Source organism: Pseudomonas chlororaphis subsp. chlororaphis, assembly GCF_003945765.1.
In the GTDB taxonomy this organism is placed as follows: Bacteria; Pseudomonadota; Gammaproteobacteria; order Pseudomonadales; family Pseudomonadaceae; genus Aquipseudomonas; species Aquipseudomonas chlororaphis.
Window position 1 is genome coordinate 5,752,852 of sequence record NZ_CP027712.1, and the last position, 57,671, is coordinate 5,810,522.

Sequence of the window (57,671 nt, forward strand, 5' to 3'; positions counted from 1 at the left end):
CGACCTGGTGCAGGAAGGCGTGGATTGCGCGATCCGCGTCGGCGCCCTGCGCGATAGCAGCCTGATCGTCCGGCGCCTGGGTCACCTGGCCCTGATCAATTGCGCCAGCCCTGACTATCTGGCCCGGCACGGCCAGCCACAAACGCCGGGCGACCTGGCCGACGGTCACTGGATGGTCGGCTACGGCTCCCCCAGCACGGGCCGCGAACTGCCCTGGGAATACCTGGCCGAAGGTCACGAGCTGGAACTGAATTTGCCCAGCCGGGTGATCGTCAACAACGCCGAAAACTACATCGCCTGCTGCAGGGCCGGGCTGGGCCTGATCCAGATCCCGCGCTTCGACGTGCAGTACCTGCTCGACCGGGGCAAACTGGTGGAAGTCCTGCCCGGTTTTCGCCCCGCGTCCATGGCGATCTCCGCGCTCTATCCCAATCGCAACCATCGCTCGCGCCGGCTGAACGCCTTTATCGAATGGTTCGAAACCCTGATCGCGCCCCATCTCGAAAACGACCGGCAGGACTGACAGCGGCCCCACCCAGGCTGCTGGCTGCAGCCAGCCCATCAGCCGGACAACTGATGGGCGAACTGGCCGACGGCGCTTACCACCTTCTGCGCGCCGTCCTGGATCTCGACGATCACCGTGCCGGCTTCGGCGGCCAGGCCCAGGCCCTGCTCGGCCTGGGTCTTGCCGTCGGCCATCAGCACCACCGCGTCGCGGGCCATGTCCTGGTTGCGCCGGACCACGCCGACGATTTCGTCGGTGGCCTTGCTGGTGCGCGAGGCCAGTTGCCGGACCTCGTCCGCCACCACCGCGAAGCCGCGCCCCTGGTCACCCGCGCGGGCCGCTTCGATGGCCGCGTTGAGCGCCAGCAGGTTGGTCTGCTCGGCAATGTCGCTGATGGTCTTGACGATGCTGCCGATCACCCGCGACTGCTCGTTCAGCGCCTCGATGCTGTCACTGGCCTGCTGCATGTGGGTCGCCAGGTCGCGCATCACCTGCACCGCTTCGGTCACCACCGAAGAGCCGCGCTGGGCGCTGCTGTCGGTCTGCTGCGAGATGGTGTAGGCGATCTCCGCGGCGTCGGCGACGGTCTGCTCCTGCTTGACCTGCTCGGTGATCACCGTGGCGAATTTCACCACCTTGTAGAGCTTGCCGTTGGCATCGACCACCGGGTTGTACGAGGCATCGAGCCAGACCACGCGGCCGAGACTGTCGATACGCTTGAAGCGGTCGGCGACGTACTCGCCGGCATTCAGCCGCTCCCAGAACACCTTGTAGGCCGGACTGTTGTACTCCTGCGGCTCGCAGAACAGGCTGTGGTTCTGGCCCAGGATCTGCTCGAGGCTGTAGCCCATGCAGCTCAGGAACCGCTCGTTGGCGGTCAGTACCCGGCCATTGAGGTCGAACTCGATCACCGCGGTCGAACGCAACAGGGCCGCGATCAGGTTGTCATGCTCGCAGGCGGTTTCCACGGTCTCGGTCAGGTCATTGGCGATCAGGGAAAAGGACCTGAGTTGCCGCTCGGAGTTGAAGATCGGCTGCAGGCTCACCCTCAGCCAGGCGTCATGACCATCGCCACGACGCAGGCGCAGGGTGTCGTCGAAAGGCTCGCTGCAGGCCAGCGCCGTCATGAAACGCGAGTGCGCCTCTTCGGGCCGGGCATCGTCCGGCAGCAGATTGTCGATGGGCCAGCCCAGCAGCGCCTCGGGGGAATAATGCATGACCTGGGTGAAGTTGCGGTTCGCCACCAGGATCCGGCGCTGCGGATCGAGATCGACACTGAGCAGGGTGCGCTCGAAACCTTCCTTGACCTGCTCGAGCGCACGAAACTCCTCACCCAATGCGAGGAGCTTCTGATTCAAACGTTTATTGAACATGGATACACCGATAGCCTGTGATTGGAGACTGCAGCAGCCTCACCATCGGCGTTGGAAACGCGTTCTTGACGCGCTCAAGGCTCTTTAGGATTTATCTTCCATAGAGACAGGAAACTTCCTAACCACCCGCGCAGGGGCGCGCTGGCGTTGGAGCAGATCGTGGCCGTCGACCTGGCGGTCACTCGATACCCGACGTCATGGCCTGGAAAAGGCCTGACGCCGAGTCCGGGACAGGACTCAGTTGGACAATTGGCTGGCGAACTGGCCGACGGCGTTCACCACCTTCTGCGCACCGTCCTGGATCTCGACGATCACCGTGCCGGCTTCGGCAGCCAGGGCCAGGCCCTGCTCGGCCTGGGCCTTGCCATCGGTCATCAGCGCCACGGCCTCGCGCGCCATATCCTGGTTCTGCCGCACCACGCCGACGATTTCGTCGGTGGCCTTGCTGGTGCGCGAGGCCAGTTGCCGGACTTCGTCGGCCACCACGGCAAAGCCGCGTCCCTGTTCACCGGCCCGCGCCGCTTCGATCGCCGCGTTGAGCGCCAGCAGGTTGGTCTGCTCGGCGATGCCGCTGATGGTCTTGACGATGGTGCCGATCACCAGCGACTGCTCGTTCAGTGCCTCGATGCCCTCGCCGGCCTGCTGCATGTGCTTGGCCAGGTCGCGCATCACGTTCACCGCCTCGGTCACCACGGTGGTGCCGCGCTGGGCGCTGTTGTCGGTTTGCAAGGAGGTGCTGTAGGCAATGTTCGCCGCCTCGGCGACTGCCTGCTCCTGGTTCACCTGGTCGGTGATCACGGTGGCGAACTTCACCACCTTGTACAGCCGGTTGTTGGCATCGACCACCGGGTTGTAGGAAGCCTCGAGCCAGACCACGCGGCCGTAGCTGTCGATGCGCTTGAACCGCCCGGCGACGAACTCGCCGGCGTTCAGGCGCTTCCAGAATGCCTGGTACTGCTCGCTGTTGTATTCCTCAGGCTCGCAGAAGGTACGGTGATGCTTGCCCTGGATTTGCGCCAGGCTGTAGCCCATGCCGTGGAGGAAACGCTCGTTGGCCGTCAGCACGTTGCCGTTGAGGTCGAACTCGATCACCGCCGTGGAGCGGACCAGCGCGCCGATCAGGTTCTCGTGCTCGCGAGAGGCTTCGATGGTGCGGGTCAGGTCGCTGGAGTAGATCGAGAACTGTTTGATCCGCCCCTGGGAATCGCGAACCGGCTGGGAGATCGAGCGCAGCCAGGCTTCCTGGCCGTTGCCGCGCAGCAGGCGTACCGCGCCGGCAAAATGCTCGCCACGGGTCAGCGTCGCCTTGAAACGGTGGTGGAACTCATCGGTCTTGACGTGGGCCGGCACAATGTCCTCGATGTGACGACCGACCAGTTCGCTGCCCCTGTAGAGCATTTCCAGGTTGAAGTTGTCGTTGACCGACAAAATGCGTCCATCGGGATCGAGAACCAGCACCAGCATTTCGCTGTCGAGACTGTCCTTCACTTGCTGGAGGCTCGAGAGTTCTTCGCGTAGAGCCAACAGCTCTTGCTTCAAGCTTTTGTTGAACATGGGATGCACCGATGGGCTGTAATAGTGGGCAGCATTGTCTCTAGCCATCGGCGCTTGAGTATTTTTCTGAAGAGCCCATAAGACATATCCGACCAAAAAACTTTGAAACGCCTCGGGCCCCGGCCCTGCGGGGCTACGAGCCATGCTCCGGAGCCCGGAAGAGGGGCTATAGTCGTGCTCTGGAAAATCAACGGCAATCGACGGAGTGCAATCTATGGAGGCTTCACGCAAGGCCCTGTTCGACCAGGTGGCGACGCGTCTGGGACACGCTTTCGACGGTGAAATGCGCATCGGCGGCAACTATGTGCCCGCGGTGCAGAACGGCGACGAGGTGTACGTCAGCGGGCAGATCCCCCGCATCGACAACACCGTGAAGGTGGTCGGGCGGGTCGGTGGCGATGTTTCGCTGGAAGACGGCCGGTATGCCGCACGTATTTGCACCATGCGCGCCCTGGCGATCCTCGCCCAGTTGCTGGGCGATCTGCAGCGGGTGAAAAAAGTCCTGCGGCTCAACGTCTATGTGCAAAGCGCCGCCGACTTCACCCAGCAGAGCGAAGTCGCCGACGCGGCCTCCGAAGTGCTCTATTCGATCTTTGCCGAGGCCGGGGTACACACCCGCACGTCCCTCGGGGTCTATCAGTTGCCGAAGAATGCCGCGGTGGAAATCGACATGATCGTGGCCCTCGAACCGCTTCCCGCACCCCATGAGGACGTTGAGGATTAGGGTCTGTACGAAAAGTCGGCGAGCGAAGGTCAGGCAAGGCAAAAACAGGCGAGGAAGCGGAGTGTAGGGGCCTACATGAGCATTCCGAGCCTGTTTTTAACGCAGCATGACCGAGCGCAGCCACTTTTCGTACAAACCCTAGCTGCCATTGGTGCGGCACTGGCCCATGACCTGATACTCAACGGTCTTGAGCTGTCCGGCCGAATCCTCATAGGTCATGCGTGACGGCACCGGGTTGCAGGCCTTGGCCGGCGGCGTCACGTTGACCACCTTCTGGATGTCCAGGGGCATGCCGTAGCGATAGTTTTCCACCACCGGCGCCTCCTTGCCCTGCTTCGCCGCGTAGGCCGCCATGGCCTTCTCGTTCGCCTGCATGGCGCGGTCGAAGGTGCGGTCGCCGCCGCCCTCGGCCATGGCCAGGGACGACAAGGAAAGTACCAGGGCGGCGATACTCAATTTAAATAACTTCATGACTGTTTCCTCGTTTTGGTTAGTTGCAACGAGGATAACCAGCGGACCCTGTCGGGAAGATCACGGATACATTACTTATATGTAATAAACCCAAGACCGCTTCTTGCCATTGAGAAAACCCCATATAAAACAAGGCCTCCAACTAAAACCTAATACAACTTACAACTTCTATCCTTGCAGAATTGTAATAACCGGGTCACCTCCGCGTTATCTGTTGTTTGCAACTATCGACGCTGACTCCAGCCGTTAACCAGACGGTTCGCGAGTACAACTAACAAGAACGCCCCAGGCGACATAACAGCTGATAGCTGCCCATATCCAGGAGCAAACAACATGCGCACTCAAACCCGCTGGTCCCTGTCCGTGTTTTCCGCGGTACTGGGGCTGAGCCCGTTGGCCGTGAACGCGGCAGACGACCAGCCCGAAGGTTTTATCGAAGGCAGCAGCCTCAACGTGCTGGCCCGCAACTACTACTTCAATCGCGACGATCGCAAGGGCCAGTCCAGCCCCACCGGCAACGGCTATTCGGAGGCCTGGGCCCAGGGGCTGATCGGCAAGTTCGAATCCGGCTTTACCCAGGGCACCGTCGGTTTCGGCCTCGACGCCTTTGCCATGTATGGCCTCAAGCTCGACTCCGGCGCCGGCCGCAGTGGCGGTCGCGGGTCGTTCGGCATGCTGCCGGTGGACAGCGACAACCAACCGGCCGACAACTACAGCAAGGTCGGCGGCGCGGCGAAAATGCGCCTGCTCGACACCGTGATCAAGGTCGGCGACGTCTTCCCGAAGACCCCGGTGGTGCATTACGGCGACTCGCGCCTGCTGCCGGAAAGCTTTCGCGGCGCCACCTTCGAGAACACCAGCATCGACGGCCTGAGCCTCCAGGGCGGGCGCCTGCACAGCATGAGCCAGCCCGACAGTAGTAGCCTGCGCGACGGTTTCGCTACCTTCTATGCCGGCAAGGTCGACTCGCCCTGGGTCGCCTACTTCGGCGGCGACTACAGCCTGAACAAGCACCTCAGCTTCAGCCTCTACAGCAGCCGCCTGAAGGACGCCTGGGACCAGTACTACTTCGGCAGCGCGGCGACCTGGCCGATCTCGGACCAGTTCTCGCTGTTCGCCGGGTTCAACTATTACAAGGCGGTGGACGAGGGCAAGAAACTGCTCGGCGAGTTCGACAACGACATCTGGAGCGCCAAGATCGGCGCCACCTATGGCGCCCACACCCTGTCGCTGTCGCACCAGCGCAACAATGGCGACGACGACTTCGACTACCTGCGCCAGTCGGACTCGATCTTCCTCGACAACTCGATCCAGTACAGCGACTTCAACTCGCCGAAGGAACGTTCGTGGATGGTCCGCTACGACCTCGACATGCAGCCCCTGGGCATCCCCGGCCTGTCGTTCATGACCCGCTACGGCAAAGGCAGCGACGCCGACTACAGCAACGCCAACGCGGTGTACATGCGCCGCGGTGCAGACGGCAATCCGCTGACCAACCAGCGCCGCTGGGAACGCGATATCGAAGCCAAGTACGTGGTCCAGGGCGGCACGCTCAAGGACCTGTCGCTGCGCATCCGCCAGGCCACCGTGCGCTCCAGCAGCTTCGAATCCGACCTGGAGGAATTCCGCCTGATCGTCGAATACCCACTGGCCATTCTCTGAGCCCTTGCGCCGGGCGGGTGCAAGGGTCTGTCCGAAAAATCGGCGAGCGAAGGTCAGGCTGTTTTTAACGCAGCATGACCTGCATAGCGCGGAAGGCGCCCAACGCGCAGCCACTTTTCGGACAGAGCCTAAGTCCGCCCGACGTTAAAACTTCTTCACAGACGCCTGTCTTTCAGAACTGTAATATCGCCCTCACCTTCTCGTCAGGTTGGCCTTCGTATACTTGCCCGCATGCCCGAGCCGACAGCGCTTCGCTGGCGGCCAGCCACTTGCGGGAGATCATGTCTTGAAGCCTGCCCATCTGACTCCGCCTGGCCAGCCCAGCGCGCTTCCCAGCGATAACAGCAGCGAACGCGCCAGGCATGCCCTGGAACAATTCTGGCTCGGCCAGCAACAGCACAACGGCGAAAACAACCACAACGGCGCAACCGGCGCCGCCCCTCACAGAACCGCAGGGCCCCAGGCATGCACTGCCTCCCGCTGACGCCGGCCCACCCCGAGCACATTCATCTCTGAAGCGTTTTTTCGAATGCTCCTTTGGAAAGAGATGAATTTTTAGCGTCCCGCATGGGGCGCTTTTTTTTGCCCCCACGCCCCCCTGTAGCCGCTGCCGAGCCCGCGAGGCTGCGATCGACTGCGAAGCAGGCGCCGTTCTTGAAATCGCAGGAGGTCCTGCGACCAGCGTGGCCCGGACCATCGCAGCCTGCGGCAGCGGCTACAGGGTGTGCTCTCTGGATAAACAAAACCCCACGTGCGCATGACGCAGGCGGGGTTGGTTGACGCCGGTCGCGGGTCAGTCGTTTAGCAGGTCCTGCAGTTCCTGTTCTTCTTCCTTGCGGTGCGCCCAGTGGTACAGCGCCGGCAGCACCAGCAGGGTCAGGGCGGTGGAGGAGATGATGCCGCCGATGACCACGGTGGCCAGCGGCCGTTGCACTTCGGCGCCGGTGCCGGTGGCCAGGGCCATGGGGATGAACCCCAGCGACGCCACCAGCGCGGTCATCAGCACCGGGCGCAGGCGGGTCAGCGCGCCTTCGTTGACTGCCGCGGCGAGCATCCGCCCTTCTTCGCGCAGGTTGCGGATAAAGGCGATCATCACCAGGCCGTTGAGCACCGCCACCCCCGACAGCGCGATGAAGCCCACCCCCGCCGAGATCGACAGCGGGATATCGCGCAGCCACAGGGCCATGATCCCCCCGGTCAGAGCGAAGGGAATCCCGGTAAACACCAGCAACCCATCCTTGAGGTTGTTGAACATCATGAATAGCAGGCCGAACACCAGCAGCAGCGCCACCGGCACCACGATCTCCAGGCGCTTGGAGGCTTCCTGCAACTGTTCGAACTGGCCGCCCCAGGTGATCCAGTAGCCGGTCGGGATCTGCACCTGATCGCCAATGGCCCGGGTCGCCTCTTCGACGAAGGAACCCATGTCGCGCCCGCGCACGTTGGCGCTGACGATCACCAGGCGCTTGCCGTTCTCGCGGCTGACCTGCGCCGGGCCGAGCACCAGGTCGACGCTGGCGACTTCCGAGAGGGCGATGAAACCCAGTTGCCCGTTGACGCTGCCCGCGGCCGCCGCCACCGGAATCAGCAGGCGCGACAGCCCGTCGATATCGGTGCGCTGGGCATCGGACATGCGCACCAGCATGTCGAAGCGCCGGTCGCCCTCATACAAAATGCCCGCCTTGCGCCCGCCCACGGCAATCGCCACGGCGTCCTGCACATCGCCGACGTTGAGGCCGAAACGCGCGGCCTTGTCGCGGTCGACATTCACCGTCAGCACCGGTAAGCCGGTGGTCTGCTGCACCTTCACCTCGGCGGCGCCGTCAATCTTCTGCAAGGTCTGCGAAATCTCTTCGGCGGTCTTGTTCAGCACCTCCATGTCATCGCCGAAGACCTTCACCGCGACATCGCTGCGCACCCCGGAAATCAGCTCGTTGAAGCGCAGCTGGATCGGTTGCGACAGCTCGTAGACGTTGCCCGGCAGGCTGTTGCTGACCCGTTCGATATCGGCAATGATCGCCTCGCGCGACTTGCCCGGGTCTGGCCATTGCGCTTTGGGCTTGAGCATCAGGTAGGCATCGGAAATGTTCGGCGGCATCACATCCGAAGCGATCTCGGCGGTGCCGGTACGGGCGAACACCCGCTCGATTTCCGGGATCTGAGCCAGCAGGGTTTTCTCCAGGGTCTTCTGCATTTCCACCGACTGAGTGAGGCTGGCGTCGGGCACACGCATCGCCTGCTGGGCGAAGTCGCCTTCGCTGAGGCTGGGGATGAATTCACTGCCCATGCGACTGGCCACCAGGCCCGAGACCAGCACGCTGAGAACGGCCAGGGCAAAGGCCAGGGAACAGTGGCTCATCACCCAGCGCAGCACCGGCTCGTAGCCCCGGCGGGCGCCGCGCATGACGAAGTTTTCTTCCTCCTTGACCTTGCCGGTGACGAACAGCGCGATCGCCGCCGGGACGAACGTCACCGAGAGGATCATCGCCCCCAGAAGGGCTATCACCACGGTGAAGGCCATCGGGTGGAACATCTTCCCGGCCACCCCGGACAGGGCAAAGATCGGCAGGTACACCACCATGATGATCAGTTGCCCGTAGATCAGCGCCCGTCGCGCTTCCTTGGCCGCGGCGAAGACTTCGTGCAGGCGCTCGGAACGAGTGAGCATGCGCCCGTGATGCTGCTGGGCATGGGCCAGGCGGCGGATGGCGTTCTCGACGATGACCACCGCGCCGTCGACGATGATGCCGAAGTCCAGCGCGCCGAGGCTCATCAGGTTGGCGCTGACCTTGTTGGTGAACATGCCAGTGAAAGTGAACAACATGGCCAGCGGGATCACCATGGCGGTGATCAGCGCGGCGCGGATATTGCCCAGGAACAGGAACAGAATGGCGATGACCAGCAGCGCGCCTTCGATGAGGTTTTTCTTCACCGTGGCCACGGCCTTGTCCACCAGGTTGGTGCGGTCGTACACAGTGACTGCGGTCACGCCCTTGGGCAGCGAGCGATTGATCTCGGCGAGTTTTTCCGCCACCACCCGGGACACTGTGCGGCTGTTTTCCCCCACCAGCATGAACACCGTGCCGAGCACCACTTCGCGGCCGTTCTCGGTGGCCGCGCCGGTGCGCAGCTCACGACCGATGTCCACGGTGGCCACGTTGCTGACGCGGATCGGCGTGCCGTCCACGGTGTTGATCACGATGTTGGCGATGTCCTCGATGGACTTCACCTGCCCCGGCGCGCGGATCAGCAACTGCTGGCCGTTGCGCTCGATATAGCCGGCACCGACGTTGGCGTTGTTGCGCTCCAGGGCGGTCATCAGGTCGCTCAGGGTCAGGTTGTAGGCCGCCAGGCGCCTGGGGTCCGGAGCGATCTGATAGAGCTTGGCGAAACCGCCGATGGTGTTGATCTCGGCCACCCCCGGCACGTTGCGCAGTTGCGGGGCGATGACCCAGTCCTGGATCACCCGCAGGTCGGTCGGCGTATAGGCCGTGCCGTCGTCCTTGAGCGCGCCGGGCTCGGCTTCCACCGTCCAGAAGAAGATCTCGCCGAGGCCGGTGGAGATCGGCCCCATGCTCGCCTCCACGCCTTCGGGCAGCTGTTCGCGGGCCACCTGCAGGCGCTCGTTGACCAGTTGCCGGGCGAAGTACAGGTCGGTGCCTTCCTTGAAGATCACCGTCACCTGGGACAGGCCCGAGCGCGAAGTCGAACGGGTCTGCTCCAGGCCCGGCAGGCCGGCCATGGCCACTTCCACCGGGTAGGTGATGCGCTGCTCGGTTTCCAGCGGCGAGTAGCCGGGCATGCTGGCGTTGACCTGGACCTGGACGTTGGTGATGTCCGGCACCGCGTCGATCGGCAGTTTCTGGTAGCTGCCGATACCCACGGCGGCCATCAGCAGCACCGCCAGCAGCACGATGATGCGCTGCTCGATGGCGAATTGAATGATGCGTTCAAACATGGGAAGTCACTCTCCAGGGAAACACTCAGTGCGGATCAATGGCCGTGCTCGGCCGAGCCCTTGCCCAGTTCGGACTTGAGGATGAAGCTGCCGGTGGTCGCCACCTGGGCCCCGGCGCGCAAGCCTTCGCGGATCTCGACGAAGCCGCCTTCGCTGCCGCCCAGCACCACGGGGGTGGCCTGGAAACCGTCGGCGACGCGCACGAACACCGCAGGCTTGTCTTCCACGGTCTGGACCGCGCTCTGCGGCACGGTTACCCCGGCCTGGTAGGTGTCGGTCGCCACCTGCACCGAGACGAACAGCCCCGGCCGCCAGACATCGTCCGGGTTGGGTACGGTGACCCGCACCGTGGCGGTCCGGGTCTGCTCGCCCAGCAGGCTGCCGACATAGGCCACCGTGCCCTGCACCTGGGTGCCCAGCTCGGTGGACTGCACCCGGACCGGCTTGCCGACCCGGACCTTGTTCAAGTCCTTGGGAAACACGCCGAAGGTGACCCAGACCCGGGACAGGTCGGACAGGGTGAAGGCGGCGCTGGTCTCGCCCACCACCTCGCCGACGCTCAGGTGTTTTTCCACCACCACGCCGTCGAACGGCGCACGCATCTCATAGCGGTTGCCGCCCGCCAGCACCGAGCTGCCACTCAGGGCGTTCATCTTTTGCCGGGCATTGTTCAGGGCGATTTCGGCTTCCTGCAGGGTCTGGCGCGCCAGCAGGTAATCCTGCTCGGCGGAGATCTGGTCGACCCACAACTGGCGCTCGCGCTGGAAGGTGGTGCGCGCCAGCTCGACCCGGCGCTCGGCGGCGGCCAGTTCGCTGCGCTGGTCGGAGATCTGCTGGCTGGCGATCACCGCCAGCAGCTCGCCCTTCTTCACCGTCTGGCCGAGATTGACCGCCACCGACTCCACCACCCCGGCCGCGCGCGGCACGATGTGCGAGGTGCGGTCCTCGTCGAAGCGGATCTCCCCCGGCAGCGTCAGCAAGCTGCTGAGATTGCGCGGTGCGGCCTCGGCCAGCTGGATGTCCGCGGCCTTGATCTGCTCGGCACTGAGCTCGACCTTGCCCTCTTCCTCGGCATGTCCCTCACCTTCCGCTTGCCCCTCATCGCCTTCCCGATGCGCCTCGCCGTCCTTGTGCGTGTCCGCCTTGGCCGCGGGTTTCGCCTGCGCGGCCACCGGCGCCGCCTGGAACAGCTCCTGCCACATCAACCCGGCCACGCCGAGCGCGATCGCCACGGCCAACGCCAAGGCTGTGCTTCGTTTCTTGTCCATGCATGCTCCTGAAAAAATCGACTCGACGCGCCAACCGGCAACAGCGACGCGTCATGAGGTCTGTGGAAAAAAGAAATCGCCGAGCGCCCGATGCAGCTCATGCAGGCACCAATGGGACGCGCCCTCCTCGACCCGGCTCGGCAGCGGGACGCTGCAATCGGTGACCAGCAGCGCGCCCAGGCCCAACAGGACGAACAACGCGGTTCTCACAGCGTGCGATCGGGGCCGGCGAGATCGCCGTAGATGCGCTCGATGCGCACCCAGGCGTCGGTGGACTGGGCCACGGCGGCGATGTACTGGGTGCGGGCGCTGATCAGCGTGCGCTGGGCGTCGAGCACCTCGATGAAGTTGAACTTGCCCATCTCGAAGCCACGGGTCGCGGTGTCCACGGCGTTTTGCGCGGCTGGCAGGATCACCTGGTTGAACGACTGCACTTCGTTGCTGGCGGTGCTCCACTGATCCAGGGCCTGACGGGTTTCAGTGCGCAGGCGCAGCTCCGCGGCGTTGCGCAGATCCCGGGCCTGATCGGCGCGCCGCGCCGCCGACAGGACGTTGCCCTGGTTGCGGTTGAACAGCGGAATCGGCATCGACACCCCGACCAGGTTGACCCGCTCGCGCACGCTGGCGTCGTACTGGCTGCCCACGCTGATATCGAGGTCGGGAATGCGCTGGGCCTTTTCCAGCCCCAGGGAGGCTTCGCGCTGCACCACCTGCATTTCGGCCAGGCGCAGTTCAGTGGTCTGTTGCAAGCGCGCCAGCAATTGCGCCGAAGGCGGCAGCGAGGGCAGCCCGCTGGCCGGCTCCGCGACGGCGCTGAAGTCGGTGGTGGCGGCCCCGGTCACGGTCGCCAACTGGCGATAGGCGTTGGCCCGATCCATCTCGGCGCGGCTCAGCTCCAGGCGGACTTCCGAGAGCTGGACCTGAGCGCGGGTGGCCTCCACGGGCGAGGCCTTGCCCGCGCTGACCCGCCCCTTGGCCACCGTCAGCCCGCGCTCGGCCAGGGCCAGGGAGCGGCCGGCCAGATCGCTGCGCTCCTGGGCGCGCAAGGCGCCGTAGAAGGCCGCGATCACATCGGCGCGCAGCTGGTTGCGCTGGCGTTCCAGCTCCAGTGCCGCGGCGTCCTGGGCACGGCTGGCGACATCGATGCGCGCGCCGCGCTTGCCGCCCAGCTCCAGGGTCTGGCTGAGTTTGACGGTGGTGGTTCGCGAGCTGCGGCGGGTGTCTTCGGCGTCCCAGGACAACACCGGATTGGGGATCAGCCCGGCCTGCTGGCGGCCCCCCTGGGCGATGTCGATTTCCCAGCGCGCCGCCGCCAGTTCGGGGTTGTTGGCAAAGGCACTGGCCAGGGCGTTGTCGAGGCTCAGCACCCGGCTCTCGGCCGCCGCGGCGTCCTGCAGCGCGGCACTGGCCAACAACAGGACGCCGGACAATGCCCCGACTATCCAGGCAAGTTTTTTAATGAGGGTTGGCATAACGCGTTCTGGCCCCTTACCGATACAGAGTGACGGCGGAGGCTCTGCGGTGCGAGGAAGTTGAACCGGCACGACGCATCCACACTCCACCCATAAAACAACTAACAGGTGAGTATTTAGTGCCGGCCAAATGTAGCCTTCGGTACTTATCGACAGGGTGGCGCAAAGATTACAAATCCGTTAGCAAACGCTCTGCCACGGGCTTATGCATTAACATCCCGGCCATCGACCCGAGAGCAAGCTCAATAAATCCACAACTTGAAATATAGAGAAACAACTTCTCCCCGCACGACACTTCGAAGCTTTTAAATTCAGAACCTTTAAATTAATAACCTTGAAATCCACAACTTTGAAAGTTGAATCATCCAGCCCGTTACTTTCAACGAAGTTATGGGACTGCCCCACTGCATTAAACACCGAGGCTAATTCAGCATGCGCATTCTGGTGATCGAGGATGAACCGAAAACCGCCGACTACTTGCATCAGGGATTGAGCGAAAGCGGCTACGTCGTCGATTGCGCCAATAACGGCGCCGACGGCCTGCACCTGACCCGCCAGCACGCCTACGACCTGGTGATTCTCGACGTCAATCTGCCGGAGCTGGACGGCTGGGGGGTGCTGCAGCGCATTCGCCAGAACAGCAATACGCGGATCATGATGCTCACCGCCCAGGGGCGGCTGGTGGACCGGATCAAGGGCCTGGACCTGGGCGCCGACGATTACCTGGTCAAGCCGTTCGAATTCCCCGAGCTGCTGGCGCGGGTGCGCAGCCTGTTGCGGCGCAGCGAGCAGTCGCCGACCCCCGATGTGCTGCGGGTGGCCGACCTGGAGCTGGACCAGGGCCGCCACCGGGCGTTTCGCGGCAAACAGCGCATCGACCTGACCACCAAGGAGTTCGCCCTGCTGCACCTGCTGATGCGCCAGAGCGGCGTGGTGCTGTCGCGGACCCAGATCATCTCGTTCGTGTGGGACATGAACTTCGATTGCGACACCAATGTGGTGGAAGTATCGATCCGCCGCCTGCGGGCCAAGATCGACGACCCGTTCGAAAGCAAACTGATCCACACCCTGCGCGGCGTCGGCTACGTGCTCGAAGAGCGCGACTGAAGCGCTGTAGCCGCTGCCGCAGGCTGCGATAGGTCCGAAGGACCTCCGGCGCGCCCAAGAGCGGCGCCCGCTTCGCGGTCGATCGCAGCCTCGCGGGCTCGGCAGCGGCTACAGGGACTACAGGTGATTAATGTACGTGCTCTTCGTGCCCCTGTTCGTGAAAGCCGGCCTGTTCGACCTGGACCGTCACATGGGAGATATCGAAGCGCTCGTGCATCAGTTCGGTGACCTCGGCGAGGATCTGCTGCTCGCTGCGCCGCCCCAGGTCGGCCACCAGATGCGTGCTCATCACGTTCTTGCCGCTGGTCAGGGCCCACAGGTGCAAGTCGTGCACCTCGGTCACCCCGTCGATGGCGCGGATGCCCTGCTCGACCTGATCGATATCGATGCCGTCCGGCACGCCTTGCAGCAGCACGTTCATGCTCTCCCTGAGCAATGTCCAGGTGCGCGGCAGCACCCAGAAACCGATGGCCGCCGCCACCAGCGAATCGACCCAGCCCCAGCCGGTGTACATGATCACCAATGCCGCGACGATCACGCCGATGGAGCCGAGCATGTCGCTCCACACCTCCAGGTAGGCACCCTTGACGTTGAGGCTTTCGGCGCTCGCCGAGGCCAGCAGGCGCATGGAAATCAGGTTGACGACCAGCCCCAGCACCGCGATCACCAGCATGCCCGTGGACTGGATTTCCGCCGGCGCAGACAGGCGCTGCCAGGCCTCGAACAGGATGTAGAAGGCGACCACGAACAACAGGAGGGCGTTGAACGCCGCGGCGAGAATCTCGAAGCGCGCATAGCCGAAGGTGCGCTTGCGATCGGCTGCGCGCTTGCCGACCTGGATCGCCACCAGGGAGATCGCCAGCGCCAGCGCGTCGGTCATCATATGGGCGGCATCGGACAGCAGCGCCAGGCTGCCGGTGACAAAGGCGCCGATCACCTCGGCGATCATGAAACTGCCCGTCAGCCCCAGGGCCATCCATAACTTGCGTTCGTGTCCGGCCCGAACCTGTCCGTGACTGTGCCCTGCGCCCATGAAAGCCCCCACCTGTGGAAATCGTCGTGGCTGATGATAGCCGGCCCGGACAGCCGGCCCCGGCAAAATGACGCAATGGTCATGCTGCTGCCATCTGGCGGTTATGGGTGACGGCTTTCAGCGCCCCAGGCGCGCCATCACCGCGAGCATATCCGGGCGCCGGGCGGCCCATTCCTCGCGGGTAATGCCGAGCAGCACCACGTCGATGCGCTGGCCGTCCTTCTCGACGTTCTGCCGGCGCACGCCCTCGAGGGTGAAACCGAACTTCTGGTGCAGGCGGATCACCGCCTGGTTCAGCGCCAGCACCTCGCAGTTGAGCTTCGCAAGGCCGGCCGCGCCGAAGGCATGGTCGAGCAACCAGAATTCCAGCTGGCTGCCCAGGCCCTTGCCCTGCAAGCCGCTGTCCAGGTAGAAGGCCCAGTCGGCGCTCTTGTGCAAGGCATTGATCGCGTTCAGCGACACCACGCCACAGGCGATTCCCTCTTGCAGCACCACGAACACCGACTGCCGCGGATTGCCCGCCAGCGAGTCGAGCCAGGCACGGTGCTCGGCCTCGGAAATCTCGTGGGAGGTGTACATGTACTTGCGCACGTCCGGCTGGTTGCGCAGCTCGCGCACGCGCGCCTGTACCTGTGCACAAGTCTCGAGTATCGGCACGACCTGCATGCGGGGCTCCTGGTCTGAAACGGATGCCGCACAGCCTAGGGGCAACGGTGCCCGGCGGCAATTCAAAAGATCCCGCTACCCGACGCGGGCTTGCGCCGGCGCAGCACATGCAGGCCCAGGCACACCAGGCTGGTGCCGAACGCTACGATCAACATGCCCTGCGGCGTCTCGCGCTCGCGGCGGCTGTCCAGGCATTCCATGGCGTTGGCGCATTGCGCGATGCACAACTCCTGGCCATCGAGGGTGCAGCTCAGCACCGCGTCGCGCAGGTGGGTGAAGCTCAGCGTGCGCCCCAGGATCTGGTCATGGCCGACGTTCAGATAGCTGATGCCACGAACCACCTTGAGCCGGGTGTATTCGCCACTGTCCGCGTCCTCTATCAGCATCCCGCCACGGTCGGCATACAGCACCTTGCCGCTGAGGGATTCGACGTTGGCACCGTCCAGCCCATAGTCGACAAGGTTGAAGATCCACAGATGAAGCAGGGTCATGAACAAGCCAATGGCAAAGGACAACCACGCCGCCTGCAGCAGCAGGGGCAGCGTGGAGAAATCACGCAGGGAACGCAGGACGGACCGGATCAAGGCAGCTCCCGAAAACTGGCGCGTGGACCGCGCGTTTTTTTTCGAGAGATTAGCGGGTAAATGGGCCTTGGCTAAGCACAACTTTCAGCGGTATGGGTCGGGCTAACACGCGGGCTGGCAGCGAAGGCTCTAGCCCGCGTTCCCCGGCGCCTGCAGGCGTTTGCGGGGGCGAATTTTTCTGCTGCGCGAAAGCGCCTCAGGACCCGGCACAGACCCTAGGCGCCCCACTGCCTGCCAGCCTCGGCATGCGCGTACCGAAGTACCCCGCGCTGACCACCCCGACCGCGCCCATCACCGCGCAATAGATCACGCAGATCCACGGGCTCCAGGGCATCAGGCCGATCAGCAGCAAAGGCGTGGTGCTCGCCCACAGCGCGTAGGCGATGTTGTAGGTAAAGGAAATGCCGGAGACGCGAATCCGCGCCGGGAACAAACCGACCATCACCGACGGCACTGCGCCCACCACGCCACAGCCAAGGCCGGCGATGGCGTAGGCCAGGCCGACCCAGGCGCCGCCGCTGATCAGGCAGCCATAAAGCAGGCCAATGCCCAGCGGCAGCAGCAGGCTGTAGAGCATCACCGTGCGCCAGGCGCCGATACGGTCGACGATCAGCCCGGCCAGCACGCAACCGATATTCAGGAACACGATGCCCAGGCTGCTCAGGGCGAAGGTGTGGCTGGCGCTCATGCCGAAGGTTTTCTGCATCATGGTCGGGGTGATGACCACGAACACCACCACCGCCGAGGTCAACACGCAGGTGAGAATCGCCGCCGGCAACAGGGCCAGGCGATGCTCGCGCAGCACGGTGCGCAACGGCAGTTCGACGGCGCTGTCGCGCTGTTCCTGCATGGCCATGAACACTGGGGTTTCGCTGAGCCAGCGGCGCAGCCAGACGCCAATCACGCCGAACACCCCACCGAGCAGGAACGGGTAACGCCAGGCGTGATCGAGGATTTCCGCCGGAGTGAAGAGTTGCGCCAGCAGGGTCGCGGTCAGCGCACCGATCAGGTAGCCGAAGGTCAGCCCGGCCTGCAGAAAGCCCAGGGCATAACCGCGATGGCCGGCCGGTGCGTGCTCGGCGACGAACACCCAGGCGCTCGGCACTTCACCGCCCACCGCCGCGCCTTGCAGCACCCGCAGCGCCAGCAGCAACAGCGGCGCGAAATAACCGATCTGCGCGTAGGTCGGCATGATGCCGATCAGCAGGCACGGCAGGGCCATCATCAGGATGCTCAGGCTGAACACCTTCTTGCGCCCCAGGCGGTCGGCGAAGTGCGCCATGAGAATGCCGCCCAGCGGCCGCGCCAGGTAGCCGGTGACGAAGATCCCGAAGCTCTGCAACAGCCGCAGCCACTCGGGCATTTCCGGCGGGAAGAACAGCTGGCTCAGGGTCAGGGCGAAAAACACGAAGATGATGAAATCGTAGATTTCCAGGGCGCCGCCCAGTGCCGCCAGGCCCAGGGTCTTGTAGTCGGACCGGGAAAACGGCGCCGGCCGCGCGTCAGGGGAAAAGGACATAAAGCCACTCGGTGTTGGGCACAATTCAAGGCGCCCATGGTCTACGCAAACGCCGCGAGGGACAACCGCAACACCCTTCTGGGTCGGTTTTTAGGCTTTTCCTGTGCATTGAATCGGCGCCGCGGACGCCAATAATCGGCGACTTTCCCACCCGCAACAGGAAAGCCGCCATGAGCATCCATACCCGCAGCAAACGCCTGACCGTGCCGCAACTGGTGGCCATGAAAGGCCAGCAGAAGATCGTCTCCCTGACCGCCTACACCAGCCACATGGCGCAGCTGATGGACCCGTTCGTCGATTTCGTGCTGATCGGCGACTCCACGGCCATGGTCGGCTACGGCCGCACCTCGACCCTGGACATGAGCCTGGAAGAGATCATCGGCCACACCCGCGCCGTGGTCGCCAGTTCACGGCTGGCCTGCGTGATCGCCGACATGCCGTTCGGCAGTTACCAGGAATCGCCGCAACAGGCCTACCGCAATTGCGCCGAAGTGCTGGCGCGCACCGGTTGTGACGCGCTCAAGCTCGAAGGCGGGCTGGCCCTGGCGCCAACCGTGGAGTTCCTGGTGCAGCGCGGGATTCCGGTTATGGCCCATATCGGCCTGATGCCCCAGTACGTGAACGTCATGGGCGGCTTCAAGGCCCAGGGCCTGAACGACGCCACGGCCCAGGCCATCGAGGCCGACGCCCGCGCCCATCTCGAGGCCGGGGCGTTCAGCCTGTTGCTGGAAGGGGTGGCGGAAAACCTCGCGCGGCGCATCAGCGACTTCTCGGCGATGCCGACCATCGGCATCGGCGCCTCCCCCGCCTGCGACGGCCAGGTGCTGGTGACCGAGGACCTGTTGGGCCTGGGCGGGTCCCAGGTGCCGCGCTTCGTCAAACAGTACGCCGATGTCGGGGCGCTGATCAGCCAGGCCTGCGAGCGGTTCGCCGCCGAGGTGCGCGATGGCCGCTTCCCCGAGGCGCGGCACTGCTACGGCGTCTGATCGATGGCCCGGGCCAGGCGTTGCACGGCACCGGCGATGTCCTGGCGCCAGTCGAGGGTGACGCTCAGGCGCAGGTGATGGCGCCACAGGCCTTGCTGGCTGAACATCTGTCCCGGGGCGATGACGATGCCCTGCCCCAGCAGTTGCTCATACACCTGGGCCATATCCACCGGGCGCGTGGCCTCGGCCCACAGGGTCGCGCCCCCGGCCGGGGTAACCACCCGCAACTGCTCGGCGGCGTGTTCGGCCAGCAGCGCCTGCAGCTGGCCCATGCGTTCGCGCAGCAGGCCGCGCAACTGAACCAGGTGCTGATCGACCCGGCCGCTGCCCAGCAGTTTGGCCACGGCCTTCTGGCGGATCGGTGACAGGCGGAACGCGCGCTCGAGAAAGTGCCGCTGCAAGCGCGCGCCCTGGCCACGGCACAGCACATAGCTGAAGGGCGCCTCGGAACCGATGACTTTGTCGAAGGTGGAAAACACCAGCAGCCGCTCGGGATCGGCGTAATCGCGATACCGCGCCGGCGCCGGTGTAAAGCAGAACTCGCCATAGCTGTCATTTTCCAACAGCCAGATGCCGCGCTCCCCCAGCCAGCGGCACAGCTGCCGTTTGTCCGCCGCGGGCATCAGGCTGCCGTGGGGCGCGCTCAGGGTCGAAGACAGCAGCGCCAGGCGCACCGGTTCGCGTTGCAGCACCTCCTGCAGGCGCTGGCGATCGAAGCGTCCTGCGGCGTCCAGCGGCAGCTCGATCACGCGGATCTTCGCCGCCTGCAATTGCCGCAGGATCGCCCAGGAACAAGGCGACTCCACCAGGGCGACGCTGCCGTTCAGCTCCAGGGCATCCAGCGACAATGCCAGCACCGCGCGCAAATCCGTGCCGAGAAATACCTGCTCGGCCTGCCAGTAATCCGTGGTCGAGCGGGTGTAGCGCTCGGCCAGCGCCGTGCGCAGTTCCGCCTCGCCAAACGGCTGGTACAGCGGCACCTGGGAGCGCGGGTACTGGCGCACCAGCTCGCGCTCGGCGGTCAACAGGGGATTGTCCAGCGACAGCAGCATCGCCGGAGCGTCGCTGCACAGCGCCAGCATTCCGGGCTGGCGGGCGTAGGCATAGACCCTGTCCAGCAGGTCCGTATCCGGCGCCAGCCCTGGCGCCGGCACGGGGCGGCTGAAGTAGCCCTGCTTGGGCCGGGCGTAGATCCGCCCTTCGTCCTCGAGCAAGCCATAGGCGTACTTGGTGGTGGAAACCGAGACCTTGAGGCGCTGGGCCAGGGCGCGCAATGACGGCAGGCGCTGCTCGGCCGCGCTGGCGCCGTCCAGCCACTCCACCAGGTAGCGGTAGACCGCCTGATAGGCGAAAGGCGTTTCGCGGCTCACCGCGTCAAGCGTCCTTGGCCAGGGCGATTGCCGCCTGGATCGCCGCGCGGGCCTGGGGGCTGTTTTTCCAGCAGCTGGAGCCGACCAGGGCCGAGGCCTGGGTGACGATCTCCAGGGCATTGGCCCGGGCCAGTTGGGCGAGGGAGTCGATACCCAGTTGTTCGAGGCGGGCGACCACGGTTTCGCCGACACCCTTGAGCTTGAGCAGCGCCTGGCGTTCTTCGAGCGGGAATGGCATGTACTTCAATCCTTTGCAGTGGTTACCAATTGCCGCATTCTTGCACAGTTCTCGATCGCCCCAGCCTGAGGCGACCGACCTCCTGACAATCATAAAAAGACTTGAGGTATCGACGTGTCCACAGACATTGAAGACAGCCGTTCCGCCCGTTTTGCCCTGCGCTGCTCGAACTGGGCCGAGCGCTGGTTCCCCGACTCCTGGGTGTTCGCCGCGCTGGCGGTGATCATCGTCGCCCTCGCCACCATGGCCATGGGCGCCAAGCCCACCGACACCGCCATGGCCTTCGGCGACGGTTTCTGGAGCCTGATCCCCTTCACCATGCAGATGGCCTTCGTGGTCATCGGCGGTTATGTGGTCGCCAGCTCGCCGCCGGCGGTGAAGCTGATCGACAAACTGGCGCGTATTCCGAAGAACGGCCGTTCCGCCGTGGCCTGGGTGGCGCTGATTTCCATGGTCGCCTCCTTGCTCAACTGGGGCCTGTCCCTGGTGTTCGGCGGCTTGCTGGTGCGCGCCCTGGCCCGGCGTACCGAGCTGCGCATGGACTACCGCGCCGCCGGGGCCGCGGCCTACCTGGGCCTGGGCGCGGTCTGGGCCCTGGGCCTGTCGTCATCGGCCGCGCAATTGCAGGCCAACCCGGGCAGCCTGCCGCCGTCGATCCTGTCGATCACCGGGGTGATTCCGTTCACCCAGACCATCTTTCTCTGGCAGTCCGGCGTGTTGCTGCTGGCCTTGATCGTGGTCTCGCTGGTCATCGCCTACGCCACCGCGCCCGGCCCGAACTCGGCGCGCGACGCCAAGGCCTGCGGCATCGACCCGAGCTTCAGCATGCCCAAGCCACAACCGCGCACCCGCCCCGGCGAGTGGCTGGAATACAGCCCGCTGCTGACCATCCTGCTGGCCTTGCTGGCGGCCGGCTGGCTTTACCATGAGTTCGCCACCAAGCCGGCGATCACCGCGATTTCCGGGCTCAACACCTATAACTTTCTGTTCCTGATGCTCGGCGCGCTGCTGCACTGGCGCCCGCGCAGCTTCCTCGAAGCGGTGGCCCGCGCCGTGCCGACCACCACCGGGGTGCTGATCCAGTTCCCGCTGTACGGCTCCATCGCGGCCTTGCTGACGGTGGTCAAGGGCGTCGACGGCCAGACCCTGGCCCACCATATCTCGACCTTCTTCGTGCAGATCGCCTCCCACGACACCTACGCGCTGCTGATGGGGGTCTACTCGGCGGTGCTGGGCTTCTTCATTCCGTCGGGCGGCGGCAAGTGGATCATCGAGGCGCCCTACGTGATGCAGGTGGCCAATGACCTGCAATACCACCTGGGCTGGGCGGTGCAGATCTACAACGCCGCCGAGGCACTGCCGAACCTGATCAACCCCTTCTACATGCTGCCGCTGCTGGGGGTGCTGGGGCTCAAGGCGCGGGACCTGATCGGCTTCTCCTTCGTCCAGTTGCTGGTCCACGCACCGCTGGTGCTGGTGCTGCTGTGGGCGTTGGGCACCACGCTGAGCTATATGCCGCCCGTGGCGCCGTAATCTGTTGCCAGCGGCTCGCTCCCCCTGTAGGAGCGAGTCTGCTCGCGATCGGCCGCCAGGCCGAGGGTGCCCGCCATGCCCTCATCGCGGGCAATCGAGCGTCGACCGGACGCTCCTGCAGAGGCAGCCCTACATCCTTTCCAGCCTCCCCCTACTATCTTCTAAGCCCCGTCCCAGAGCCTTTTCTGTAGTCTTTCCGTCATATTCGGTTGCTACCGTGCAGCCGAAATACTTTGTTACGAATTGATCGAAAGGTAATCAGGGACCCGGCATGAGCGACGAACACTCGAAAGATCCAGAACATTCCAAGGCCACGGAGCCACCCACCGACACCAGCCGCCGGCGTTTTCTCGGCGGCGTGGCGGTGCTGGGTGTCGGCGCGACGCTCAGCGCCTGCGGCCACAACGACCCGGCACCGGGCAAGCCGGTGGAGCGCCCGCTGTCGCCGGCCGAGCTGGACCGGGCGCTGCGCGACAACGTGAAGAACGTGGTGGTGATCTATGCCGAGAACCGCAGCTTCAACAACCTGTTCGCCGACTTCCCGGGCCTGGAAAAACCGCTCTCGGCCCTCAAGCCCGCCGACTATCAGCAACGCGACCGCGACGGCAGCCTGTTGCCGGCCCTGCCGCCGGTCTGGGGTGGCGTCGCCCAGGTCGGGCCCCAGGCCCTGGATGGCGTGACCTACCCGGTCGGTACCCAGTACCAGGAGCACCTGCCCAACGCGCCCTTCGCCCTCAAGGGCCCCGATGGCGAAGACCTGCCCCTGGGCCTGGTCACCCGCGACCTGTGGCACGTGTTCTACCAGAACCAGATGCAGATCAACGGCGGCAAGAACGATGGTTTCGTCGCCTGGGCCGACGCCGGCGGCCTGCCCATGGGTCATTACGCCCAGAGCCGCTACGGGTTGCGCCTGTGGGATGTGGCCAGGGAGTTCGTGCTGTGCGACAACTTCTTCCAGGGCACCTTCGGCGGCTCGTTTCTCAACCACCAGTACCTGATCAGCGCCGCCGTGCCGTTTTATCCGGACGCGGCCAATTCGGTGGCCAGGCCGCAGATCGCCACCCTGCAGAGCGACGACCCGCTCGACACCCGTCTCAAGCCGCTGGAGCAGTCCCCGGCCAGCGCCATGAGCGGCCCGCCGCAATTCGGCCCGAGCCTGCTGACCCCCGACGGCTACGCGGTCAATACCATGGCCCCGCCGTACTGGCCGACCTGGATCCGCGACCCGCAGCGCCCGGCCTATGCCAAGGCCGACCTGCCCAATGTGCTGGTGCCGCAGCGCCACGACACCATCGGCGACAAGCTCTCGCGCAAGGACATCGACTGGGCCTGGTACGCCGGCGCCTGGCAGGTCACGCTGGACGCCTACAAGGATTCGGCGGGGATTCCGAAGATCCCCAACTTCCAGTACCACCACCAGCCGTTCAACTACTTCGCGCAGTTCGGTCCCGAGCATCCCAACGAACGCAACCATCACCTGCGCGATGCGGGCCTGGGCGATGAGTCGAGCAGCAACCGCTTCCTCGCCGATGTCGAGGCCGGCAAGTTGCCGCCGGTGGCGTTCTACAAGCCCCAGGGCAACCTCAACATGCACGCCGGTTATGCCGATGTGGCCGCGGGCGACCGGCATATCGTGCGCGCCCTGAAGGTGCTGCGCGAAAGCCCGCAGTGGCAGAACATGGTGGTGATCGTCACGGTCGATGAGAACGGCGGCTGGTGGGACCACGTCGCCCCGCCCCAGGGCGACCGCTGGGGGCCGGGGACACGCATCCCGGCGCTGGTGGTGTCACCGTTCGCCCGCAAGGGCACGGTGGACCATACGGTGTACGACACCGCGTCGATCCTGCGGCTGATCACCCGGGTGTTCCAGCTGGAACCGCTCGACGGCCTCAAGCAACGGGACGCGGCGATGATCGCCCGGGGGCAGGCGCCCATGGGCGACCTGAGCAATGCCCTGCACTTCCCGGCCTGAACCGACGGCAGCGGCCGCCCGGGCGGCCGTTTGCGGGTGCAAAAGAAATCCACCCTTTTCCTTGTCACCCGCTACTGTTTCAGTACGGAACTTACCTCGCCCAGACGAGGCCAACGCTGACAAGGAGCCAAGCATGAAACTCGCAGGATTGTCCCTCCCCCTCGCCGCCCTGACCCTGGGCGGCCTGACCCTAAGTAGCCTGACCCTGAGCACCGCAGCCCAGGCCAACGTCGATCTGAAGCTGGGCAACACCCAGCGCGTCACCCAACTCTTCTCCTACCCCAACAACTGCAACGTGATCTGCTTTCGCAACTGGACGCTGGAACAGACCGTCGAGCATTACCTGACCCAAAGCGTGAAGCGCGATGGCTACAGCACCGCCAAGGTCAAGGTGAAGACCGACAACAACCAGCTGTACGCCAACATCAGCGGTGTTCCGAAGGACTATGGCAAGCCGCTGACCGCCCTGCTGGATGCCGGCGACCTGGCCTACCAGGGCGCCAGCAAGCTCAACAGCGACGGCAAATGGACCTACAGCTGGTACCTGTTCCTGCCCCTGGGCATGGCCCTGGAAAACCGCAAGAGCGTCGAGTTGCTGCACTTCCCGCCGGACTACTCGCTGACTCAGGCCCAGGACTACCTGAAATCGGCCACCACCGACCGCTGGGCCACCCTGCTCACCACCAATGGCATTCCCGCCGAGCAGACCCCGGGCTACCAGACCATCATCGACATTGCACCGATCGCCGCCCCCTCCAGCGCGGGCAAGGACCTGGAAGGCGTCTACGGCTACTTCCAGGACTACCAGACCACCATGGTCAAACAGATCAGCCAGAGTGCCAGCGGCGCCGCCCTGCCAATGGTGGCGTTCGGCGCGCCGGTGCGTAACTGGATCAAGCAGCAGTACGGCCCGACCGTGAACGTGCTGGGCCTGGCGCAGATCAGCCCGAGCGCGGGCCTGAAGGTGCCGGTGCTGGGCTCCAACCACCCGAGTTACATCTGGTACGCGGCGGATCCGGAGAACTACGACGGCGACGAGGCCAAGGCCGACGCGGCCGGTTTGAAGGTGATGGGGCAGGATCTGAGCGCGGCCTGCTGGCAGGCCGGGATGGGCAGCAAGCCGGGCAGCGACCCGACAGTGCAGCTCAAAAGCTGCACGCAGAACTGGCAGGTGACCAACAAAGAGCAGACCTGCGCCCTGTTCTACACCTCGATCCGTAAGCTGACGCCGGAGCAGGCCCAGGCCAAGTGCGCCACCACGCCGGTGCAGACCCAGCTGAAGCAGCTGAAGGCGCCAGCACCGTCGATGAGTACCGAAGCACCGCCGCATATCTGACGGACAAGCGGTAATGGCTACATCCCATCGCGAGCAAGCTCGCTCCTACAGAACGGCACATCGCCCGTAGGAGCGAGCTTGCTCGCGATGGGTTTTCAGCGCCTCAGAGCGCTCCGACCGGACGCAGGCGATACTGCGGCGGCAGCTGCTCGAAACCACTGATGGTGGCGTTCAGGCTCTTCCAGCGACCGTCCTTGATGCCATAGATGCAACCGTGGATCGACAGGCTCTGCCCGCGATGCCAGGCGTTTTGCACAATGCTGGTGTGGCCGACGTTGGCCACTTGCTGGATCACGTTCAGCTCGCAGAGGCGGTCGACCCGCTCTTCCTCGGTGGCCAGTTGCCCCAGGACTTCGCGATGTTCGTAGTACAGGTCGCGAATCGAGCGCAGCCAGCCGTCGATCAGGCCCAGCTGGCGATCCTGCATCGAGGCGCGCACGCCACCACAGCCATAGTGACCGGTGACCAGGATGTGTTTGACCTTGAGCACGTCCACCGCGTACTGGATCACCGACAGGCAATTGAGGTCGGTGTGCAGCACCACGTTGGCCACGTTGCGGTGTACGAACAGATCCCCGGGAAGCATGCCGACGATCTCGTTGGCCGGTACACGGGCGTCCGAACAGCCGATCCACAGGTATTCCGGCGTCTGCTGGCGGGCCAGCTTGGAGAAGAATTCAGGATCTTCCTGCTTGATCGCTTCGGCCCAACGCTCGTTGTTATCAATCAGGTCTTGTAGTTCATTCATGCTGTGAAACCTCAGGATTGATGCGTTGCTATGACAGACGACTGTCTATCGGGGTCACGCGCGTCTATGCAGATACCGCTTATCCACCCCTTTGAATCTTGCCGGGTCTGGTGGGTCCACTCTTTAAGCCCAAAAGTATGAGCAACCGTCATGACTGAATCACGACGTCCCTATGGCGCGCCTCAGCCCGAGCCCATCGACGACAACGAAGACCGCATGGGTTCCATGGAAGAGCTGGACTTCGATGAAGAAGAACCCGGCGCCAGGGTCGGCGACCCTGCTTCCAGCCCTGTGGAGCATCGTACTCCCCACAGGCACATCCATGGCTCCAGCCTGACCGGCAACGCCGAGGATGAGCCCAACGACGATGAGCTGACCCCGGAAAACCTGATCCGCGAAGACGGCGCCCGCTCCGCCCATGAAGCCGGTGAAGACCAGCCGGCCGACTGGGACCTGAGCATTGTCGATGAAGACGATATCGGCGGCGGCAATGGCCTGGACGAAGCCGAGCTGGCCCAGCGCGACCCACTGGATGGCAAACGCTGATACCTGCCTTTAACAACTGTAGGAGCGAGGCTTGCCCGCGATAGCGGCTCGATACGCCGTCAATCGACCAGGGTGCAGGCCATCACCAACGCATCTTCGCGCCCGCCTGTCGCCGGATAGTAATCGCGGCGGCGGCCGACCTCGTTGAAACCGTAGCGCTCGTACAGCCGATAGGCGGTCTGGTTGCTGGAACGCACTTCTAGGAAGCATTCGCGCGCGTCTTTCTGGTAGGCGCGCTTCATCAATTCTTCCAGCAGGCGCAGGCCCAGGCCACGGCCCTGGCTTTCCGGCTTGACGGTGATATTGAGCAGGTGGGCTTCGTCGATGATCACCTGGATCACCCCGTGGCCGACCTGCTGGCTGCCTTCGAACATCAGCCAGACTTCATAGGATTTCAGGGCATCGGTGAAAATGCCGCGGGTCCAGGGATGGCTGAACGCCGCGTATTCGATTTTCAGGATGGCATCCAGATCCGCCTCGGTGGCCTGGCGGAACGATAAAGCGTCACTCATTGCTACTTTTCCAACGCGCCATCAGCCGACGCATGGCTTGCCAGACATCAGCCTTACGCTGTGGCTCTTCCATTAATAGTTCCAGCCCAGGCAGCGCCCAGGCCGAGCCCAGGCCTTCGACCTGGAGTTCACGGTTGTAGGACTGCGCATCAGCCTCGCCCGCGAAACGCACCGCCGGCAGGCCGATCAGCCACAGGCAGACACAAGGTTCTTCTTCGACGCGCGCCCCGACAAAGGCCTGGACGAAATCCCGCGCCGCGTCCGGCCCCTGGTCGAGATTGCCGCGGGTCAGCATCGGCCAGCGCACCGGCTCGGCGAGGATCTGCGGGCTGTCCGGCAGGCCAGCGGCGCGCAGCATGTCCTTGAGCAGCAGATAGGCCGGGTCGCGGCTCTGGAAGGCTTCGCCTGTGGGTAACTCCACCAGCAGCAGGCAACGACCGGCGCGCAGCAATTGCAGGGCGAAACGCGGTGGCGGCACGGGCGGGGCCTTGACCGGCGCCGGGGCCTCCTCGGCATCGACCACGGGCTTGCTGACCGGACGAACGGCAGCGCCGGCGGGACGCGGCACTTCGATTTTCGGCCGTTCGGCAGGCTTGGCCACAGGCTCGGCAACCGTTTTGGCCACAGGTGCAGGGGCTGCCGGGGCCTCGACCACAGGCTCGGCAATCACCAGTAACTCGGGACGGGACGGCGCCGCAAAGGGCAATTCGGTGCGCGGCAGCCAGCTGACCACCTGCATGGCGGACAGATAAGCGCGACGGCGAGACTCGATAAGCAAAGGTCGGCCACTTGTGGATAACTGAAGTGGGGGGATTCTACCGTCCTTCGCCGAAGATCGCCCGCAGTTGATTCGTCACAAAAACACCGGTCCAGCCCATGACAAGACCGAGGGGTGAATCGTCAGCCTTCCGATGCAGTACAATCGCTGCTTTTCATTGCCAACCAGCCGGCCATTCCGATGATCGAACCCAAGCGCGTGTTGCGCGCCCTCGCCGAACACTGGGCACTTCTGGAGCCACTGTGCGAGCACTTCGACCAAGGCACCCTGAGCCTCGCCGAACTGCGTTCACAGCTGGCCACCCAGCAAATTGACAGTACGCCACAGGACATTACCAGCCTGCTGGACGTGTGGATCCGCCTGGATATCCTGGTTCCGGTGGCGAAAAGCCCGAACCGTTTCGAGCTCAACGCACAGATCCACGACTTCCTCGCCTACCTGCGGCGCGAGCACCGCCTGGGCCTGTGCCTGGAAATCGAAGCCTACCTGCGCCACCTCGAACGCCTGGCCGGTTACATTCAGGACGCCTTCGACATCCGCGACGGCCATGACCTGGCCCGCCAGCTGCGGTTGCTGGACATGCGCGTGCGCGATGTATTGAAAAAGCTCGCCAACGACGAACAGGCCCTGGTGGCCGTCGCCGAGCGGGCCAAGACCAGCGACCGGCAGATTCCCCTGCGCCAGCGATACGCCGAGGTACTGGCCACCTGGGACGAATACGTCGAGCCGATGATCCAGCTGGTGAACGCCGACGGCGCCTTCGAGCAAGGCGTGCGCAAGGTCGAGAACGTCCTGCTGCGCATGCTCACCGAACAGCAGCGCCTGGGCCACCTGGTGGACGACGACATGCTGCTGCGCACCCACGCGCGGATCCTGGAAATGCAGACCAGCGCCCAGCTGACCCTGCGTCACGCCCGGGAACTGCTGCTGCCGCTGCGTGAAGAAGCCCGCCGGCACAACGCCGTGACCCGCGGCGCGGCCCTGGCCCTGTCGGCCATCCGGCGCAAGGGCATCGACGCCGTGCCGCAAGCGGCCATGCCACTGTTCACCCGTCCGCAAAGCACCTTCCTCGGCAGCTCCGGCCAGGTCGAGGCCTATGTCTATGCCCTGGCCAGCTTCGAGCCGAAGCCGACGCGCTTCCCCAAGGCGCACAAGACCCACAAGGGCGGCAATGCGCCACGGGCGCCACGTACGGTCCGCGAGATGCTCGACCGCTGCGAAGACGCCCTGCCGATGCCGGACCTGATGACCTGGCTGCTGGAGCAGGAACCGGACGGTGCCACCGACGAGTTGCTGTACTGGTTCTCCCGTCTGTCGCGGGAAAAACGCTTCAAGCGCGAGCGTCTGGAACGCCGCGACTACCACACCCACGAGCACCAGGTCAGCCTGCGCTCCTTCGCCCTGCTCTCGGCCCGCGATGACGTGACCGAGAATTCTGCGAGCACTCCACATGCATCTTGATCTTTCCGAACTGTCCCAGCTGGCGCCGATCTTTCGCGAGCTGTTCAAGGGTTATCACGTCAGCCGCCGCGACCCGGAGCTGTACTCCCAGCTGTCGAACTTCCAGGACCAGTACCGCACCCTGTTCAAGGCCCTGGGCTTCGAACTGGTATGCGACACCCGTGGTTTCTACTACTTCGTGCCGGAGAACGCCGCCGCCCAGGTGAACAAGACCGCCCAGCGCCTGGCGCTGTTCACCTTCATCCTGGTGGAGCACCTGGCTGACCAGGGCCGCGACCCGGTCGCCGTGCTCGACGGCGGCAGCCTCGGCCGCGACGAACTGCCGTCCTTGCTGGAGAAGTACCGCGACCTGTTCATCCAGGCCGAAGTGCAGACCCATGAAGAACTGGAAGAAAAAATCATGCGCCGCATGACCCAACTGGGTTTTGCCGGCGAGGAGCCGGGCATCTACCGCTTCCTGCCGCCGATGCACCGCTTCCTCGATGTGTGCCTGTCGGTGCAGCAGGACCGTGACCTGGCCGCCAGCCTGCACAGCGTGCTGCCATTGCCGACGCCGGTGCTGATCGACGAAGACAGCGACGAAAAACTGCTGCAGACCGACGACCCGCTGGACCTCAGCGAATTCGTCGAATCGGAAAGTGAAGAAGACGCACTGGCCCGCGCCATTGCCGAAGAACAGGAGCTCGACGCATGAGCAAGGAACGCTACGGCATCCGCCGCTTTGCCCTTTTGAACACCGCCGGCTACAGCCTGGGCCTGTTCCCGCTGGAAGAGCCGCTGTCGGTCTACGGCGCGAACAACCTGGGCAAGTCCGCTTCGATCAACGCTCTGCAATTCCCGATCCTGGCACGCATGTCGGACATGAGCTTCGGCAAGTACAGCCTGGAACAGTCGCGGCGTTTCTACTTCGCTACCGATACCAGCTACATCCTGGTGGAAGTGTCCCTGCCCCATGGCCCGCATGTGATCGGCGTGGCCGGGCGCGGTCCGGGCGGCAGTTTCGGTCACCAGTTCTTCGCCTATGCCGGCTCGCTGGACCTGGCGCACTACCAGAAAGACGACACTTGCCTGCGGCAGAAAGAGCTGTTCACCAACCTCGAGCGCCAGGGCCTGAAGGCCTATGAACTCAAGCCGGACGAACTGCGTCGCCTGCTGGTCGGCGGACATACCTCGATTCCGCTGGACCTGACCCTGATCCCGCTGCGCTCCACCAGCGAGCAGAGCCTGAAGACCTTCCGCGCGCTGTTCATCAACCTGCTGCACATGCGCGAAATCACCGCGGCCAAGCTCAAGCAGCTGTTCCTCGATGCCTTCGAGCACAGCCTGCGTTCCGGCAGCGTCGACTACATCGCCGCCTGCGAAGACGCCTTCCGCGACGTGCGCCGCATGGAGCAGGACTACAACTCGCTGGTGGCCGCGGGTCCCCTGGTGGAAGCCCTGGCCAACGGCGTGACACAGCGCGACATCCTGCGCGGCAAACTGCATCGCCTGTCGCCGCTGCTTGATTCGCTGCTGGGCACCTGGTCCGACTACGCCAGCGCGCGCAAGGAAGAGCTGACCATCCAGGCCGAGCACTACCGCAACGAGCAGGACGCACTGCAGAATGACCAGCGCAGCAGCACCCAGGAAATGATGCGCCTGGAGCGGGAAATCACCGGCACCCAGCGCTGGCTCGGTGAGCTCTCGGTGCTCAAGCATCGTTTCGCCCTGGTGGACGATGTCAAGGTCCTGGAGCAGCAACTGCTGGCGGCCAAGGATGCCCACGACGAACTGGCCGGCGCCCTGGCCCAGTCCCGGCAGTTCTCCGCCGAGGACCTGGAAGAGCGCCTGCGGGATCTGGAAAAACGCCTGAAGTCGGTCAAGCAGCAGCTCGATAACGCCGACAACAACAGCTATGCGCGCCTGCGCGAGGAATTCTCGCAACAGGACGTCGAGCGCCTGATGCGCCTGTTCAACAGCCAGTTGTTCAGCCTGCCGCTGGGCGAACATGGCATTGCCTTGGACGAGAACGGCGACTGGGTCAAGTCCGTGGAGCTGATCCTCGATGGCTTCAAGGGCGAGCGCTTCGAAGTGCCGGGGCTGTCCATCGACATTTCCCACATCGAACCGCCGGCCTTGCAGGCCCTGGCGGATCGCGCGGCATTGCGCGACCAGAAAGAGCGCCTGGACAAAGAACTCAAGCAGCTGAAAACCCAGGCCGCAGTGGCCGCCGACCGCGCCGCGAGCAAGACCCAGACCGAAGCGCTGTACCAGCAGGTGCTGGATGCGCAGAAAGCCCTGGAAGATTTCCGCCGCGCGCAGACCCTGAGCGCCGAGGAAGGCGAAAAGCTGGAACAGCTGGCGCAGATGGAAGCCGCCCAGGACGAACTCAAGCGTTCCAGCGACGCCTTCACCGAACGCGTCCAGCAGCTGTCGGCCAAGCTGCAACTCGTGGGCCGGCAGATCGGCGACATGGAAGCCAAGCAACGCACCCTCGACGACGCCCTGCGCCGTCGCCAGCTGTTGCCGGCGGACCTGCCGTTCGGCACGCCGTTCATGGAGCCGGTGGACGACTCCATGGACAACCTGCTGCCCCTGCTCAACGACTATCAGGACAGCTGGCAGGGCCTGCAGCGGGTCGATGGCCAGATCGAGGCGCTGTACGCTCAGGTGCGCCTCAAGGGCGTGGCCAAGTTCGACAGCGAAGACGACATGGAGCGTCGCCTGCAACTGCTGATCAACGCCTATGCGCACCGCACCGACGAAGCCCTGACCCTGGGCAAGGCGCGTCGCGCGGCCGTCACCGATATCGCCCGGACCCTGCGCAACATCCGCAGCGACTACGACAGCCTCGAGCATCAGTTGGCGCTGTTCAACCGCGAGATCAACAAACGCCAGGTGTCCAACCTGCAGAGCTTCCGCATCGTGCTCGCGCCGAACAAGGAAGCCCTCAAGCACATCGACCAGATCATCCACAGCGCCGGCCAGTACGAAGAAGGCGAGACCCTGTCGGTGTTCGACCTGAGCCAGAGCGCCGAACAGGATAGCAAGAACGAAGAGGCCAAGGAATACCTGGCCCGCCTGGTAGCGGCCAACCATAACCAACTGGGTCTGAAAGACCTGTTCGAGCTGGCGTTCGAGATCACCAAGGTCAATGGCCAGCCGGTGATCCACACCGATATCGATGGCGCGGCGTCCAACGGCACCACCATGACCATCAAGGCGCTGACCAACATGTACCTGTTGCTGCACTTGATGGACCGCGAGCAGGCCGGGCGCATCCGCCTGCCGTACTACCTCGACGAGGCTGCGGACATCGACGAGAAGAACCAGGCAGCGCTGCTGGAAACCAGCCTGCAACTGGGCTTCGTGCCGATCCTGGCCAGTGTGAAGCCGCAGGTGTCGGCCCAGGTCGCCATCGACCTGGAAGGCGGCAGCGGCCCGAACGGTATCTACATCGACGAGGCGGACTGGAAGTACATCCGCCGTCACGATCAGGTCAAGGCCACCCTGAACGTCGAGCCAGAAGCCGAAGCGGAGCTGGACGAGGTGTAACCGCCAAAGCCGTAAAACAAAAAGGCCGTGATCTTTCGATCACGGCCTTTTTGTTTTCTGGGTTATTTGCCCAGGGGGATTTTCGGTGCCCAGGTCAGCCATTCGTCCTCGAACTTGTCGAACAACGGGAAGGTCTGTTCCGGCCGTGCCGGGTTGCCCATGCGCTCGCCATCCGGCGTGGCAAAGGCGATGCCGCCCTGGATCAGGGTCTCCAGCGACTCGGTGCGGACGGTTGCGCCCTTGAACAGGCCGATGTCGATACCGAACCCACTGCTGTTCCAGAAACGCGTACCGCCACGCACCAGCGGCGCGTACTTCGGCTCGATCAGGATATGGATCAACACCCGGTCGGCAGTCTGGCCCAGTTCGTAGCCCGTGACCTTGCCCACCGTTACCTCGCGGTAAGTCACCGGCACGCCGACCTTCAGCGAGCCGCGCCGCGCCGCGCTCAGCACCAGGCTCAGGCCGGCCTCGGCGACCGCGGTTTCCGGTGGCTGGGGCAAGGCGACAAAGCTGGTTTGCGCGCCGAGGTTCTTCGCCGCCGGCTGCACCTCGATGTACTGTCCGGTCACCAGGGTTTCCAGGTTGGCGGTCTTGATCAAGCCAAGCTCCGGCTTGACCACCCAGAACTGGCTGCCGACCCGCGCGATTCGCTCCGGCACCTCGGTGATCCGAGCCTTGAGCAGCACCGACTGCAGATCGCCGCTCAGGTCGACGTCTTCGACCTTGCCGACATCCAGCCCCTTGAAGCGGATAGGCGTACCCGGACGCAGGCCATCGGCGCGATCGACCTTGATGCTGATCAGCGTGCCCTTCTGTGTCGCCTGCTCCTTGTCGGCATACAAGCGGAAACGTGGGATGCGCTTTTTCAGCGGCACGTTGGGTTCCGGCGTGTCGAAGGCGATACCGCCAGCCATCAGGCTTTGCAACGACTCGCTCTTGACCTGGATGCCGCCGGTCAGGCCACCGGTCAAGGTGACACCGCTGGCATTCCAGAAACGCGTCGAGCCGTTCACCAGCCCTTCGTATTCCTTCTCGATATGCACGCCGATGACCAACTGCTTGCGGGTCCGCGAAAACTGGTAGCTCTGCACCGAGCCGACCTTGACCTGCTTGTACAGAATCGGGCTGCCCACCTCCAGCGAACCGAGGTTTTCGGTGAACAGCACCAGGTGCAGGCCAGGGGAGCGCAGATCCAGCGGCGGCGCCTTGGGCCGCGCCTCGAATTCGCGTTGCGGAGCAGCGCCCTTGTCACCTGGGCGCACCGCGATGTAGTTGCCTTTGACCAGGGCTTCCAGACCGGTGATACCCGCCAGGGAGATCGAAGGCTTGACCACCCAGAACTGGGTGCCTTGCACCAGGTAATCCTCGGCCAGGGGGTCCAGGGTCAGCTCCGCCGTGGCGCTGGACAAATCCGGGTCGACCTTGAGGGCCTTGAGGTTACCAACCTGAATCCCCTTGTACATGACTGGCGTGCGACCTGCCTGGAGCCCTTCGAAGTCACTCAGCTTGACCTTGACCCGGATGCCCGCCTGCGCCGCGTCGAAGTCCTCGTAGAGACGGAACGGCAGGGTCGGGTCGGTTGGCGGGCTGTCCCGGCGATTCTCCGGGGTAGCGAAGGCGATACCGCCGGCGACGATGCTGGCCAGGGATTCGCTACGCACTTTCACACCGGACAGGTTGGCGTCGATGCTGATGCCGCTGGCGTTCCAGAAACGCGTATGTTTACGCACCAGGTTGGCGTAGGTCGGCTCGATAAAGACTTTGATCTCCACCGTGTTCTGGTCTTCGGAGAGCAGGTAGCTTTTCACCTGCCCCACCTGGATCTGCTTGTAGAACACCGGGCTGCCGCGGTTCAACGATCCCAGGCGATCCGCCTTAATGGTCAAGTGCAGGCCTGGCTTGGCGTCCGATAACGGTGGTTCTTCGACCAGCGCCTTGAACTTGCGCGCAGGCTCGCCCTCTCCCGGGCTGATGGCGATGTAGTTACCTGAAACCAGCGTCTCCAGCCCGGTGATCCCGGCCAGGGTCACGCTCGGCTTGACCAGCCAGAAGCGTGTGCTGCTCTTCAGGTATTGCTGGACGTCCTTGTTCATCTCGACAGTGGCAATCACCCCTCTGGTGTTGCCTTCGTCGTCCAGGGCCAGGGCCTTGACCTTGCCCACCGACATCCCTTTGTAGACCACCTCGGTCTTGTTGGCCTGGATGCCCTCGCCGCTTTCAAAGCGCACCTGGACCTCGATACCGGTCTGACTGTAGGCACGCCAGCCCAACCATCCGCCAATCAGCAACGCGATCAGGGGCAGGACCCAGATGGCCGACCAGTTCGAAGCCGGACGGGTTTTAGCTTTAGGCAAATCACTCATTGTCGTCGTCCGACTCCGTGTTATCCCAGATCAGTCGGGGATCAAAAGTTACTGCGGCGAGCATCGTCAGAATCACCACGCTGGCAAAGGCCACTGCACCGAGATTGGCCTCGATACTGGCAAGTCGGCCGAAGTTCACCACCGCCACCAGGATGGCGATCACAAAGATATCCAGCATCGACCAGCGGCCGATGAACTCGATAAAGCGGTACATCCAAATGCGTTGTCGCGCCGATAACGGCTGGTGGCGCTGGACCGAAAACAGCAACAGGGCAATCCCCACCAGCTTGAAGGTAGGAACCAGGATACTGGCGATGAACACCACCGCCGCAATCGGGATCATGCCGTGCTGCACCAGTACGATCACCCCCGACATGATAGTGCTGGGGTCACCCTGGCCGAGTGACGTGACCGTCATGATCGGCAGTACATTGGCTGGGATGTACAGGATCGCCGCAGTAATCAGCAGTGCCCAGGTACGCATGATGCTGTTGGGGCGACGAGCATGCACCAGGGCCCCGCAGCGAGTGCAGGTTTGCTCATCGGTATCGGGTTCCTGCCTGTTCAGCTCGTGGCATTCATTACAGACCAGAATGCCCGCATCAATCGCCCGCATACGCATCCTCCCCGGCCAGGGCATCCCATATCTGATGGGGCGACATGACCACCTCAAGCCACACTTGAACCAATAACAGGCTGACAAAACACACCAACCCCAGGCCGACCGTCATGGCAGCCAGGTCCGCCAGCTTGACGATGGCGACCAATACCCCCATCAGGTAGACCTCGAGCATGCCCCAGTCCCGCAAGTGGTGATAAATGCGGTACAGCAACAGGCCGTAACTGCGACCTATGTCCAGGCGAATACTCAGGAGCACGAGCAACTGGCAGACCAGCTTGAGCAATGGAATGCCCATGCTGCAGAGAAACACCACCACCGCCACGCCTTGCATATCGGTATTGAACAAACCGATAACGCCGCTCCACACAGTGTCCTCAGAGGATTGTCCGAGTAGATTGAGCTGCATGATGGGTAAAAAGTTCGCGGGGACATAGAGCAGTAGCGCGGCAATAACCAATGCCAAGCTGCGATCCACGACGTTATGGCGGTGTGCGTATAGCTCGTAACCACAGCGGGGGCACTGGGCTTTTTCTCCGTGGGCCAGCTCTGGCTTGCGCATCAACAAGTCGCATTCGTGGCAGGCCACCAGATCGTCCAGCGGCAACTCCGACAGCCCGGGGGCGTCAACCGTATCTGACATACAAGGCTCTGGCTCTGAAAAGGCGTGAAGCTATTCTAGAGGTCCGTCCCGAAAATAACTGTGCAAAATTGTTTGGAGATAAGAACCGTTTTCTACGCGCAAAAACAAAACCCCAATTGCTTTCGCAATTGGGGTTTCGGAATTTAATCTTGACGATGACCTACTCTCACATGGGGAAACCCCACACTACCATCGGCGATGCATCGTTTCACTGCTGAGTTCGGGATGGGATCAGGTGGTTCCAATGCTCTATGGTCGTCAAGAAATTCGGTGTGCCGAGTCGTCTTTCGACGCTTCAGCAAATTGGGTATGCGATAGTTTGTGTATTTTCTCGAACTTTCGGTTCGTTTCGTCTTCACACACCGCAATCTGGCTGTTAAGCGCAAATTGCTTGGGTGTTATATGGTCAAGCCTCACGGGCAATTAGTATTGGTTAGCTCAACGCCTCACAGCGCTTACACACCCAACCTATCAACGTCGTAGTCTTCGACGGCCCTTTAGGGAACTCAAGGTTCCAGTGAGATCTCATCTTGAGGCAAGTTTCCCGCTTAGATGCTTTCAGCGGTTATCTTTTCCGAACATAGCTACCCGGCAATGCCACTGGCGTGACAACCGGAACACCAGAGGTTCGTCCACTCCGGTCCTCTCGTACTAGGAGCAGCCCCTCTCAAATCTCAAACGTCCACGGCAGATAGGGACCGAACTGTCTCACGACGTTCTAAACCCAGCTCGCGTACCACTTTAAATGGCGAACAGCCATACCCTTGGGACCGGCTTCAGCCCCAGGATGTGATGAGCCGACATCGAGGTGCCAAACACCGCCGTCGATATGAACTCTTGGGCGGTATCAGCCTGTTATCCCCGGAGTACCTTTTATCCGTTGAGCGATGGCCCTTCCATACAGAACCACCGGATCACTAAGACCTACTTTCGTACCTGCTCGACGTGTCTGTCTCGCAGTCAAGCGCGCTTTTGCCTTTATACTCTACGACCGATTTCCGACCGGTCTGAGCGCACCTTCGTACTCCTCCGTTACTCTTTAGGAGGAGACCGCCCCAGTCAAACTACCCACCATACACTGTCCTCGATCCGGATAACGGACCTGAGTTAGAACCTCAAAGTTGCCAGGGTGGTATTTCAAGGATGGCTCCACGCGAACTGGCGTCCACGCTTCAAAGCCTCCCACCTATCCTACACAAGCAAATTCAAAGTCCAGTGCAAAGCTATAGTAAAGGTTCACGGGGTCTTTCCGTCTAGCCGCGGATACACTGCATCTTCACAGCGATTTCAATTTCACTGAGTCTCGGGTGGAGACAGCGCCGCCATCGTTACGCCATTCGTGCAGGTCGGAACTTACCCGACAAGGAATTTCGCTACCTTAGGACCGTTATAGTTACGGCCGCCGTTTACCGGGGCTTCGATCAAGAGCTTCGCGTTAGCTAACCCCATCAATTAACCTTCCGGCACCGGGCAGGCGTCACACCCTATACGTCCACTTTCGTGTTTGCAGAGTGCTGTGTTTTTAATAAACAGTCGCAGCGGCCTGGTATCTTCGACCGGCATGGGCTTACGGAGCAAGTCCTTCACCCTCACCGGCGCACCTTCTCCCGAAGTTACGGTGCCATTTTGCCTAGTTCCTTCACCCGAGTTCTCTCAAGCGCCTTGGTATTCTCTACCCAACCACCTGTGTCGGTTTGGGGTACGGTTCCTAGTTATCTGAAGCTTAGAAGCTTTTCTTGGAAGCATGGCATCAACCACTTCGTCACCTAAAAGGTAACTCGTCATCAGCTCTCGGCCTTAGAATCCCGGATTTACCTAAGATTCCAGCCTACCACCTTAAACTTGGACAACCAACGCCAAGCTGGCCTAGCCTTCTCCGTCCCTCCATCGCAATAACTAGAAGTACAGGAATATTAACCTGTTTTCCATCGACTACGCTTTTCAGCCTCGCCTTAGGGACCGACTAACCCTGCGTCGATTAACGTTGCGCAGGAAACCTTGGTCTTTCGGCGTGGGTGTTTTTCACACCCATTGTCGTTACTCATGTCAGCATTCGCACTTCTGATACCTCCAGCAAGCTTCTCAACTCACCTTCACAGGCTTACAGAACGCTCCTCTACCGCATCACTTACGTGATACCCGTAGCTTCGGTGTATGGTTTGAGCCCCGTTACATCTTCCGCGCAGGCCGACTCGACTAGTGAGCTATTACGCTTTCTTTAAAGGGTGGCTGCTTCTAAGCCAACCTCCTAGCTGTCTAAGCCTTCCCACATCGTTTCCCACTTAACCATAACTTTGGGACCTTAGCTGACGGTCTGGGTTGTTTCCCTTTTCACGACGGACGTTAGCACCCGCCGTGTGTCTCCCATGCTCGGCACTTGTAGGTATTCGGAGTTTGCATCGGTTTGGTAAGTCGGGATGACCCCCTAGCCGAAACAGTGCTCTACCCCCTACAGTGATACATGAGGCGCTACCTAAATAGCTTTCGAGGAGAACCAGCTATCTCCGAGCTTGATTAGCCTTTCACTCCGATCCACAGGTCATCCGCTAACTTTTCAACGGTAGTCGGTTCGGTCCTCCAGTCAGTGTTACCTAACCTTCAACCTGCCCATGGATAGATCGCCCGGTTTCGGGTCTATACCCAGCGACTAAACGCCCTATTAAGACTCGCTTTCGCTACGCCTCCCCTATTCGGTTAAGCTCGCCACTGAATATAAGTCGCTGACCCATTATACAAAAGGTACGCAGTCACAGAACAAAGTCTGCTCCCACTGCTTGTACGCATACGGTTTCAGGATCTATTTCACTCCCCTCTCCGGGGTTCTTTTCGCCTTTCCCTCACGGTACTAGTTCACTATCGGTCAGTCAGTAGTATTTAGCCTTGGAGGATGGTCCCCCCATATTCAGACAAAGTTTCTCGTGCTCCGTCCTACTCGATTTCATGACTAAGAGATTTTCGCGTACAGGGCTATCACCCACTATGGCCGCACTTTCCAGAGCGTTCCGCTAATCTCAAAGCCACTTAAGGGCTAGTCCCCGTTCGCTCGCCACTACTAAGGGAATCTCGGTTGATTTCTTTTCCTCAGGGTACTTAGATGTTTCAGTTCCCCTGGTTCGCCTCTTGCACCTATGTATTCAGTACAAGATAACCATCTTATGATGGCTGGGTTCCCCCATTCAGACATCTCCGGATCAAAGTCTGTTTGCCGACTCCCCGAAGCTTTTCGCAGGCTACCACGTCTTTCATCGCCTCTGACTGCCAAGGCATCCACCGTATGCGCTTCTTCACTTGACCATATAACCCCAAGCAATCTGGTTATACTGTGAAGACGACATTCGCCGAAAATTCGCGATTAAACTCACAAATTTTACCTTAGCCTGAATAAACACCAGTGAAAGTGCTATCCAGTCTATCTTTCTATCACATACCCAAATTTTTAAAGAACGATTCTGATAAAGATCAGAAATCAACATTCACCATCAACTTGATGGAATGCTCATTTCTAAGCTTTAAACGATGGACACCAATCTGTAATGGTGGAGCCAAGCGGGATCGAACCGCTGACCTCCTGCGTGCAAGGCAGGCGCTCTCCCAGCTGAGCTATGGCCCCGTATCGCTACAGGGTGCACCAGTAATTGGTGGGTCTGGGCAGATTCGAACTGCCGACCTCACCCTTATCAGGGGTGCGCTCTAACCAACTGAGCTACAGACCCAATCGTCTTCTTCAATGAATCAAGCAATTCGTGTGGGAGCTTATGAAGCAGCTGATGTCGTCGATTAAGGAGGTGATCCAGCCGCAGGTTCCCCTACGGCTACCTTGTTACGACTTCACCCCAGTCATGAATCACACCGTGGTAACCGTCCTCCCGAAGGTTAGACTAGCTACTTCTGGTGCAACCCACTCCCATGGTGTGACGGGCGGTGTGTACAAGGCCCGGGAACGTATTCACCGCGACATTCTGATTCGCGATTACTAGCGATTCCGACTTCACGCAGTCGAGTTGCAGACTGCGATCCGGACTACGATCGGTTTTGTGGGATTAGCTCCACCTCGCGGCTTGGCAACCCTCTGTACCGACCATTGTAGCACGTGTGTAGCCCAGGCCGTAAGGGCCATGATGACTTGACGTCATCCCCACCTTCCTCCGGTTTGTCACCGGCAGTCTCCTTAGAGTGCCCACCATTACGTGCTGGTAACTAAGGACAAGGGTTGCGCTCGTTACGGGACTTAACCCAACATCTCACGACACGAGCTGACGACAGCCATGCAGCACCTGTCTCAATGTTCCCGAAGGCACCAATCCATCTCTGGAAAGCTCATTGGATGTCAAGGCCTGGTAAGGTTCTTCGCGTTGCTTCGAATTAAACCACATGCTCCACCGCTTGTGCGGGCCCCCGTCAATTCATTTGAGTTTTAACCTTGCGGCCGTACTCCCCAGGCGGTCAACTTAATGCGTTAGCTGCGCCACTAAGAGCTCAAGGCTCCCAACGGCTAGTTGACATCGTTTACGGCGTGGACTACCAGGGTATCTAATCCTGTTTGCTCCCCACGCTTTCGCACCTCAGTGTCAGTATCAGTCCAGGTGGTCGCCTTCGCCACTGGTGTTCCTTCCTATATCTACGCATTTCACCGCTACACAGGAAATTCCACCACCCTCTACCATACTCTAGCTCGCCAGTTTTGGATGCAGTTCCCAGGTTGAGCCCGGGGATTTCACATCCAACTTAACGAACCACCTACGCGCGCTTTACGCCCAGTAATTCCGATTAACGCTTGCACCCTCTGTATTACCGCGGCTGCTGGCACAGAGTTAGCCGGTGCTTATTCTGTCGGTAACGTCAAAATACTCACGTATTAGGTAAGTACCCTTCCTCCCAACTTAAAGTGCTTTACAATCCGAAGACCTTCTTCACACACGCGGCATGGCTGGATCAGGCTTTCGCCCATTGTCCAATATTCCCCACTGCTGCCTCCCGCAGGAGTCTGGACCGTGTCTCAGTTCCAGTGTGACTGATCATCCTCTCAGACCAGTTACGGATCGTCGCCTTGGTGAGCCATTACCTCACCAACTAGCTAATCCGACCTAGGCTCATCTGATAGCGCAAGGCCCGAAGGTCCCCTGCTTTCTCCCGTAGGACGTATGCGGTATTAGCGTCCGTTTCCGAACGTTATCCCCCACTACCAGGCAGATTCCTAGGCATTACTCACCCGTCCGCCGCTCTCAAGAGGTGCAAGCACCTCTCTACCGCTCGACTTGCATGTGTTAGGCCTGCCGCCAGCGTTCAATCTGAGCCATGATCAAACTCTTCAGTTCAAACATCTTTGGGTTTTGAGAAAACCCTAAACTTGGCTCAGCAATCGTTTGTTACATCTTTGATTTCTCGCGGAGTAACTTGTGATGCTGATAATCTTTCTGACTACCAGTCTGACTCCACAAGCACCCACACGAATTGCTTGATTCAGTTGTTAAAGAGCGGTTGGTTAAGTCTTTCGTCTCAACCGAGGCGCGCATTCTACAGCAGCCTCTGTATCTGTCAAGCGGTTATTTTAAGAAGTTTTCAAAGTTTCCCTTGCAACTTCAACCACTTGCGCTTCCGATCTCTCGTCAGCGGGAGGCGAATTCTACAGCGTTACACGCTGCTGTCAACACCTCTTTTTCTCCGCTTTCGACCGAGAAGATCGAATCGTTAACTCGGCGAAAACTGACTGCCCAATCAACTCCTTCGGGCTTCGATGAACTGAAGCGTAACCGCTGTCGAAAACCGCGTAACTCGTTGAATCTCAAGGAGTTTTCCGTTTCGACTGCGCCGGAAGTGGGGCGAATTATAGACTTCCAGAATCTGCCGTCAACCCCTAATTACGCTTTTGTTGCAAAAGATGGTTTTTCCCCACTAAACGCGGGATTCGCCGTGTTACCGGCGGCACCCGCAGCAGTAACAACAACGCGCCAATAGAGGCATAGATAGCCCACTCTTTAAGATCAGCCCGAACAATCCAGAGCATATGCAGTAAACCCAGCCCGAGAATGAGATACGCCAATCGATGCAACTTCTTCCAACGACTGCCCAAACGACGCTGGCTGTATCGATTGGAAGTCACCGCCAAGGCCAACAATCCGAGAAAGCCCAGGCTTCCTACAATAATGTAGGGCCGCTTACGCAACTCCACGCCCAACTGCGACCAGTCGAGCCCGAGAATAAATACAGCGTAAGCACTTAAATGCAGCACTACATAAGCAAAGCACCACAAACCGAGCTGGCGTCGTACCGCGATCCACCCCGCCCATCCCGTGAGTTTCTGCAGGGGCGTCATACTCAGGGTGATCAGCAAAAAGATCAGTGTCCCCAGACCCAACCGATCAACCAGCACCTTTCCCGGGTCGGGCCCGAGGGCGGAGGCCCAAGCCTGATACAGCCAAAGCAAAGGCCAGACAGCAGCAACGATGAAGACGCCAAGGCGCCAGAGTGGGTAGCGCATCAGTAATTCTTCCGCAGATCTAGGCCGGTATATAAAGAAGCGACTTCATCCGCGTAGCCATTGAACATCTGTGTCTCACGCACGTTGGGACTGAACAGGCCGCTAGGCAATCGACGTTCGCGTGCCTGAGTCCAGCGAGGGTGATCAACCGTGGGATTGACGTTCGCGTAAAAACCGTACTCATTGGCAGCGATGCTTTGCCAGGTGGTTTTCGGCTGCTCCTCTACCAGACTGATACGCACGACGGACTTGATGCTCTTGAAGCCGTACTTCCAGGGCACTACCAAACGCAACGGTGCGCCGTTCTGGTTGGGCAGCTCACGGCCATACATCCCCACGGCAAGAATCGCCAAGGGGTGCATCGCCTCATCCAGGCGCAGCCCTTCTACATAAGGCCAATCGATCAGGGCAAAACCCGAACGTTGACCGGGCATGCTTTTAGGATCCTGAAGGGTTTCGAAGCGGATGAACTTGGCCTTGGAGGTTGGCTCGACCTGCTTGAGCAGCTCGGAGATCGGGAAACCGATCCAGGGAATCACCATGGACCAGGCCTCGACACAACGCAGCCGGTAGATCCGCTCCTCCAACTGATAAGGCTTCATGAAGTCTTCCAACGCATAACGCCCTGGCTTGCCCACCTCCCCGTCCACCACCACGCTCCAGGGCTCGGTTTTCAGCGCACCGGCATTGGCAGCCGGGTCTCCCTTGTCGGCACCAAACTCATAGAAGTTGTTGTAGTGGGTAGCATCCTTGAACGGAGTGATCGCCTCATCCTTGACATTGACCGCCTGCCATTTGGTTTCCGGCAGCTTCTGCGCAAACCATGACGGCGCCTTGCCAGGCTCGACATCTGGATAGCGCCCAGCGTCTCCGGCACTGGCCCAACGTGGCAGCGCACTGGCAGCCAGGCCAGCAATGGCCCCACCCAAAAGGCTACGGCGAGAGAAATAAAGAGATTCAGGCGTGACGTCCGACTCTTTGCAGTCAGACGACTTGGGGATCTTGATCAACATGGCAACTCCGCAGTATTGGAGGACTGATGCACCAATAGACTGCGGAGTATGGGGGAAATTACATTAAGGCAACGTTTTGCGTCGACGAAGACGCAGCAGGTATTGCACCGGACCAGACGCCGCATAAGCGAGGAAAACCAGCAGCAGAATCCGTGGCGGATCACTGAAGACCACGGCGAATACCAGAACCACGGCGAGAATCGCCACGAAAGGTACACGCCCCTTCAGGTCCAGCTCCTTGAAGCTGTTGTACTTGATATTGCTGACCATCAGCATGCCGGCCGCCGCCACCATCAGCGCCACCAGGAATGACATCTTCGAACCCTGGATGCCGTAATCGCTGAACGCCCAGACAATACCGGCCACCACACCCGCCGCGGCCGGACTGGCCAGGCCGATGAAGTAACGCTTGTCGGCAGTCCCCACCTGGGTGTTGAAACGAGCCAGACGCAGAGCCGCGCCAGCTACATAGATGAAAGCGACCATCCAGCCGACCTTGCCCATGTCGCCCAGCGCCCAACCGAATGCCAGCAAGGCAGGCGCAACGCCGAAGGCAACCATGTCGGACAGCGAGTCATACTCGGCGCCAAAAGCGCTCTGGGTATTGGTCATGCGGGCCACGCGCCCATCCAGACCGTCGAGCACCATGGCGACAAAAATCGCGATGGCCGCGAACGCGAAATACTTGCTCGCTCCTGCCGCGTCCCCGGCGCTCAATGCACTTTGGGCACTCATGGAGTTGATGATCGAATAGAAACCGGCGAACAGGTTCGCGGTGGTGAAGAGATTCGGCAGCAGATAGATACCACGATGCCGGACTTTACGGCCTTCAGCGTCATGCCCTTCTTCGACATGCTCATCGATGGGTAGCAGGCTTTCGGCGTCAGAGGCCTGGTTTGGCTCTTCGGGACGTTCGCTCATGGACATTACCTTGCAACGGTGTGAAAAGTTTCGACGATACCCAGGGTCACGATTGGACCACAAAGGATCCAGCTTTATACCAGAACCTGTCTATCCAAACGAAAAAACGCGGCCTAGGCCGCGTTTTTCCCTGACAAGACTCGAACTTAGTTCTTGGCTTTGTCGACGATTTTGTTGGCACCGATCCACGGCATCATCGAGCGCAGTTGCTCACCGATGATTTCGATACCGTGAGCGGCGTTGTTACGACGCTTGGCGGTCATCGATGGGTAACCGGTAGCACCTTCGCTGATGAACATCTTGGCGTACTCGCCGTCCTGGATGCGCTTCAGGGCGTTGCGCATGGCCTGACGGGATTCGGCGTTGATCACTTCAGGGCCGGTCACGTACTCGCCGTATTCGGCGTTGTTGGAGATCGAGTAGTTCATGTTGGCGATACCGCCTTCGTACATGAGGTCAACGATCAGTTTCAGTTCGTGCAAGCACTCGAAGTAAGCCATTTCCGGCGCGTAGCCAGCTTCGACCAGGGTTTCGAAACCGGCCTTGACCAGCTCGACGGTACCGCCACACAGAACAGCCTGCTCGCCGAACAGGTCGGTTTCAGTCTCGTCCTTGAAGGTGGTTTCGATGATACCGGTACGGCCGCCGCCCACGCCTGCCGCGTAGGACAGAGCAACGTTCTTGGCGTTGCCGGAAGCGTCCTGGTAGATAGCGATCAGGTCAGGGATACCGCCGCCCTTGACGAACTCGGAACGTACGGTGTGGCCCGGGGCCTTCGGCGCGATCATGATCACGTCGAGATCGGCGCGCGGGACAACCTGGTTGTAGTGGATCGCGAAGCCGTGGGAGAAGGCCAGGGTGGCGCCCTTCTTGATGTTCGGCTCGATTTCGTTCTTGTACAGCTGGGACTGGAATTCGTCCGGGGTCAGGATCATGACCAGGTCGGCGCCGGCAACAGCCGCGGCAACGTCGGTCACTTTCAGGCCATGGGCTTCAGCCTTGGCAACGGTGGACGAGCCTTTACGCAGGCCAACGGTGACATCAACGCCGGAGTCTTTCAGGTTGCACGCTTGAGCGTGGCCCTGGGAACCGTAACCGATGATGGCAACTTTCTTGCCCTGGATGATCGAGAGGTCGCAGTCTTTATCGTAGAAAACTTTCATGAATTTCCCCTATATCAGGCCGTTCAGGCCGTTCGCTAATTTGAGTTAGATGCTGAGTACTTTATCGCCACGGGCAATGCCGGTGACGCCACTGCGTACGGTTTCCAGAATCGAGGCGGTGCCGATCGACTGGATGAAACTGTCGAGCTTGTCGCTGGTACCGGTCAATTGAACGGTATACACGCTGGCACTGACATCGACGATCTGCCCACGGTAAATATCGGTGGTGCGCTTGACCTCGGCGCGCTGGGCGCCGGTAGCCTTGACCTTGACCAGCATCAGCTCGCGTTCGATGTGAGCGCTTTCCGACAGGTCGACCAGCTTGACCACTTCAACCAGCTTGTTCAGGTTCTTGGTGATCTGCTCGATGATTTCATCGTGCCCCACGGTGGTCAGCGTCAGACGCGACAGGGTCGGGTCTTCGGTCGGCGCCACGGTCAGGCTTTCGATGTTGTAGTTGCGCTGCGAAAACAGGCCAACCACACGAGACAAGGCGCCCGGTTCGTTTTCCAGAAGCAAGGAGATAATGTGCCGCATGATTAAGTACGCTCCGTCTTGCTCAGCCACATATCGCGCATGGAGCCGTCTTTGATCTGCATCGGGTAGACGTGCTCGCTGGTATCGACCTGGATGTCGAGGAACACCAGGCGATCTTTCATGGCGAACGCTTCTTCCATCTTCGGCTTCAGATCCTTCAGGTCCGTGACGCGAATGCCCACGTGCCCATAGGCCTCGGCCAGCTTGACGAAATCGGGCAGCGACTCCATGTAGGAATGCGAGTGACGGCTACCGTAGTTCATGTCCTGCCACTGTCGCACCATACCCAGCGCACCGTTGTTCAGGTTGATGATCTTGACCGGCAAGTCGTACTGCAGGCAGGTCGACAGTTCCTGAATGTTCATCTGGATACTGCCCTCGCCCGTTACACAGGCAACGTCAGCATCAGGGAAACTCAACTTGACGCCCATGGCCGCAGGGAAACCGAAGCCCATCGTGCCCAGGCCACCGGAGTTGATCCAGCGATTGGGTTTGTTGAACCGGTAGTACTGCGCCGCGAACATCTGGTGCTGACCCACGTCGGAGGTCACATAGGCATCGCCCTTGGTCACTTCGCAGAGGGTCTCGATCACGGTCTGCGGCTTGATGATGCTGCCGTCGCCCTTGTCATAAGGGAACAGGCCACGATCACCGCGCCACTCCTCGATCTGCTTCCACCAACTGGCGACTGTGTCCTTGTTCGGGGTTTCGCCGATTTCCTTGAGGGCCGCGACCATTTCGGTCAGGACGCTCTCTACCGGACCCACGATCGGCACATCTGCCTTGATGGTCTTGGAGATGGACGCCGGGTCGATGTCGACATGGATGATCTTGGCGTTCGGGCAGAATTTCGCCGGACCGTTGATCACACGGTCGTCGAAACGCGCGCCGACTGCCAGGATCACATCGGCATGGTGCATGGTCAGGTTGGCGGTGTAGCTGCCGTGCATGCCGAGCATGCCGACGAACTGACGATCGGTGCCAGGATAGGCACCCAAGCCCATCAGGGTATTGGTGACCGGCAGGTTGAGCATTTGTGCCAGTTCGGTCAGCGGCGCGGAGCCGCCACCGAGGATCACCCCACCGCCGGCGTACAGCACAGGACGCTTGGCCGCCAGGAGCATTTCTGCCGCCTTGCGGATTTGCCCGGAATGGCCACGAACAGCCGGGCTATAGGAGCGCAGCTTCGCTTTTTTAGGGAAAACGTATTCGAACTTTTCAGCCGGATTGGTCATGTCCTTAGGGACATCGACCACGACTGGACCCGGACGACCGGATTGCGCCAGGTAGAACGCCTTCTTCATGACTTCCGGGATTTCCGAAGCGTGCTTGATCATGAAGCTGTGCTTCACGATCGGCCGGGAGATACCGATCATGTCGGTTTCCTGGAACGCGTCGGTACCGACCATGGTGCTAGGCACCTGACCGGAAATGATCACCATTGGAATGGAGTCCATATAGGCAGTGGCGATACCGGTGATGGCATTGGTCGCGCCAGGGCCGGAAGTCACCAGTACCACGCCGGCCTTGCCGGTGGCACGGGCGTAGCCGTCAGCCATATGGGTAGCCGCTTGCTCGTGACGAACCAGGATGTGGGTCACTTCCGGTTCTTTGAACAGGGCATCGTAAACATGAAGGAGAGCACCACCCGGGTACCCATAGATATATTTGACGCCTTCGTCACGCAAAAAGCGGACGAGCATCTCACCGCCAGATAAAAGCTCCACGTTGTTCACCTCTAAAACGCCAGAATACCGCCCTCTTGAAAGGGGACGGGTCTTAATAGGTTTACTTCTCAGCAGAGCATGAGCGACGGTGGTCGCCGACTACGTCAGCACTGACTGAGCAAGTATTGGGAGTGCCCCAAGTGTTGCGGGGTTTTCCCACCCAGCGCGAGGTAACGCGTTGCGGGTGTAGCAGGTCGGCGCGGATGTGCGCCTCATGTTCTGCCGAGTGGGTCTGCTTCTGGCAGTCCCTCTACAGCGGACTTTGGATTCTTCTGTTTCGCCCTCTGCAAGTCAAGACGTCAATGTGCTTTATTCGAACTAAGCGCATGAGAACGCAAGAAAAAACCTGTAAACCGCGAGTGTCTGCGCTTCAATTGCGCAATCCTGGATAAGGAATTCAAAAATGCGAACCTTCGCCATGACCGCTGGCCTGCTGCTCGCCATGAGCCTCCCGTGCCAGGCCGGCCAGATTTACAAATGGGTCGACGCCCAGGGAGTCACCCATTTCGACGCCCAGCCACCCCAAGGCGTGGGCAGCACTGCCATCACCCTGCCAAAAGCGCCGAAAGGTGCAAGCAGTACTCCGCCGCCCGACAAGCCGGGCCCTCAGCAACAAGTCATGGACAATCAGGTCAAGCAGCAGCTCGCCAGGCAGGAAGCCGAACGCAGGCGTTTTTGCACACAGGCACGGGCCAGCCTGACGCAGTTGCAGAACAACCCGCGCCTGAGCGAGAACACAGAGGGGGGAATGCGCCGCCTGACCGAGGAACAACGGCAGCAGCGCATTGCGGAAACACAGAAGGCGATAGACAACCACTGCCGCTAGGCAGTGGTTGCAGAAGGTTTAGCGGGCGCCGCCGATCAGTTGGTCAAACTCCTTGAGCAGGATCTGCAACTGAAGGTCCCGGCCTTGCATCGAGCGACCGGCGAATACCACTTCGGCCATTTCCTGGATACCCGAGGCGTTGGGCAAAGGCAGATCCTGCTCAAGAATCGCCTTCATCCGCGGCAGGAAGATCCACTGCAGCCACTGCTCGAACTCCAGCGTATCCACGGCAAACGGCTCGACACTGGCCAGCGCTTCGGCACTCGGCGGAGTGTCATCCCACAACCCCTGTAACCGCATCTCACGCTCGATCAACAGCAACTGATCGGCAATCTTTGGAAAACGTGCATCCATCAGAGCGACACCTTGGCTTTTTGCCGGGCCTGAGCGGCACCGGCGGCATCGCCCTGTTTCTCGCGTGCCTGGGCAATCAATGCCCACAGGCTGGCCTGCAGATCCGGACGACCGTTGGCGAAGCTCAGGCCGCGACGGGCAAACTGTTCAGCCTGCGGAGCATCGCCCTGGGCCATGCGTACCTGAGCCAGGCGATACAGCACCTGCGGCTCACGCGGCGCGACACGCTGGGCGCGCTCGAGACTGGAGGAAGCACCGTTCAGATCACCACTCGCCTGTTGCTGCTGAGCGGTGGTCAACAGGGCCAGCACCGGACCGTCCAGCTGCTCATCGGCGGACAGCCCGCCGGAGCTGGCCGAAGGCACTCCGCTCGGCGTCGGCGGCAGGCTGTAGCTGCCCTGATTGATCGGCGCGGACTGGATCGGCGCGGTATCGATAGGACCTGGGGTGATCGGGCCCGGGGTGATCGGTGCGCTGCTGATCGGCGCGGCAGTGGCCGCAGCCCCACCCGGCACCATCACCACCACGCCCGAATCCTGGGGAATACTTTGAGCCTGAGCTTGCGCAGGACGCTTGATGGTCGTCTGACGGAAACCGCCATTGGCCGAAATGCGTTCGCTGTTGGACACCGCGGTACCGGAGTCCACCACCGGAATCGAGCCACGCTGCACGCTGGCGCAACCATTGAGCAAAGCCAGAGCTGTAATAGCTGGAATCCACCACTTGTTCACGTCAAACCCTCTTCGCTTAATTCATCCAGCCCTTGACCCAATCCATCACCGACTCGCCGGACGCCGGGCTTTCGCCACCGCATGCCGGACCGGGAGGAGGTTCGCTGCCGCGAATATACGGCATCTGTACCGCGCCCGGACAGTTGGCATCCGAGCCCTGCCCGGTCCGCGAGTCGACCCAGGCCTGCACCACGTTATCCGGTTGTGGCATATCCAATGGCAACGGGTCGGCCTTGCGCATGAAACTGGTCCAGACCTGCAGCGCACCGGTGGCGCCGGTGAACGGTGTCTTGCCGTTGTCATCACGCCCCAGCCAGACCACGGCCAGCAGATCCTGGCTGAAACCGGCGAACCAGCTGTCGCGGGAATCGTTACTGGTACCGGTCTTGCCCGCCAGCGCCAGGGAGCGCGGCAGCACGTTGTAGACCGAACTGCCGGTACCTTCGCGCATGACACGCTGCATCGCGCTCTGGATCAGGTAGATCGAACCTGGATCGAAACGTTGCTGGATCTGGAACGGGTAACGCTTCAGCGGTTCGCCCTCAGCGGTCAGCACGCTACGGATCCCGCGCATCGGGGTATTGAAACCGCCGTTGGCCAGGGTCTGATACATGGTGGCGACTTCCATCGGGCTCAAGCCCCCCGCCCCCAGCAGCATCGAAGGGAACGCCGGGAATTCGCGGGTGACACCAAGGCGCCCCAGGGTTTTCAGCACGTTCGGCACACCGACTTCCAGGCCCAGGCGCGCGGTCGACAGGTTATAGGAATGCGCCAGCCCCTGATAAAGGAAGACCGTGCCGTGGGAACGACGGTCGTAGTTCTGGGGCTTCCACACCTGTCCGTCGCCCCCCTTCACCGAGAACGCCTCGTCGGAGAGCCAACTGGTCAGGGTGTATTGGCTGGGTTTCTCCAGCGCCGTCAGGTAAACCGCGGGCTTGATCAGGGAGCCGATCGGCCGCACCGCATCCAGCGCCCGGTTGAAACCGGCAAAACCGGCCTGGCGGCTGCCAATCATGGCCTGGACTTCGCCGGTTTCCGGGTTGGTCACCACCATCGCCGCTTCGACTTCATCCGATCCCTTGCGCCCGGCCAGGCGCTTGAAGGTATCCCCGACCGAAGCCTCGGCCTTCATCTGCAGAATCGGGTCGAAGCTGGTGAAGATCCGCAGGCCTTCCTCGGTCAAGTCTTCGTCGCGGTAATCCTCACGCAGCTGACGCTTCACCAGATCCAGGAAGCCCGGGAACGAGCTGTCCGCCAGACTGCCGCGTTTGGTCACGCCCAAGGGCATTTTCTTCGCCGCTTCGACCTGCTCCGGCGTCGCCACACCCTGCTGCGCCAGTAGATCGAGCACCAGGTTACGCCGCTCCAGCGCGCGCTCCGGATAACGACGCGGGTTGTAATAGGACGGCCCCTTGACCATCCCCACCAGCAAGGCGATCTGATGCAACTTGAGCTCGGCCAGCGGCTGGCTGAAGAAGAACTGGCTGGCCAGGCCGAAACCGTGCACGGCACGCTGGCCATCCTGGCCGACGAAGACCTCGTTGAGGTACGCCTCGAGGATCTCGCGCTTGTCGTAATGCAGCTCAAGCAGCAGGGCCATCATCGCTTCGGTGAGCTTGCGGCTCAGGCTGCGTTCGTTGGTCAAATAGAAGTTCTTGACCAACTGCTGGGTCAGGGTACTGCCGCCCTGGCGCATGGCGCCGGACGAGGTATTGACCCACACCGCCCGTGCGATCGACTTGGGCGACACGCCAAAGTGACTGTAGAAATCCCGGTCCTCGACCGCCACCAGGGTTTCCAGCAGATAAGGAGGCACCTGATCGATCTTGATCAGGATCCGGTCTTCGAGATTCTTCGGATACAGGCCGCCGATCAGCAGCGGCTCCAGGCGTACCACGGCCAGTTTCGAGCCTTTGCTACCTGACAGCTCGGCCACGTAGTCACCGGAAAAACGCACCCGCACCGGTTGCGCCTGTTCCATGCCTTCATAGAACTGGAAACCGCGGGTATTGAGTTCAACGGTGTTACCACTGACCGACGCGGCACCAGGGCCATTGACCACGCTTTCGCGGCGATAGCCAAGTGCGTCGAGTTCGGTGAGGAAATCGTCCTTGCTGAGCTTCTGTCCGACGAACAGCTCCAGCGGGCGCGCATAGACCTTGGCCGGAATGGTCCAGCGCTTGCCGGAGAATTTCTCCTGGACCACGGCATCGAGATAAACCGCAAAGCCGGCGAGCACCACCAGAGCGACCAGACCGAGCTTCAAGGCCCAGCCCAGCCAGGGGCGCGGGCCACTAGACGGACGTTTTTTAGCGGAACGGGGGGATCGAGTACGAGTCATGGCGGCGGATTATACGCACTTTATTCATCGTCAACAGGAGCCGCCCGAGGTTTGCGTTAGCCCTGTCAGCGGCCATAATGACGCCCTTGAATTTTCCCCGACTCTGAAGGATCGCCTGTGAGCCAATCCCTGATCGCCGCCCTGCAAAACCCGGCCCTCTACCCGCATCCCGTAGACGGATTCCAGGTCATCGAGACCCATATCTCCTGGGTCCTGCTCACCGGTCCCTATGCCTATAAGCTGAAAAAGCCGGTCAACTTCGGCTTTCTCGATTTCACCGGCCTTGAAGCGCGCGGGCACTTCTGCGGCGAAGAGCTGCGTCTGAACCAGCGCCTGACCGATGATTTGTATCTGGAAGTGTTGCCGATCACCGGCAGTGCCGAAGCGCCGCAGATCGCGGGTGACGGCCCGGTTATCGAATACGCCCTGAAAATGCGCCAGTTCCCGCAAAGCCAGCTGCTCAGCACGCTGCAAGCCAATGGCGAACTGACCACCGCACACATCGACGAAATGGCCCGGCAGATTGCCAGGTTCCACCTCGAAGCCCCCCGGGTCCCGGCAGCCCACGAAGCCGGCACCCCGGAAAGCGTCATGGAGCCGGTGCGTCAGAACTTCGAGCAGATCCGCCCATTCCTCAGCGACAAGGCCGACCTGCAACAGCTCGAAGCCCTGCAAGCCTGGGCCGAAAGCAGCTTCGAACGACTCAAGCCACTCCTCGTCCAGCGCAAGGCCGAAGGCTTCATCCGTGAATGCCACGGCGACATTCATCTGGGTAATGCGACGCTTATCGACGGCAAGGTGGTGATTTTCGATTGCATCGAGTTCAACGAGCCGTTCCGTTTCACTGACGTCTATGCCGACGCCGGCTTCCTCGCCATGGACCTGGAGGACCGCGGCCTGAAATGCCTGGCACGCCGTTTCATCAGCCAGTACCTGGAACAGACCGGTGACTATCAGGGCCTGGAGCTGTTGAATTTCTACAAATCCTACCGCGCCCTGGTACGGGCCAAGGTCGCCCTGTTCAGCATGCCGGCCGACGCCAGTCCGATGCAGCGCGCCACAGCCCTGCGCCAGTACCGCAACTACGCCAACCTGGCAGAAAGCTACAGCACCATTCCATCGCGCTTCCTGGCGATCACTTCTGGCGTTTCCGCCGTTGGCAAAAGCCATGTGGCCATGCGTCTGGTGGAAGCTTTGGGCGCCGTTCGCCTGCGTTCCGATGTCGAGCGCAAACGCCTGTTTGGCGAGCAGCAGGTACAGAACGATCCGAATGCCGGCATTTATAATGCCCAAGCCAATACCGCGACCTATGACCGCCTGCATGAACTTGCCGGTATCGTCCTGCGCGCCGGTTTCCCGGTGGTCATCGACGCCACCTACCTCAAGCGCGACCAGCGTGATGCTGCGGCCAAGGTTGCCGAAGCGACCGGCACGCCTTGCCTGATCATCGACTGCAATGCCCCGCAGGCCGTCATTGCCAGCTGGTTGGCGCAACGCCAGGCCGATCGCAACGACCCGTCGGACGCGACCCTGGCCGTGATCGAACAGCAGCAAGCCAATCGCGAAACCCTGAGCGCCGAGGAAGTGCTGCGCAGCAAGCGCGTCGAGACCAATGAAAGCGGGAGCCTCGACGCCCTGGTCGCGAACATTCGCCAGCGTCTCCCAGGCTTGTAATCACCTATTTCAGCCGTGAAACCGCAAAGGCTTCACGGCTGAAAAATAGTGGCACTATACTGGCGTCATAATTCCAGCAGGTGACGCCCCATGAGTCAGCCCAAACTTCTCGATACTCCCCTTTACGCTTTGCTGCACAAAGACGACATCGACGGCTTTAACCGGGAACGCCCGAAAGACCAGACTGTCGACATGCGCGGCGGCGATTTTCGTGGGCTTGACCTGCGTGAACTGAATGCCGACGGCATCGACTTCACCGACGCCTACTTCCGCTCTGCCGACCTGCGCGGCCTCGACCTGCGCAATTCCTCCATGGAAGGCGCCAGCCTGGCCCATGCGCAAATCTCCGGCGCCTACTTTCCGCCCGAACTGACTGCCGATGAAATCCTGATGTCCGTCAATTTCGGTACTCGCCTGCGCTACCGCACCAAGTAATCGCCCCTTTTTGCTCCGAGGTCCGGCGCTCTTTGCCTTACGCTGGACTTGGTCTTCTCCCTTCCCCCCTCGTTCCTCTGTTTCTGGCGTACTTTCCTCTGTCGCCTTAGAAGCTTTTGCGCCAAAACCGACCAAAGAACAGCGCTTTTCCTACTGAGCGCTACACTCCTTTGAGACTCGCCCACGCACCATTCGGCCGTCGCAAGGAGGCTTGATGAATGATGAATTGCAACACCTGAAGAACCTTGGCAAGACGTCGGCACAATGGCTGCATGCGGTGGGCATCCATAGCGCTTCGGACTTGCGCCGCCTGGGGGCGGTGGATGCCTATCGGGCCGTGCGGACCCGAGGGTTTCGAGCCTCGAAGGTGCTGTTGTACGCCATTGAAGGCGCACTGATGGATGTGCACTGGAATGACATTCCGGCAGAACGCAAGGAAGCACTCAACAAACAGCTGGATGCCATTTCTTCACGCCAAAAGAACTGACCTGGCAGGCTTTTTATGTATTTACTGGGGGAACAACCGGCTTACGCCGATGCCGGCCCCTTCCAAAGACCTCTCCAGCAGCCTTGCCGACAGCCAGCTGTTCCTGCTCGAAAGCGGCCAGGTACAAGCCAGCGTCGATGAGTGCCCACTGTTTTATCTGCATGAAGGCGATCTGCTCGGACTGCGCCGAGGCGTGGACCTGCCGCACTGGCAACTCAGCAGCGAGCAGCCGTTGAGCCTGATCCCCTATCAGCGCGCCGCGGTGTTCCAGCATCTGTATGCCGACGAACAGCGGGCCGAACTGTTTCTGCAGTACCTGATCGGACAAACCGCCCTGCTCTCCGATGCCGTTGCCCGCCTCAAGCAGCCCGAGTTGCGCAACAGCAACGGCTTTCAACGCGTGGCCAAGGGCGAAGTGCTGATTCGCCAGGGCGATGACGCCGATCATGTGTTCGTCATCATCGAAGGGCACGCCGAAGCCTTTGTCGACGGACACAAGGTCGGGGATGTGCCCAAGGACGAGATCTTTGGTGCGATGGTCATTTTCACCGGGGAGAAACGCAACGCCAGCGTGATTGCCAGCGAGCCATCCACCCTGATGCTGATCCCCAGGAGCCAGTTTCTCAGCCTGACCCAGAGCAATCCACGTATCGCCCATAGCCTGATCGAAAGCATGGCACGGCGAATCGACCTGTTGAACAAGGAAGTCAGCCGCCTGCACAGCCTGAGCGCCAACCTTTGAAGCCCCGTTTTTACAAGCAATCCAAACGAGCGTTTGGCGGAATTCGCAGAAACAGGAAAAACCTTGTTGACTTGGAAATGAGAATCGTTATGATTATCACAACTGATCGCGAGATCAGTCGATAACCTGGAAGACCAGTGGTTCGGACTCTCAGATTATCTCCTCATCAGGCTAATCACGGTTATTTGACCCGGCTCTTGCCGGGTCTTTTTTTGCCTGAAAAAAGCCTACTGGCGCATCTGGGCGCAGTAGTCCTTCTCCGGCAACCGCGCGCTGTACCACACGTAATCCGCGCTTTGCGGCGATACCTGCATGCCCTTCTGCGCCAGCATCAGCACCACGGTGCCGTTCGATGCGTCGAGGTCCCGCAGATGAACCGGCACCCCGACATCCCTGCGTGCATGAAAGGCCCCGGCAAACAGCAGCGCCGGCGTCGGTGCCGCCAGCAAGCGCTCGGCCATGCGTCGGTCGCGCTGCTGCTGAACCGCCAGCATCGCCGGCATCTGGCTTTCGGGCAGCAGGCCACAATGGGAATCACGAACTTGCTGCAGCAACTCATTGCGCACCAGGGCGGCATTCGAGTGCTCGCCACTCAAGGCTGGTGCCTGGCGATAGATGTCGCGAACTTCGGAGCTATCCAGATTGGCGGCCAGCAACGGATAAGGCTGGAGCAACGCATAGCGCACGACAGGTCCGTACAGCGCCCAATCCCACCCCGGCGACCAGGCCAATGCACCTGGCAGATCATCGGGCAAGCCCTGCGCCGCCTTGTGCTGGCGGAGCGCGTCGACCCGCGGCTGCTGGTCCGGCGTGAGCATCTCCAACAGCAGGCTGCCTTGCGTGCGCTGGGTCGCCATCGCCTGCAACAACCACAGCTGCAAGGCGTGATGCTCGGGGTGGTCATGCTGCTCGCCGACAATTACCCGCGGCGCCCGGGCCAGACGAATGACCAGTTCCTCTGGAGTCAGGAGCTTTCCACTGCGCAGGTCCTGAATCGCCCCGTGTTCAGCCTGGACCGGAAGTTCAGGCATGACCGGCACGCCCTCGCAGGCGCCCAGCAGCAACACGCTCAGGATCAATAACACACGCATGTGGCGTCTCCGCGAATCGCCTCAGCGGGCGATGATCAAAGGGTGGCCGCGCTCGGGGTGCGCCTGCACCAACACCTCCAGTCCGAACACCGCCTTGAGCGGTTCGGGCCGCAGCACCTGTGCCGGGCTGTCCAGCGAGTGGGGCCGCCCGCCTTCGAGCAGCAACAGGCGTTCACAATATCGCGCGGCGAGGTTCAGATCATGCAGGATCACCAGGACCGCGACCCCACGATCGGCAAATTCGCGGATGGCCTGCAAAGTGACATGTTGATGCAAAGGGTCGAGGGCCGAGGTCGGCTCATCGAGCAACAGGGTCTGGCCGACCGCGCCCGGCCATAGCTGCGCCAACACCCGAGCCAGGTGCACGCGCTGACGTTCGCCGCCCGACAAGGCCACATAGCTGCGACCGTGCAGGTGCCCGGCATCCGCCGCTTGCAGGGCCTGCAGGACGATCTCGTCATCCCGCGCCCGGCCGCTTTGATAAGGCAGGCGCCCCAGGCCGACGACCTCTTCGACCCGGAAGGCGAACTCGAGCGTCGAACTTTGCGGCAACACCGCCAGCCTTTGCGCCTTTTGCCCGCCGTCCCACCTGGAGAGCTCACGCTGATCCAGC

The 57,671-nt window shown here is 61.6% G+C and carries 46 protein-coding genes, 2 tRNA genes, 3 rRNA genes and 3 pseudogenes (2 of these 54 only partly in view); 17 read left to right on the forward strand and 37 right to left on the reverse strand.

Annotation, left to right across the window (positions count from 1 at the left end; all coding sequences use genetic code 11):
- On the forward strand, positions 1-523 hold the 3' portion of the coding sequence (locus C4K27_RS26100; RefSeq protein WP_053262645.1) for a LysR family transcriptional regulator. Its footprint begins 395 nt before the window's first position; only the last 523 of its 918 coding nucleotides appear in the window; its start codon lies off the left edge, out of view; it ends in the stop codon at positions 521-523.
- A gap of 38 nt (positions 524-561) precedes the next feature.
- On the opposite strand, the gene C4K27_RS31810 is transcribed toward C4K27_RS26100, so the two are convergent.
- The 4 genes and pseudogenes from C4K27_RS31810 to C4K27_RS31825 all read right to left on the reverse strand — a co-directional run.
- A complete protein-coding gene (locus C4K27_RS31810; protein WP_256580935.1) occupies positions 562-1,122 on the reverse strand; it encodes a methyl-accepting chemotaxis protein in 561 nt (186 codons plus the stop codon).
- A pseudogene (locus tag C4K27_RS31815) lies at positions 1,105-1,878 on the reverse strand (PAS domain-containing protein); the annotation flags it as partial. The pseudogene C4K27_RS31815 and the gene C4K27_RS31810, both read right to left, overlap by 18 nt.
- Positions 1,879-2,115: 237 nt before the next feature.
- On the reverse strand, positions 2,116-2,547 hold the full coding sequence (locus tag C4K27_RS31820; RefSeq protein ID WP_232539795.1) for a methyl-accepting chemotaxis protein: 432 nt from the start codon (positions 2,545-2,547) through the stop codon (positions 2,116-2,118).
- Positions 2,548-2,655: 108 nt separating this feature from the next.
- Positions 2,656-3,723, reverse strand: a pseudogene (locus C4K27_RS31825) (PAS domain-containing protein); the annotation flags it as partial.
- Between C4K27_RS31825 and C4K27_RS26115 the strand changes: the two are divergent.
- The gene (locus C4K27_RS26115; RefSeq protein ID WP_007928830.1) at positions 3,647-4,156 is read left to right on the forward strand and encodes a RidA family protein; all 510 of its coding nucleotides are present in this window, start codon (positions 3,647-3,649) and stop codon (positions 4,154-4,156) included. The pseudogene C4K27_RS31825 and the gene C4K27_RS26115 sit on opposite strands and share 77 nt — an antisense overlap.
- Positions 4,157-4,294: 138 nt before the next feature.
- Here the strand turns inward: C4K27_RS26115 and C4K27_RS26120 are convergent, their stop codons facing one another.
- Positions 4,295-4,627, reverse strand: a complete 333-nt coding sequence (locus tag C4K27_RS26120) for a DUF2790 domain-containing protein (protein WP_053262648.1) — start codon at positions 4,625-4,627, stop codon at positions 4,295-4,297.
- A gap of 333 nt (positions 4,628-4,960) precedes the next feature.
- Here C4K27_RS26120 and C4K27_RS26125 point away from each other — a divergent pair, with 333 nt between their 5' ends.
- Complete coding sequence (locus C4K27_RS26125; RefSeq protein WP_053262649.1) at positions 4,961-6,289, forward strand: OprD family porin; 1,329 nt, start codon at positions 4,961-4,963, stop codon at positions 6,287-6,289.
- A gap of 793 nt (positions 6,290-7,082) precedes the next feature.
- Here the strand turns inward: C4K27_RS26125 and C4K27_RS26130 are convergent.
- From C4K27_RS26130 to C4K27_RS26140, 4 genes are read right to left on the reverse strand one after another with little or no spacing between them, the layout of a single operon-like run.
- Complete coding sequence (locus tag C4K27_RS26130) at positions 7,083-10,247, reverse strand: efflux RND transporter permease subunit (protein WP_053262651.1); 3,165 nt, start codon at positions 10,245-10,247, stop codon at positions 7,083-7,085.
- A gap of 35 nt (positions 10,248-10,282) precedes the next feature.
- Positions 10,283-11,515 carry an efflux RND transporter periplasmic adaptor subunit gene (locus C4K27_RS26135; RefSeq protein WP_053262652.1) on the reverse strand — a complete coding sequence of 411 codons (1,233 nt, stop codon included), beginning with the start codon at positions 11,513-11,515 and terminating at the stop codon, positions 10,283-10,285.
- Positions 11,516-11,566: 51 nt separating this feature from the next.
- Positions 11,567-11,725 (reverse strand): hypothetical protein, encoded by a 159-nt coding sequence (locus C4K27_RS31325; RefSeq protein WP_155500345.1) that lies wholly within the window; start codon positions 11,723-11,725, stop codon positions 11,567-11,569.
- Complete coding sequence (locus tag C4K27_RS26140) at positions 11,722-12,987, reverse strand: TolC family protein (RefSeq protein ID WP_053262653.1); 1,266 nt, start codon at positions 12,985-12,987, stop codon at positions 11,722-11,724. Before C4K27_RS26140 ends, C4K27_RS31325 begins: the two co-directional genes overlap by 4 nt.
- Positions 12,988-13,419: 432 nt before the next feature.
- On the opposite strand from C4K27_RS26140, the gene C4K27_RS26145 reads away from it, so the two are divergent.
- A complete protein-coding gene (locus C4K27_RS26145; RefSeq protein ID WP_007930804.1) occupies positions 13,420-14,094 on the forward strand; it encodes a heavy metal response regulator transcription factor in 675 nt (224 codons plus the stop codon).
- Positions 14,095-14,221: 127 nt separating this feature from the next.
- Here the strand turns inward: C4K27_RS26145 and C4K27_RS26150 are convergent, their stop codons facing one another.
- From C4K27_RS26150 to C4K27_RS26165, 4 genes are all read right to left on the reverse strand, one after another.
- On the reverse strand, positions 14,222-15,127 hold the full coding sequence (locus tag C4K27_RS26150; protein ID WP_007930163.1) for a cation diffusion facilitator family transporter: 906 nt from the start codon (positions 15,125-15,127) through the stop codon (positions 14,222-14,224).
- Between the two features lie 117 nt (positions 15,128-15,244).
- Positions 15,245-15,793 carry a UDP-4-amino-4,6-dideoxy-N-acetyl-beta-L-altrosamine N-acetyltransferase gene (pseH, locus tag C4K27_RS26155; RefSeq protein ID WP_007930162.1) on the reverse strand — a complete coding sequence of 183 codons (549 nt, stop codon included), beginning with the start codon at positions 15,791-15,793 and terminating at the stop codon, positions 15,245-15,247.
- Positions 15,794-15,855: 62 nt separating this feature from the next.
- The gene (locus C4K27_RS26160) at positions 15,856-16,377 is read right to left on the reverse strand and encodes a hypothetical protein (protein ID WP_238437401.1); all 522 of its coding nucleotides are present in this window, start codon (positions 16,375-16,377) and stop codon (positions 15,856-15,858) included.
- A gap of 196 nt (positions 16,378-16,573) precedes the next feature.
- Positions 16,574-17,896: an MFS transporter gene (locus tag C4K27_RS26165; RefSeq protein WP_053262654.1), complete on the reverse strand. Its 1,323-nt coding sequence runs from the start codon at positions 17,894-17,896 to the stop codon at positions 16,574-16,576.
- Positions 17,897-18,066: 170 nt separating this feature from the next.
- On the opposite strand from C4K27_RS26165, the gene panB reads away from it, so the two are divergent.
- Positions 18,067-18,882 carry a 3-methyl-2-oxobutanoate hydroxymethyltransferase gene (gene panB, locus C4K27_RS26170; protein WP_053262655.1) on the forward strand — a complete coding sequence of 272 codons (816 nt, stop codon included), beginning with the start codon at positions 18,067-18,069 and terminating at the stop codon, positions 18,880-18,882.
- On the opposite strand, the gene C4K27_RS26175 is transcribed toward panB, so the two are convergent.
- Both C4K27_RS26175 and C4K27_RS26180 read right to left on the reverse strand, forming a co-directional pair.
- Entirely contained in the window at positions 18,870-20,252 is a 1,383-nt protein-coding gene (locus tag C4K27_RS26175) for an aminotransferase-like domain-containing protein (RefSeq protein WP_053262656.1), read from the reverse strand. The genes panB and C4K27_RS26175 overlap by 13 nt on opposite strands.
- A 4-nt stretch (positions 20,253-20,256) precedes the next feature.
- Positions 20,257-20,490 carry a hypothetical protein gene (locus C4K27_RS26180; protein WP_007930149.1) on the reverse strand — a complete coding sequence of 78 codons (234 nt, stop codon included), beginning with the start codon at positions 20,488-20,490 and terminating at the stop codon, positions 20,257-20,259.
- A gap of 114 nt (positions 20,491-20,604) precedes the next feature.
- On the opposite strand from C4K27_RS26180, the gene C4K27_RS26185 reads away from it, so the two are divergent.
- From C4K27_RS26185 to C4K27_RS26195, 3 genes are all read left to right on the forward strand, one after another.
- Positions 20,605-22,023, forward strand: a complete 1,419-nt coding sequence (locus tag C4K27_RS26185) for a short-chain fatty acid transporter (protein WP_007930148.1) — start codon at positions 20,605-20,607, stop codon at positions 22,021-22,023.
- 271 nt (positions 22,024-22,294) lie between these two features.
- Positions 22,295-23,995, forward strand: coding sequence for an acid phosphatase (locus C4K27_RS26190; protein ID WP_053262657.1), 1,701 nt, complete (start codon positions 22,295-22,297; stop codon positions 23,993-23,995).
- Positions 23,996-24,128: 133 nt separating this feature from the next.
- Entirely contained in the window at positions 24,129-25,331 is a 1,203-nt protein-coding gene (locus C4K27_RS26195) for a hypothetical protein (protein ID WP_009045631.1), read from the forward strand.
- A gap of 103 nt (positions 25,332-25,434) precedes the next feature.
- Here C4K27_RS26195 and can read toward each other — a convergent pair whose 3' ends face one another.
- Complete coding sequence (can, locus tag C4K27_RS26200; RefSeq protein WP_007930139.1) at positions 25,435-26,079, reverse strand: carbonate dehydratase; 645 nt, start codon at positions 26,077-26,079, stop codon at positions 25,435-25,437.
- 150 nt (positions 26,080-26,229) lie between these two features.
- On the opposite strand from can, the gene C4K27_RS26205 reads away from it, so the two are divergent.
- Positions 26,230-26,625 (forward strand): hypothetical protein, encoded by a 396-nt coding sequence (locus C4K27_RS26205; protein WP_053262658.1) that lies wholly within the window; start codon positions 26,230-26,232, stop codon positions 26,623-26,625.
- Positions 26,626-26,684: 59 nt separating this feature from the next.
- Here the strand turns inward: C4K27_RS26205 and rimI are convergent, their stop codons facing one another.
- Together rimI and C4K27_RS26215 are read right to left on the reverse strand one after the other, a co-directional pair.
- On the reverse strand, positions 26,685-27,137 hold the full coding sequence (rimI, locus tag C4K27_RS26210) for a ribosomal protein S18-alanine N-acetyltransferase (protein WP_009045633.1): 453 nt from the start codon (positions 27,135-27,137) through the stop codon (positions 26,685-26,687).
- A complete protein-coding gene (locus C4K27_RS26215) occupies positions 27,130-27,915 on the reverse strand; it encodes a hypothetical protein (protein WP_053262659.1) in 786 nt (261 codons plus the stop codon). Before C4K27_RS26215 ends, rimI begins: the two co-directional genes overlap by 8 nt.
- Before the next feature lie 180 nt (positions 27,916-28,095).
- On the opposite strand from C4K27_RS26215, the gene mksB reads away from it, so the two are divergent.
- From mksB to mksF, 3 genes are read left to right on the forward strand one after another with little or no spacing between them, the layout of a single operon-like run.
- The gene (mksB, locus tag C4K27_RS26220; RefSeq protein ID WP_053262682.1) at positions 28,096-29,376 is read left to right on the forward strand and encodes an Mks condensin complex protein MksB; all 1,281 of its coding nucleotides are present in this window, start codon (positions 28,096-28,098) and stop codon (positions 29,374-29,376) included.
- Complete coding sequence (gene mksE, locus C4K27_RS26225) at positions 29,366-30,070, forward strand: Mks condensin complex protein MksE (RefSeq protein ID WP_007930132.1); 705 nt, start codon at positions 29,366-29,368, stop codon at positions 30,068-30,070. Before mksB ends, mksE begins: the two co-directional genes overlap by 11 nt.
- Entirely contained in the window at positions 30,067-32,910 is a 2,844-nt protein-coding gene (gene mksF, locus C4K27_RS26230; RefSeq protein WP_007930131.1) for an Mks condensin complex protein MksF, read from the forward strand. The genes mksE and mksF overlap by 4 nt, the downstream gene beginning before the upstream one ends.
- Positions 32,911-32,972: 62 nt before the next feature.
- Here mksF and C4K27_RS26235 read toward each other — a convergent pair whose 3' ends face one another.
- From C4K27_RS26235 to C4K27_RS26305, 14 genes are all read right to left on the reverse strand, one after another.
- Entirely contained in the window at positions 32,973-35,276 is a 2,304-nt protein-coding gene (locus tag C4K27_RS26235) for a PqiB family protein (protein WP_007930129.1), read from the reverse strand.
- A complete protein-coding gene (locus tag C4K27_RS26240; RefSeq protein ID WP_007930128.1) occupies positions 35,269-35,892 on the reverse strand; it encodes a paraquat-inducible protein A in 624 nt (207 codons plus the stop codon). Before C4K27_RS26240 ends, C4K27_RS26235 begins: the two co-directional genes overlap by 8 nt.
- Positions 35,879-36,538, reverse strand: a complete 660-nt coding sequence (locus tag C4K27_RS26245; protein WP_053262660.1) for a paraquat-inducible protein A — start codon at positions 36,536-36,538, stop codon at positions 35,879-35,881. The genes C4K27_RS26240 and C4K27_RS26245 overlap by 14 nt, the downstream gene beginning before the upstream one ends.
- 147 nt (positions 36,539-36,685) lie before the next feature.
- Positions 36,686-36,801: ribosomal RNA gene (rrf, locus tag C4K27_RS26250) — 5S ribosomal RNA — on the reverse strand.
- A 139-nt stretch (positions 36,802-36,940) separates the two neighbouring features.
- A 23S ribosomal RNA gene (locus C4K27_RS26255) occupies positions 36,941-39,832 on the reverse strand.
- A 240-nt stretch (positions 39,833-40,072) separates the two neighbouring features.
- Positions 40,073-40,148: transfer RNA gene (locus C4K27_RS26260), tRNA-Ala, on the reverse strand.
- A gap of 26 nt (positions 40,149-40,174) precedes the next feature.
- Positions 40,175-40,251 (reverse strand) — tRNA-Ile (locus tag C4K27_RS26265).
- Between the two features lie 65 nt (positions 40,252-40,316).
- Positions 40,317-41,853, reverse strand: a 16S ribosomal RNA gene (locus tag C4K27_RS26270).
- The 16S, 23S and 5S rRNA genes sit together here with 2 tRNA genes alongside, the layout of an rRNA operon.
- Before the next feature lie 539 nt (positions 41,854-42,392).
- On the reverse strand, positions 42,393-43,016 hold the full coding sequence (gene msrQ / locus C4K27_RS26280; RefSeq protein WP_053262683.1) for a protein-methionine-sulfoxide reductase heme-binding subunit MsrQ: 624 nt from the start codon (positions 43,014-43,016) through the stop codon (positions 42,393-42,395).
- A complete protein-coding gene (gene msrP, locus C4K27_RS26285; protein ID WP_053262684.1) occupies positions 43,016-44,029 on the reverse strand; it encodes a protein-methionine-sulfoxide reductase catalytic subunit MsrP in 1,014 nt (337 codons plus the stop codon). The genes msrQ and msrP overlap by 1 nt, the downstream gene beginning before the upstream one ends.
- 63 nt (positions 44,030-44,092) lie before the next feature.
- Positions 44,093-44,950: a CDP-diacylglycerol--serine O-phosphatidyltransferase gene (gene pssA, locus C4K27_RS26290; protein ID WP_009045643.1), complete on the reverse strand. Its 858-nt coding sequence runs from the start codon at positions 44,948-44,950 to the stop codon at positions 44,093-44,095.
- Between the two features lie 146 nt (positions 44,951-45,096).
- A complete protein-coding gene (ilvC, locus tag C4K27_RS26295; RefSeq protein WP_007924618.1) occupies positions 45,097-46,113 on the reverse strand; it encodes a ketol-acid reductoisomerase in 1,017 nt (338 codons plus the stop codon).
- A gap of 45 nt (positions 46,114-46,158) precedes the next feature.
- Entirely contained in the window at positions 46,159-46,650 is a 492-nt protein-coding gene (ilvN, locus tag C4K27_RS26300; RefSeq protein WP_007924620.1) for an acetolactate synthase small subunit, read from the reverse strand.
- Positions 46,651-46,652: 2 nt separating this feature from the next.
- Positions 46,653-48,377, reverse strand: a complete 1,725-nt coding sequence (locus tag C4K27_RS26305; RefSeq protein WP_007924621.1) for an acetolactate synthase 3 large subunit — start codon at positions 48,375-48,377, stop codon at positions 46,653-46,655.
- Between the two features lie 403 nt (positions 48,378-48,780).
- Between C4K27_RS26305 and C4K27_RS26310 the strand changes: the two genes are divergently transcribed.
- Positions 48,781-49,203, forward strand: a complete 423-nt coding sequence (locus C4K27_RS26310) for a DUF4124 domain-containing protein (protein ID WP_053262685.1) — start codon at positions 48,781-48,783, stop codon at positions 49,201-49,203.
- 18 nt (positions 49,204-49,221) lie between these two features.
- Here C4K27_RS26310 and C4K27_RS26315 read toward each other — a convergent pair whose 3' ends face one another.
- The 3 genes from C4K27_RS26315 to mrcB are packed head-to-tail and all read right to left on the reverse strand — an operon-like array spanning position 49,222 to position 52,629.
- Positions 49,222-49,557, reverse strand: a complete 336-nt coding sequence (locus C4K27_RS26315; RefSeq protein WP_053262686.1) for a YqcC family protein — start codon at positions 49,555-49,557, stop codon at positions 49,222-49,224.
- Positions 49,557-50,288 carry a tetratricopeptide repeat protein gene (locus C4K27_RS26320; RefSeq protein WP_007924627.1) on the reverse strand — a complete coding sequence of 244 codons (732 nt, stop codon included), beginning with the start codon at positions 50,286-50,288 and terminating at the stop codon, positions 49,557-49,559. Before C4K27_RS26320 ends, C4K27_RS26315 begins: the two co-directional genes overlap by 1 nt.
- Positions 50,289-50,304: 16 nt before the next feature.
- Positions 50,305-52,629: a penicillin-binding protein 1B gene (mrcB, locus tag C4K27_RS26325; protein WP_007924629.1), complete on the reverse strand. Its 2,325-nt coding sequence runs from the start codon at positions 52,627-52,629 to the stop codon at positions 50,305-50,307.
- A gap of 117 nt (positions 52,630-52,746) precedes the next feature.
- Between mrcB and C4K27_RS26330 the strand changes: the two genes are divergently transcribed.
- From C4K27_RS26330 to C4K27_RS26345, 4 genes and pseudogenes are all read left to right on the forward strand, one after another.
- Positions 52,747-54,303 (forward strand): bifunctional aminoglycoside phosphotransferase/ATP-binding protein, encoded by a 1,557-nt coding sequence (locus tag C4K27_RS26330; protein WP_053262687.1) that lies wholly within the window; start codon positions 52,747-52,749, stop codon positions 54,301-54,303.
- Between the two features lie 90 nt (positions 54,304-54,393).
- Entirely contained in the window at positions 54,394-54,738 is a 345-nt protein-coding gene (locus tag C4K27_RS26335; RefSeq protein ID WP_007924632.1) for a pentapeptide repeat-containing protein, read from the forward strand.
- A 214-nt stretch (positions 54,739-54,952) separates the two neighbouring features.
- Entirely contained in the window at positions 54,953-55,225 is a 273-nt protein-coding gene (locus C4K27_RS26340; protein ID WP_007924634.1) for a TfoX/Sxy family protein, read from the forward strand.
- Positions 55,226-55,240: 15 nt separating this feature from the next.
- Positions 55,241-55,967 (forward strand): annotated as a pseudogene (locus tag C4K27_RS26345) (Crp/Fnr family transcriptional regulator).
- A gap of 227 nt (positions 55,968-56,194) precedes the next feature.
- Here C4K27_RS26345 and C4K27_RS26350 read toward each other — a convergent pair.
- A complete protein-coding gene (locus tag C4K27_RS26350; protein ID WP_053262688.1) occupies positions 56,195-57,058 on the reverse strand; it encodes a ChaN family lipoprotein in 864 nt (287 codons plus the stop codon).
- A 21-nt stretch (positions 57,059-57,079) separates the two neighbouring features.
- A protein-coding gene (locus C4K27_RS26355) for a heme ABC transporter ATP-binding protein (protein ID WP_053262689.1) crosses the window boundary here: on the reverse strand, positions 57,080-57,671 show its 3' portion. Its footprint extends 176 nt past the window's final position; the window shows 592 of its 768 coding nt (coding positions 177-768); its start codon lies beyond the right edge, outside the window; its stop codon occupies positions 57,080-57,082.

Bases quoted from the DNA above. Each gene is read 5' to 3' on its own strand.
- C4K27_RS31820 (WP_232539795.1), bottom strand. From the start codon at position 2,547: ATGCGCGACCTGGCCAAGCACATGCAGCAGGCCGGCGAGGGCATCGAG.
- C4K27_RS26115 (WP_007928830.1), top strand. From the start codon at position 3,647: ATGGAGGCTTCACGCAAGGCCCTGTTCGACCAGGTGGCGACGCGTCTG.
- C4K27_RS26120 (WP_053262648.1), bottom strand. From the start codon at position 4,627: ATGAAGTTATTTAAATTGAGTATCGCCGCCCTGGTACTTTCCTTGTCG.
- C4K27_RS26125 (WP_053262649.1), top strand. From the start codon at position 4,961: ATGCGCACTCAAACCCGCTGGTCCCTGTCCGTGTTTTCCGCGGTACTG.
- C4K27_RS26130 (WP_053262651.1), bottom strand. From the start codon at position 10,247: ATGTTTGAACGCATCATTCAATTCGCCATCGAGCAGCGCATCATCGTG.
- C4K27_RS26135 (WP_053262652.1), bottom strand. From the start codon at position 11,515: ATGGACAAGAAACGAAGCACAGCCTTGGCGTTGGCCGTGGCGATCGCG.
- C4K27_RS26140 (WP_053262653.1), bottom strand. From the start codon at position 12,987: ATGCCAACCCTCATTAAAAAACTTGCCTGGATAGTCGGGGCATTGTCC.
- C4K27_RS26145 (WP_007930804.1), top strand. From the start codon at position 13,420: ATGCGCATTCTGGTGATCGAGGATGAACCGAAAACCGCCGACTACTTG.
- C4K27_RS26150 (WP_007930163.1), bottom strand. From the start codon at position 15,127: ATGGGCGCAGGGCACAGTCACGGACAGGTTCGGGCCGGACACGAACGC.
- pseH (WP_007930162.1), bottom strand. From the start codon at position 15,793: ATGCAGGTCGTGCCGATACTCGAGACTTGTGCACAGGTACAGGCGCGC.
- C4K27_RS26165 (WP_053262654.1), bottom strand. From the start codon at position 17,896: ATGTCCTTTTCCCCTGACGCGCGGCCGGCGCCGTTTTCCCGGTCCGAC.
- panB (WP_053262655.1), top strand. From the start codon at position 18,067: ATGAGCATCCATACCCGCAGCAAACGCCTGACCGTGCCGCAACTGGTG.
- C4K27_RS26180 (WP_007930149.1), bottom strand. From the start codon at position 20,490: ATGCCATTCCCGCTCGAAGAACGCCAGGCGCTGCTCAAGCTCAAGGGT.
- C4K27_RS26190 (WP_053262657.1), top strand. From the start codon at position 22,295: ATGAGCGACGAACACTCGAAAGATCCAGAACATTCCAAGGCCACGGAG.
- C4K27_RS26195 (WP_009045631.1), top strand. From the start codon at position 24,129: ATGAAACTCGCAGGATTGTCCCTCCCCCTCGCCGCCCTGACCCTGGGC.
- can (WP_007930139.1), bottom strand. From the start codon at position 26,079: ATGAATGAACTACAAGACCTGATTGATAACAACGAGCGTTGGGCCGAA.
- C4K27_RS26205 (WP_053262658.1), top strand. From the start codon at position 26,230: ATGACTGAATCACGACGTCCCTATGGCGCGCCTCAGCCCGAGCCCATC.
- rimI (WP_009045633.1), bottom strand. From the start codon at position 27,137: ATGAGTGACGCTTTATCGTTCCGCCAGGCCACCGAGGCGGATCTGGAT.
- mksB (WP_053262682.1), top strand. From the start codon at position 28,096: ATGATCGAACCCAAGCGCGTGTTGCGCGCCCTCGCCGAACACTGGGCA.
- mksE (WP_007930132.1), top strand. From the start codon at position 29,366: ATGCATCTTGATCTTTCCGAACTGTCCCAGCTGGCGCCGATCTTTCGC.
- mksF (WP_007930131.1), top strand. From the start codon at position 30,067: ATGAGCAAGGAACGCTACGGCATCCGCCGCTTTGCCCTTTTGAACACC.
- C4K27_RS26235 (WP_007930129.1), bottom strand. From the start codon at position 35,276: ATGAGTGATTTGCCTAAAGCTAAAACCCGTCCGGCTTCGAACTGGTCG.
- C4K27_RS26240 (WP_007930128.1), bottom strand. From the start codon at position 35,892: ATGCGGGCGATTGATGCGGGCATTCTGGTCTGTAATGAATGCCACGAG.
- C4K27_RS26245 (WP_053262660.1), bottom strand. From the start codon at position 36,538: ATGTCAGATACGGTTGACGCCCCCGGGCTGTCGGAGTTGCCGCTGGAC.
- msrQ (WP_053262683.1), bottom strand. From the start codon at position 43,016: ATGCGCTACCCACTCTGGCGCCTTGGCGTCTTCATCGTTGCTGCTGTC.
- msrP (WP_053262684.1), bottom strand. From the start codon at position 44,029: ATGTTGATCAAGATCCCCAAGTCGTCTGACTGCAAAGAGTCGGACGTC.
- pssA (WP_009045643.1), bottom strand. From the start codon at position 44,950: ATGAGCGAACGTCCCGAAGAGCCAAACCAGGCCTCTGACGCCGAAAGC.
- ilvC (WP_007924618.1), bottom strand. From the start codon at position 46,113: ATGAAAGTTTTCTACGATAAAGACTGCGACCTCTCGATCATCCAGGGC.
- ilvN (WP_007924620.1), bottom strand. From the start codon at position 46,650: ATGCGGCACATTATCTCCTTGCTTCTGGAAAACGAACCGGGCGCCTTG.
- C4K27_RS26310 (WP_053262685.1), top strand. From the start codon at position 48,781: ATGCGAACCTTCGCCATGACCGCTGGCCTGCTGCTCGCCATGAGCCTC.
- C4K27_RS26315 (WP_053262686.1), bottom strand. From the start codon at position 49,557: ATGGATGCACGTTTTCCAAAGATTGCCGATCAGTTGCTGTTGATCGAG.
- mrcB (WP_007924629.1), bottom strand. From the start codon at position 52,629: ATGACTCGTACTCGATCCCCCCGTTCCGCTAAAAAACGTCCGTCTAGT.
- C4K27_RS26335 (WP_007924632.1), top strand. From the start codon at position 54,394: ATGAGTCAGCCCAAACTTCTCGATACTCCCCTTTACGCTTTGCTGCAC.
- C4K27_RS26340 (WP_007924634.1), top strand. From the start codon at position 54,953: ATGAATGATGAATTGCAACACCTGAAGAACCTTGGCAAGACGTCGGCA.
- C4K27_RS26350 (WP_053262688.1), bottom strand. From the start codon at position 57,058: ATGCGTGTGTTATTGATCCTGAGCGTGTTGCTGCTGGGCGCCTGCGAG.